Source organism: uncultured Brachyspira sp. (assembly GCF_910588665.1).
Classification (GTDB): Bacteria; Spirochaetota; Brachyspiria; order Brachyspirales; family Brachyspiraceae; genus Brachyspira.
Genome location: NZ_CAJUPR010000007.1, coordinates 57,672 through 115,342, shown reverse-complemented (window position 1 = coordinate 115,342; position 57,671 = coordinate 57,672). Strand labels below are relative to the sequence as shown.

The 57,671-nt window shown below is 31.3% G+C and carries 62 protein-coding genes, 1 tRNA gene, 1 pseudogene and 1 riboswitch (1 of these 65 only partly in view); of the genes and pseudogenes, 20 read left to right on the top strand and 44 right to left on the bottom strand.

From position 1 onward, the window contains the following. The first annotated feature begins 19 nt into the window (after window positions 1-19). The 3 genes from QZ306_RS06860 to QZ306_RS06850 are packed head-to-tail and all read left to right on the top strand — an operon-like array spanning window position 20 to window position 2,672. Entirely contained in the window at window positions 20-526 is a 507-nt protein-coding gene (locus QZ306_RS06860) for a GNAT family N-acetyltransferase (protein WP_295162430.1), read from the top strand. A gap of 35 nt (window positions 527-561) precedes the next feature. After that, a complete protein-coding gene (locus tag QZ306_RS06855) occupies window positions 562-1,491 on the top strand; it encodes a ParB/RepB/Spo0J family partition protein (RefSeq protein WP_295162428.1) in 930 nt (309 codons plus the stop codon). An 8-nt stretch (window positions 1,492-1,499) separates the two neighbouring features. Next, window positions 1,500-2,672, top strand: coding sequence for a DUF4384 domain-containing protein (locus QZ306_RS06850; protein ID WP_295162427.1), 1,173 nt, complete (start codon window positions 1,500-1,502; stop codon window positions 2,670-2,672). Between the two features lie 16 nt (window positions 2,673-2,688). On the opposite strand, the gene QZ306_RS06845 is transcribed toward QZ306_RS06850, so the two are convergent. The 5 genes from QZ306_RS06845 to QZ306_RS06825 form a co-directional block, all read right to left on the bottom strand. Continuing rightward, entirely contained in the window at window positions 2,689-3,378 is a 690-nt protein-coding gene (locus QZ306_RS06845) for a hypothetical protein (RefSeq protein WP_295162426.1), read from the bottom strand. Between the two features lie 204 nt (window positions 3,379-3,582). Continuing rightward, the gene (locus QZ306_RS06840; protein WP_295162424.1) at window positions 3,583-4,611 is read right to left on the bottom strand and encodes a hypothetical protein; all 1,029 of its coding nucleotides are present in this window, start codon (window positions 4,609-4,611) and stop codon (window positions 3,583-3,585) included. Between the two features lie 22 nt (window positions 4,612-4,633). Then, window positions 4,634-5,449: a TIGR00282 family metallophosphoesterase gene (locus QZ306_RS06835; RefSeq protein WP_295162422.1), complete on the bottom strand. Its 816-nt coding sequence runs from the start codon at window positions 5,447-5,449 to the stop codon at window positions 4,634-4,636. A 20-nt stretch (window positions 5,450-5,469) separates the two neighbouring features. After that, window positions 5,470-6,999 (bottom strand): ribonuclease Y, encoded by a 1,530-nt coding sequence (gene rny / locus QZ306_RS06830; protein ID WP_295162420.1) that lies wholly within the window; start codon window positions 6,997-6,999, stop codon window positions 5,470-5,472. A 108-nt stretch (window positions 7,000-7,107) separates the two neighbouring features. Continuing rightward, window positions 7,108-7,647, bottom strand: a complete 540-nt coding sequence (locus tag QZ306_RS06825; RefSeq protein WP_295162418.1) for a ferritin family protein — start codon at window positions 7,645-7,647, stop codon at window positions 7,108-7,110. Window positions 7,648-7,840: 193 nt separating this feature from the next. Here QZ306_RS06825 and QZ306_RS06820 point away from each other — a divergent pair, with 193 nt between their 5' ends. Next, window positions 7,841-8,458: an AAA family ATPase gene (locus tag QZ306_RS06820; RefSeq protein ID WP_295162416.1), complete on the top strand. Its 618-nt coding sequence runs from the start codon at window positions 7,841-7,843 to the stop codon at window positions 8,456-8,458. An 86-nt stretch (window positions 8,459-8,544) separates the two neighbouring features. Further along, entirely contained in the window at window positions 8,545-9,045 is a 501-nt protein-coding gene (locus QZ306_RS06815) for a DUF2262 domain-containing protein (protein WP_295162414.1), read from the top strand. Window positions 9,046-9,245: 200 nt separating this feature from the next. Here QZ306_RS06815 and QZ306_RS06810 read toward each other — a convergent pair whose 3' ends face one another. Further along, window positions 9,246-10,496, bottom strand: a complete 1,251-nt coding sequence (locus QZ306_RS06810; protein ID WP_295162412.1) for a chloride channel protein — start codon at window positions 10,494-10,496, stop codon at window positions 9,246-9,248. Between the two features lie 41 nt (window positions 10,497-10,537). After that, entirely contained in the window at window positions 10,538-11,638 is a 1,101-nt protein-coding gene (gene ychF / locus QZ306_RS06805; RefSeq protein ID WP_295162410.1) for a redox-regulated ATPase YchF, read from the bottom strand. A 229-nt stretch (window positions 11,639-11,867) separates the two neighbouring features. On the opposite strand from ychF, the gene QZ306_RS06800 reads away from it, so the two are divergent. Continuing rightward, window positions 11,868-13,661 (top strand): phosphoenolpyruvate carboxykinase (GTP), encoded by a 1,794-nt coding sequence (locus QZ306_RS06800; protein WP_295162408.1) that lies wholly within the window; start codon window positions 11,868-11,870, stop codon window positions 13,659-13,661. Window positions 13,662-13,773: 112 nt separating this feature from the next. On the opposite strand, the gene QZ306_RS06795 is transcribed toward QZ306_RS06800, so the two are convergent. The 9 genes from QZ306_RS06795 to QZ306_RS06755 all read right to left on the bottom strand — a co-directional run bounded on the left by QZ306_RS06795 (window position 13,774) and on the right by QZ306_RS06755 (window position 20,797). Further along, complete coding sequence (locus tag QZ306_RS06795) at window positions 13,774-14,016, bottom strand: PepSY-like domain-containing protein (protein ID WP_295162406.1); 243 nt, start codon at window positions 14,014-14,016, stop codon at window positions 13,774-13,776. Between the two features lie 307 nt (window positions 14,017-14,323). Beyond that, window positions 14,324-16,474 carry a polyribonucleotide nucleotidyltransferase gene (gene pnp, locus QZ306_RS06790; protein ID WP_295162404.1) on the bottom strand — a complete coding sequence of 717 codons (2,151 nt, stop codon included), beginning with the start codon at window positions 16,472-16,474 and terminating at the stop codon, window positions 14,324-14,326. Window positions 16,475-16,551: 77 nt separating this feature from the next. Beyond that, complete coding sequence (rpsO, locus tag QZ306_RS06785; protein WP_295162402.1) at window positions 16,552-16,821, bottom strand: 30S ribosomal protein S15; 270 nt, start codon at window positions 16,819-16,821, stop codon at window positions 16,552-16,554. Continuing rightward, window positions 16,794-17,723 (bottom strand): bifunctional riboflavin kinase/FAD synthetase, encoded by a 930-nt coding sequence (locus QZ306_RS06780; RefSeq protein ID WP_295162400.1) that lies wholly within the window; start codon window positions 17,721-17,723, stop codon window positions 16,794-16,796. Before QZ306_RS06780 ends, rpsO begins: the two co-directional genes overlap by 28 nt. A 23-nt stretch (window positions 17,724-17,746) precedes the next feature. Beyond that, a complete protein-coding gene (locus tag QZ306_RS06775; protein ID WP_295162398.1) occupies window positions 17,747-18,685 on the bottom strand; it encodes a hypothetical protein in 939 nt (312 codons plus the stop codon). Window positions 18,686-18,805: 120 nt separating this feature from the next. Next, on the bottom strand, window positions 18,806-19,180 hold the full coding sequence (locus tag QZ306_RS06770; protein ID WP_295162396.1) for an STAS domain-containing protein: 375 nt from the start codon (window positions 19,178-19,180) through the stop codon (window positions 18,806-18,808). 170 nt (window positions 19,181-19,350) lie between these two features. Next, window positions 19,351-19,665 carry a hypothetical protein gene (locus QZ306_RS06765; protein WP_295162394.1) on the bottom strand — a complete coding sequence of 105 codons (315 nt, stop codon included), beginning with the start codon at window positions 19,663-19,665 and terminating at the stop codon, window positions 19,351-19,353. Beyond that, window positions 19,658-20,053: an ABC transporter substrate-binding protein gene (locus QZ306_RS06760; protein ID WP_295162392.1), complete on the bottom strand. Its 396-nt coding sequence runs from the start codon at window positions 20,051-20,053 to the stop codon at window positions 19,658-19,660. Before QZ306_RS06760 ends, QZ306_RS06765 begins: the two co-directional genes overlap by 8 nt. A gap of 180 nt (window positions 20,054-20,233) precedes the next feature. Then, on the bottom strand, window positions 20,234-20,797 hold the full coding sequence (locus QZ306_RS06755) for an RNA 2'-phosphotransferase (protein ID WP_295162390.1): 564 nt from the start codon (window positions 20,795-20,797) through the stop codon (window positions 20,234-20,236). A 129-nt stretch (window positions 20,798-20,926) separates the two neighbouring features. Here QZ306_RS06755 and QZ306_RS06750 point away from each other — a divergent pair, with 129 nt between their 5' ends. From QZ306_RS06750 to QZ306_RS06730, 5 genes are all read left to right on the top strand, one after another. Next, entirely contained in the window at window positions 20,927-21,643 is a 717-nt protein-coding gene (locus QZ306_RS06750) for a gamma-glutamyl-gamma-aminobutyrate hydrolase family protein (protein ID WP_295162389.1), read from the top strand. Window positions 21,644-21,798: 155 nt separating this feature from the next. Continuing rightward, complete coding sequence (hisG, locus tag QZ306_RS06745) at window positions 21,799-22,419, top strand: ATP phosphoribosyltransferase (RefSeq protein WP_295162387.1); 621 nt, start codon at window positions 21,799-21,801, stop codon at window positions 22,417-22,419. Between the two features lie 9 nt (window positions 22,420-22,428). Beyond that, window positions 22,429-23,703 (top strand): histidinol dehydrogenase, encoded by a 1,275-nt coding sequence (gene hisD / locus QZ306_RS06740; RefSeq protein ID WP_295162385.1) that lies wholly within the window; start codon window positions 22,429-22,431, stop codon window positions 23,701-23,703. 6 nt (window positions 23,704-23,709) lie between these two features. Then, window positions 23,710-24,477, top strand: coding sequence for a site-specific DNA-methyltransferase (locus tag QZ306_RS06735; RefSeq protein ID WP_295162383.1), 768 nt, complete (start codon window positions 23,710-23,712; stop codon window positions 24,475-24,477). A 5-nt stretch (window positions 24,478-24,482) separates the two neighbouring features. Then, window positions 24,483-25,238 carry a hypothetical protein gene (locus tag QZ306_RS06730; RefSeq protein WP_295162381.1) on the top strand — a complete coding sequence of 252 codons (756 nt, stop codon included), beginning with the start codon at window positions 24,483-24,485 and terminating at the stop codon, window positions 25,236-25,238. Between the two features lie 73 nt (window positions 25,239-25,311). On the opposite strand, the pseudogene QZ306_RS06725 reads toward QZ306_RS06730, so the two are convergent. The 11 genes and pseudogenes from QZ306_RS06725 to rpmG form a co-directional block, all read right to left on the bottom strand. Continuing rightward, a pseudogene (locus QZ306_RS06725) lies at window positions 25,312-25,493 on the bottom strand (C4-dicarboxylate ABC transporter); the annotation flags it as partial. Window positions 25,494-25,592: 99 nt separating this feature from the next. Then, window positions 25,593-29,795, bottom strand: coding sequence for a DNA-directed RNA polymerase subunit beta' (rpoC, locus tag QZ306_RS06720; RefSeq protein ID WP_295162378.1), 4,203 nt, complete (start codon window positions 29,793-29,795; stop codon window positions 25,593-25,595). A gap of 19 nt (window positions 29,796-29,814) precedes the next feature. Further along, the gene (rpoB, locus tag QZ306_RS06715; protein ID WP_295162376.1) at window positions 29,815-33,336 is read right to left on the bottom strand and encodes a DNA-directed RNA polymerase subunit beta; all 3,522 of its coding nucleotides are present in this window, start codon (window positions 33,334-33,336) and stop codon (window positions 29,815-29,817) included. A 133-nt stretch (window positions 33,337-33,469) separates the two neighbouring features. Continuing rightward, window positions 33,470-33,856 (bottom strand): 50S ribosomal protein L7/L12, encoded by a 387-nt coding sequence (rplL, locus tag QZ306_RS06710; protein WP_295162374.1) that lies wholly within the window; start codon window positions 33,854-33,856, stop codon window positions 33,470-33,472. A gap of 65 nt (window positions 33,857-33,921) precedes the next feature. Further along, on the bottom strand, window positions 33,922-34,446 hold the full coding sequence (gene rplJ / locus QZ306_RS06705; RefSeq protein ID WP_295162372.1) for a 50S ribosomal protein L10: 525 nt from the start codon (window positions 34,444-34,446) through the stop codon (window positions 33,922-33,924). Window positions 34,447-34,549: 103 nt separating this feature from the next. Beyond that, window positions 34,550-35,251, bottom strand: coding sequence for a 50S ribosomal protein L1 (rplA, locus tag QZ306_RS06700; protein WP_295162514.1), 702 nt, complete (start codon window positions 35,249-35,251; stop codon window positions 34,550-34,552). A gap of 68 nt (window positions 35,252-35,319) precedes the next feature. Then, window positions 35,320-35,742 (bottom strand): 50S ribosomal protein L11, encoded by a 423-nt coding sequence (gene rplK / locus QZ306_RS06695; RefSeq protein WP_295162370.1) that lies wholly within the window; start codon window positions 35,740-35,742, stop codon window positions 35,320-35,322. A gap of 33 nt (window positions 35,743-35,775) precedes the next feature. Next, complete coding sequence (gene nusG, locus QZ306_RS06690; RefSeq protein ID WP_295162369.1) at window positions 35,776-36,351, bottom strand: transcription termination/antitermination protein NusG; 576 nt, start codon at window positions 36,349-36,351, stop codon at window positions 35,776-35,778. Window positions 36,352-36,357: 6 nt separating this feature from the next. Further along, a complete protein-coding gene (secE, locus tag QZ306_RS06685) occupies window positions 36,358-36,678 on the bottom strand; it encodes a preprotein translocase subunit SecE (RefSeq protein WP_295162367.1) in 321 nt (106 codons plus the stop codon). A gap of 35 nt (window positions 36,679-36,713) precedes the next feature. Further along, window positions 36,714-36,786: transfer RNA gene (locus QZ306_RS06680), tRNA-Trp, on the bottom strand. 31 nt (window positions 36,787-36,817) lie between these two features. Next, window positions 36,818-36,994, bottom strand: coding sequence for a 50S ribosomal protein L33 (gene rpmG / locus QZ306_RS06675; protein ID WP_008723772.1), 177 nt, complete (start codon window positions 36,992-36,994; stop codon window positions 36,818-36,820). Between the two features lie 255 nt (window positions 36,995-37,249). Here rpmG and QZ306_RS06670 point away from each other — a divergent pair, with 255 nt between their 5' ends. Then, window positions 37,250-37,609 (top strand): CidA/LrgA family protein, encoded by a 360-nt coding sequence (locus QZ306_RS06670; RefSeq protein WP_295162365.1) that lies wholly within the window; start codon window positions 37,250-37,252, stop codon window positions 37,607-37,609. 2 nt (window positions 37,610-37,611) lie between these two features. Further along, on the top strand, window positions 37,612-38,322 hold the full coding sequence (locus QZ306_RS06665) for an LrgB family protein (protein WP_295162363.1): 711 nt from the start codon (window positions 37,612-37,614) through the stop codon (window positions 38,320-38,322). Between the two features lie 2 nt (window positions 38,323-38,324). Here the strand turns inward: QZ306_RS06665 and QZ306_RS06660 are convergent, their stop codons facing one another. Next, complete coding sequence (locus tag QZ306_RS06660; RefSeq protein ID WP_295162362.1) at window positions 38,325-38,738, bottom strand: hypothetical protein; 414 nt, start codon at window positions 38,736-38,738, stop codon at window positions 38,325-38,327. A 24-nt stretch (window positions 38,739-38,762) separates the two neighbouring features. After that, window positions 38,763-38,987 carry a hypothetical protein gene (locus tag QZ306_RS06655; protein ID WP_295162360.1) on the bottom strand — a complete coding sequence of 75 codons (225 nt, stop codon included), beginning with the start codon at window positions 38,985-38,987 and terminating at the stop codon, window positions 38,763-38,765. Between the two features lie 383 nt (window positions 38,988-39,370). Then, window positions 39,371-39,477: riboswitch (TPP riboswitch) on the top strand. A gap of 262 nt (window positions 39,478-39,739) precedes the next feature. On the opposite strand from QZ306_RS06655, the gene thiM reads away from it, so the two are divergent. The 3 genes from thiM to thiD all read left to right on the top strand — a co-directional run bounded on the left by thiM (window position 39,740) and on the right by thiD (window position 42,136). Next, complete coding sequence (gene thiM / locus QZ306_RS06650; protein WP_295162358.1) at window positions 39,740-40,561, top strand: hydroxyethylthiazole kinase; 822 nt, start codon at window positions 39,740-39,742, stop codon at window positions 40,559-40,561. Next, a complete protein-coding gene (thiE, locus tag QZ306_RS06645) occupies window positions 40,548-41,189 on the top strand; it encodes a thiamine phosphate synthase (protein WP_295162356.1) in 642 nt (213 codons plus the stop codon). Before thiM ends, thiE begins: the two co-directional genes overlap by 14 nt. A gap of 137 nt (window positions 41,190-41,326) precedes the next feature. Then, window positions 41,327-42,136 (top strand): bifunctional hydroxymethylpyrimidine kinase/phosphomethylpyrimidine kinase, encoded by an 810-nt coding sequence (gene thiD / locus QZ306_RS06640; RefSeq protein WP_295162354.1) that lies wholly within the window; start codon window positions 41,327-41,329, stop codon window positions 42,134-42,136. Window positions 42,137-42,184: 48 nt separating this feature from the next. Here the strand turns inward: thiD and QZ306_RS06635 are convergent, their stop codons facing one another. From QZ306_RS06635 to QZ306_RS06605, 7 genes are read right to left on the bottom strand one after another with little or no spacing between them, the layout of a single operon-like run. Next, the gene (locus tag QZ306_RS06635; protein ID WP_295162353.1) at window positions 42,185-42,421 is read right to left on the bottom strand and encodes a hypothetical protein; all 237 of its coding nucleotides are present in this window, start codon (window positions 42,419-42,421) and stop codon (window positions 42,185-42,187) included. A gap of 40 nt (window positions 42,422-42,461) precedes the next feature. Further along, a complete protein-coding gene (locus tag QZ306_RS06630) occupies window positions 42,462-42,620 on the bottom strand; it encodes a hypothetical protein (protein WP_295162351.1) in 159 nt (52 codons plus the stop codon). Further along, on the bottom strand, window positions 42,617-43,306 hold the full coding sequence (locus QZ306_RS06625) for a hypothetical protein (RefSeq protein ID WP_295162350.1): 690 nt from the start codon (window positions 43,304-43,306) through the stop codon (window positions 42,617-42,619). Before QZ306_RS06625 ends, QZ306_RS06630 begins: the two co-directional genes overlap by 4 nt. Window positions 43,307-43,356: 50 nt before the next feature. Beyond that, complete coding sequence (locus tag QZ306_RS06620; protein ID WP_295162348.1) at window positions 43,357-43,701, bottom strand: hypothetical protein; 345 nt, start codon at window positions 43,699-43,701, stop codon at window positions 43,357-43,359. Continuing rightward, a complete protein-coding gene (locus QZ306_RS06615; RefSeq protein ID WP_295162347.1) occupies window positions 43,698-44,036 on the bottom strand; it encodes a hypothetical protein in 339 nt (112 codons plus the stop codon). Before QZ306_RS06615 ends, QZ306_RS06620 begins: the two co-directional genes overlap by 4 nt. 59 nt (window positions 44,037-44,095) lie before the next feature. Then, a complete protein-coding gene (locus tag QZ306_RS06610) occupies window positions 44,096-44,233 on the bottom strand; it encodes a hypothetical protein (protein WP_295162345.1) in 138 nt (45 codons plus the stop codon). 43 nt (window positions 44,234-44,276) lie between these two features. Next, entirely contained in the window at window positions 44,277-44,612 is a 336-nt protein-coding gene (locus QZ306_RS06605; RefSeq protein ID WP_295162343.1) for an ankyrin repeat domain-containing protein, read from the bottom strand. A 719-nt stretch (window positions 44,613-45,331) separates the two neighbouring features. Here QZ306_RS06605 and QZ306_RS06600 point away from each other — a divergent pair. Beyond that, a complete protein-coding gene (locus tag QZ306_RS06600; protein ID WP_295162512.1) occupies window positions 45,332-46,963 on the top strand; it encodes a vWA domain-containing protein in 1,632 nt (543 codons plus the stop codon). Between the two features lie 115 nt (window positions 46,964-47,078). On the opposite strand, the gene QZ306_RS06595 is transcribed toward QZ306_RS06600, so the two are convergent. From QZ306_RS06595 to QZ306_RS06575, 5 genes are all read right to left on the bottom strand, one after another. Continuing rightward, complete coding sequence (locus QZ306_RS06595; protein WP_295162342.1) at window positions 47,079-48,092, bottom strand: alpha-hydroxy-acid oxidizing protein; 1,014 nt, start codon at window positions 48,090-48,092, stop codon at window positions 47,079-47,081. Between the two features lie 150 nt (window positions 48,093-48,242). Next, the gene (locus QZ306_RS06590) at window positions 48,243-49,589 is read right to left on the bottom strand and encodes an MATE family efflux transporter (protein ID WP_295162340.1); all 1,347 of its coding nucleotides are present in this window, start codon (window positions 49,587-49,589) and stop codon (window positions 48,243-48,245) included. Window positions 49,590-49,811: 222 nt separating this feature from the next. Beyond that, window positions 49,812-50,633 (bottom strand): RnfABCDGE type electron transport complex subunit B, encoded by an 822-nt coding sequence (locus tag QZ306_RS06585; protein ID WP_295162338.1) that lies wholly within the window; start codon window positions 50,631-50,633, stop codon window positions 49,812-49,814. Window positions 50,634-50,667: 34 nt separating this feature from the next. Further along, on the bottom strand, window positions 50,668-51,249 hold the full coding sequence (gene rsxA, locus QZ306_RS06580) for an electron transport complex subunit RsxA (protein WP_295162335.1): 582 nt from the start codon (window positions 51,247-51,249) through the stop codon (window positions 50,668-50,670). Then, window positions 51,242-51,901 (bottom strand): electron transport complex subunit RsxE, encoded by a 660-nt coding sequence (locus QZ306_RS06575; RefSeq protein ID WP_295162333.1) that lies wholly within the window; start codon window positions 51,899-51,901, stop codon window positions 51,242-51,244. The genes rsxA and QZ306_RS06575 overlap by 8 nt, the downstream gene beginning before the upstream one ends. Before the next feature lie 632 nt (window positions 51,902-52,533). Here QZ306_RS06575 and QZ306_RS06570 point away from each other — a divergent pair. The 3 genes from QZ306_RS06570 to QZ306_RS06560 all read left to right on the top strand — a co-directional run bounded on the left by QZ306_RS06570 (window position 52,534) and on the right by QZ306_RS06560 (window position 54,271). Further along, a complete protein-coding gene (locus QZ306_RS06570) occupies window positions 52,534-52,788 on the top strand; it encodes a hypothetical protein (protein WP_295162332.1) in 255 nt (84 codons plus the stop codon). A gap of 29 nt (window positions 52,789-52,817) precedes the next feature. Then, complete coding sequence (locus QZ306_RS06565; protein WP_295162330.1) at window positions 52,818-53,177, top strand: hypothetical protein; 360 nt, start codon at window positions 52,818-52,820, stop codon at window positions 53,175-53,177. A gap of 221 nt (window positions 53,178-53,398) precedes the next feature. Further along, a complete protein-coding gene (locus QZ306_RS06560; RefSeq protein ID WP_295162328.1) occupies window positions 53,399-54,271 on the top strand; it encodes a flagellin in 873 nt (290 codons plus the stop codon). 85 nt (window positions 54,272-54,356) lie between these two features. On the opposite strand, the gene QZ306_RS06555 is transcribed toward QZ306_RS06560, so the two are convergent. The 3 genes from QZ306_RS06555 to QZ306_RS06545 form a co-directional block, all read right to left on the bottom strand. Further along, a complete protein-coding gene (locus QZ306_RS06555) occupies window positions 54,357-54,734 on the bottom strand; it encodes a sigma factor-like helix-turn-helix DNA-binding protein (protein ID WP_295162326.1) in 378 nt (125 codons plus the stop codon). Between the two features lie 2 nt (window positions 54,735-54,736). Next, the gene (locus QZ306_RS06550; RefSeq protein WP_295162324.1) at window positions 54,737-54,961 is read right to left on the bottom strand and encodes a hypothetical protein; all 225 of its coding nucleotides are present in this window, start codon (window positions 54,959-54,961) and stop codon (window positions 54,737-54,739) included. A 242-nt stretch (window positions 54,962-55,203) separates the two neighbouring features. Continuing rightward, on the bottom strand, window positions 55,204-57,671 hold the 3' portion of the coding sequence (locus QZ306_RS06545) for an acyl-CoA dehydratase activase-related protein (protein ID WP_295162323.1). 1,837 nt of this gene lie beyond the right edge of the window; only the last 2,468 of its 4,305 coding nucleotides appear in the window; its start codon lies off the right edge, out of view — the gene reads right to left on this strand; the stop codon is at window positions 55,204-55,206.

Genomic DNA, 57,671 nt, shown 5'->3' with positions numbered 1-57,671 from the left:
TTTAATATGAGGATACCATATGAATAATATTATTTTAAAAAATGTAAGAAAAGAAGATATTTCTATATTTAAAAATAAATTACAAGAATCATTTATATTCGGTGCAAAAAACTATTTTGTAGAAGATATTACAGATAAAATACCAGAAGAAAAAGATATTGACGAATCTTTAAACATGAATGATGTATATTCATATCATTTAGTTCTTAATAATGAAAAAGTGGGAGGAGCAATATTAGAAATAAATGATAGAACTAATAATAATGAACTTCACTTCTTTTTCATTTATCCAGAATATCAGAATAAAAAAATAGGATATTTATCTTGGAAAGCCATAGAAAATAAATATCCTCAAACAAAAACTTGGACATGCTACACTCCATATTTCGAAAAACGTAATATAAATTTTTATATAAATAAATGCGGTTTTCATATAGTTGCCTTTTATAATCAATATAATAAACTTGAAGGAATGAATAGCAGTCCTGAAGGATTTTTTAAATTTGAAAAAGTTGTAAATAAATAATATTATGTTAATTAAATAATAATTAAGAGGTTTTTATGAGCAGAAAAAGCGGACTTGGCGGTCAAGGTATGAATGCCTTAATAAAATCAACAGATAAAGAAATAAGAAAAGCAGCTGAAGAAGCAGAAAAAAACGGAGTATTGGAAATAGATGCATCGCTTATAGATGTTAATCCAGATCAGCCTAGAAAAGTATTTAATGAAGAGGAAATACAAGGTCTTGCAAAATCCATAAAAGAAAACGGACTTATAAATCCAATTACTTTGAGAGAAAAAAACGGAAAGTATCAAATAATATCAGGGGAAAGAAGATTCAGAGCATTAAAATTTTTAAATGCGGATAAAGTACCTGCATTAGTGCTTAAGAATATAGCTGATTCAAAAATGCTTGAGCTTACTTTAGTAGAAAATATACAAAGAGCGGATTTAAATGCAATAGAAATAGCAAGAAGCTACAAAAAATTAATATATGATCTTAATATAAAACAGGAGGAGCTTGCAAACAGAGTAGGAAAAAGCCGAAGCACCATATCAAACTCTATGCGTATACTGGAATTAAGTGAAAATATACAAAATTTAATATTAGAATCGAAAATTACAGAAGGTCATGCAAGAGCTATATTATCACTAACATTTGAAAATGAAAGAGAAGATTTTGCAAAAGAAATAATAGAAAAAGGATACTCAGTAAGAGAATGTGAAAAAATAGTAAAAGAAAGAAAAAATAACATATCATCTGACATGCAAATAAAAAATAATGATAAAAAGAAAGATCCGAATATAAGAAAATTAGAAAACGACTTGGAAAAAATATTTTCAACAAAAGTTAACATAATAGATAAAAATGGTCAGGAAGGAAAAATAATAATAGAATATTACAGTTCCGATGATCTGTCAAGGATTATGGATATGCTTGAAAAGCTATATGAAAAAGAAAATTCGTCAATACCCACACTTCAGTATTAGGAGTAATTTTGAAATTCTTATTAAAGTATATTCTGATTACAGCTGTCATATCATTAAATATCTATTCAAGAGAAAGAATGCTTATAGCTGCGGTTGATTTGGACCATAGTTTGAAAGCAAATGAGCCTCTGAGAAAAGAACTTGTAAAAACAATAAACAGATTTGCATATCTTAAGCAGAAAACTTCAATTTCTGTAGACAGAGAAAAGAAAAAACTATTTTCTGCAGATGTATTAACTTTAGATGAAGGCTTAATTGTAGCATCTAATCTCAATGTAAGGGCTGTTATAATAATGGACAGTGAAAAAGTATTAAAAACTAATAACAGCACTAATATAACTGCAAATTCAAACAATATAAATACTATCTTAAGCAATTACAATATTACAAATAATAATATAACTCTTACTAATGAAATAAAAGATTTAGGATATTTGATTGAAGATGGTATAGAAAAAAATACAGAATCATCGGATAAATATAACATAAAAAAAACAGATGAAGAACTTTATGAAATAAAATACAATTTCAAAGTTATTGATATATATACAAAAGATGTATTAAAGGAGTATAAGCTTAGAAATCATAATGAAAGCATATCTGCAATAAATGAAATATGCGTATATTTGGAGTTCTATTTTTCTATTATATTATTTCAGTCCATTGAGTCTCCTATAAATGATATTAATTTAAATGTAAGAATAGAAAGAATTACTTTAGAAAATAAAACTAATGCAATATATGACGGCGGCGAAATAATTGAAGGAGAATCGTTTAATATAAACTTCAGATCAAATACGGAAGGTTATATATATATTTTTGCCTTTCAAAATGACGGAAACTTAATATTGATGCATCCGAATGATTTTAATAATTTTATAGACAATAAATACCAAAATAAAATAGAAGCAAGAAAAAATTATATTATACCTCCTGATAATTCTAAATTTAATATAAAAATCCGATATCCGTTTGGTAAAGATCATTTCTACTATGTATACACTAAAAAAGAACTGAAATGGATTACAGGCGTATACTTTCTAGGTGACGGATTTAAAATATGCAATAAAAATAAAATTGCTGAATTTACATCTAAATTAAAATCTTCATTAAATTTAATGAAATATGATAATTGGCAGATTTACAAAATGTATTTGGAATCTATAGCAGAAATAAAATAATACATATATATATAAGCTATTTATAAATATATCTGCTGTTTAAAAGAGGCTGATAACGATTCTCTTTATCTAAAAAAGAACGGTTATATGATTCGTATAAAACTATAGTACCATCTTCATTGACATGTCCTACAGGATCATATTTATAAAAAGGAAGCAATGAACCGTTATATGATACTGTATCAGAAGGACCCCATTTTACAGGAACATTTCTTCCAAATATTTTATTTTCCTCAACAGGAATTCCGTATATATAAACATATTTAGTATAAATATCTATTGCAATTAAAGGATTATCTAAAGATATCATTCCGCCGCCTTTTCCTTTAAATCTGTAAAAATAAAAACGCTTCATTATATCAGCATTTGCTGCATTTCTTTTTTCCGTATATAAAGGATTATATCCTCTATACTGGTAGTATGTCATATTAAGTATATAAAACATTCCAGCCTTTGAATTTTTACCATAATATATATATTCTTCGGTATTTATATTGTTTATTTTCCAGTATTTATCATCTGTTTTCTCTACAAAATTTAAGGCGGGAACATTATTATTATCAAAACTAGCCACCAAAAGCCAGTCTTCAAACTTTGAAGAACTAAAATTAGGGTTATATGATGATGCTCTTTCTATACTTTCTTTAGAAAAAAGCAATAAACTACTTATAAATATAAGTGCCATTAAATAAAGTATTCTATTCATAAACATATCTGAAAATCTAATTATTTATTTTTAATTATAATATATCAAAAAAATATATAAGTAAATAATATAAATATTATGTATAAATAAATTTATATTAAAATAAATCAAAAAAATCAAAAAAATATTTATAATAATACATATAAAACAAAATAACACTACATTTTAATTATAATGTTGTCAAATTAATGAACATTTTAGATTTTATGTCTTATTACCTGTATTATCATCAGGATTAATCTCTATAATATTAGAATTATCCTGATTAATATCTATTAACTTTATATCATCTTCTTTGTTTTTATTATCTTCTTTTTCAGATAATTCAGAAGATTTTCTGCCTATACCTATAAGTCTTCCGTAAAAAACTATAAAAACAGCATAATAAATAATAGACATTAATACAGCAGAAATACTATATGGAATTAAAGCCATTTTATTATTATAAACTGTATTAAATAAATAATTATATCCGTAAGGGAAAAGTATATATAATAATAAAATTAAAGGAATTATAAGCAAAAGCCATAATTTATTTTTACAAGATTTATCTGAAAAAGAATATGATATTATAATAGTTAATATTGATATTGTACTTAAATAAGAAATAGTTCCCCTGTCTAATTTAGCATTAGTATAATCCAGTTCTAAGAAATTCATTATTATAATACCGCATACAGATGTTAAAAATATTCCAGCCATAGTAAATATTATAGAAAACAATATTTTAGTTAAAAATACTCTGTTTGAAAAATTTTTTTCGCTATGAGGCAAAAGCTCAACAATCCAAAGTATAACAGAAAAACTGAATGTCTGAAGAGAGAGTTCAGGAAGATTAATAAGATGAAATTCTATAGGCAGCTGATTATATATTAATCCTTCTATAGAGGTTGGAGCAGCAGATGGTGCAGCTATTATTCCGATACATACAAATATAAGCCATACTATAAACCACCCGAATTTAGTAATAATAATTTTTCTAATAGGAAATAATGCTATTGCTATAAATACAGCTCTTATAGGCTGCAGAAAAGGACCTATAACTGTTAATGGAGATTCAAATCCTCTCATAAAATTAGAAACTATAACATTTTCATAAATTTCTCTGTAATTAAATATATTAGAGAAAAAAATACCAAAAAATATATAGGTTAAAGTATGAATAACGGCAACCTTTATGTAAAAAATAAAAAAATGCTTAAAAAATATTTTAGGGCTGTTATCATTATACATAATTATTATACATCCAAATTAACTATTTTTCCTGTCTCTCCGCAGCATCATTATGATATACTAAATTTATGCGTTTAATCGAAAGGGCTCTTCCTGTTATACTGTCCGCCTGAACTATTATGCCATTAATCATAGGACTGGTAATTTCCACTTCAAATCTATGAGGCATTTTAGTAACAAATCTGGCAATTGCAGCCTCTTTTTTCATACCTATAACAGAATTATAACTCCCGCACATGCCTATATCCGATATATAAGCGGTATGAGAAGATAATATTTTTTCATCGGCAGTTTGAACATGGGTATGAGTTCCGAATATGCATGAAACCTGACCTTCAAGATAATAGGAAAAAGCTATTTTTTCAGCTGTAGCTTCTGCATGAAAATCTATAAATATTATATTAGTTTTTTCTTTAATATGCTTAATTGCAAGATTTGCTTTTTTAAAAGGACAATCCAAAGGATCCATAAAAGTTCTTCCCATAAGATTAATAACCCCTATCCTGCAATCAAGCATATCATATATATAATAGCCAAGCCCAGGAGCATCGCTGGGATAATTATAAGGACGAAGAAGTCTATGCTCATTACCTATCAAAGCAAAAACATCTCTGTTATTCCATATATGATTACCCGATGTAATAACATCTATACCCGAAGAAAATAATTCGGCAGATGTATCTCTGGTAATTCCTATACCGTTAGCAGCATTCTCTCCATTTGCTATTACAAAGTCTATATTATTTTCTAATTTTATTTCCTCTAAATGTCTTCTTACGGCATATCGTCCCGTAACCCCTACAATATCACCGATACATAGTATATTTTTCACAGACATTTTATTTACCTTTTTTTAAATTATCTTGCAACTTCAACTGCTCTGGTTTCTCTTATAACAGTAACCCTGATTATGCCTGGATATTTTAATTCATCTTCTATCTTTTTAGCAATATCTCTGGCAATTTGCTTAGCCTGAATATCATCAACTATATCGCTTTTAGTTATAACTCTAAGCTCTCTGCCTGCCTGTATGGCGAATGACTTTTCAACGCCTTCCATACTGTCGGCTATTTTTTCCAAATTATCTAAACGCTTAATATAGCTTTCAAAAGATTCTCTTCTAGCTCCCGGTCTTGCGGCGCTGATGGCATCTGCAGCCTTAACTATAACAGCCTCAACTGTCTGAGTATCAACATCATTATGATGGGATCTTATTGCATTTACAACTTCCTCTTTTTCTCCGCATCTTTTGGCTAAATCGGCTCCGCTCATAGCATGAGAGCCTTCTCCTTCCGTTTCTATAGCCTTTCCTATATCATGAAGAAAAGCGCTTCTCTTAGCCAAATCAATATTTGCACCTATTTCTGCCGCTATCATAGCAGCAATATTTGCAACCTCTTTGCTATGAAGAAGCATATTCTGCCCGTAACTGGTTCTGTACTGAAGTCTTCCCATATGTCTTATTAATTCATGATGCATAGTTGTAAGATTTAAATCCACAATAGCATTTTCTCCTGCTTCCATTATTGTATCTTCAACTTCTTTTCTGGTTCTTTCTACAACCTCTTCTATTCTTGCAGGGTGTATTCTTCCGTCTAAAATAAGCTTTTCTAATGAAACCTTAGCTATATGCTTTCTTACAGGATCAAAGCATGATATTACTACAGCTTCGGGAGTATCATCTATAATTATATCAACACCTGTAAGAGTTTCAAGCATTCTTATATTCCTTCCCTCTCTGCCTATTATTCTTCCTTTCATCTCCTCGCTCGGCAAAGATACAGAAGTTACTGAAGTCTCCTGAGCAACTTCGCTTGAAAGTCTTTGTATAGTCTGAACTATAATTTCCCTAGCCTTTCTCTCCCCTTTTTCAATAGCATTTTTTTCTATATTATCAACTATCTTAGCGGCGGATTTTTTAGCATCTTCTTCTATATCTTTAATCAAATCAGCTTTAGCTTCTTCTTTGGTAAGACCTGCTATTCTTTCCAATTCTTTTTCAGCTTTTTCTATTACAGAAGTTAATTTTTCCTCCTGCTCTTTTATTTTTCTCATTTTATTCTCAATATTATGTTCCTTATTTTCCAAATACTGAGATTTTTTATCAATATTCGCCTCTCGTTGTAGCACTCTATTTTCTAATTTCTGAATTTCAGCCTTTCTGTCTCTATTTTCACTTTCTAATCTGCTACGCTCTTTTTGTATTTCAGAATTAGCTTTGGAAAGTACGGTTTTCTTTTCATTTTCTGCCTGTTCTCTTGCGCTTTGAAGCAGTTTATGCGTTATTATCTCCGTAGAATTAAGCTTTATTTTTGCTATGATAAAACGGGTTATATATCCAAAAACAAACGCAGCTACAACAGAGGTGATAATTATAAATGGATTCATATTTCACCTCGTTATTTTTTAATTATTTTTTGCAACATTATATTATTAACATAGTTTTATTATAAAGTCAATAATATAATAATATATCAATAATAAAAAATAATTAAATTAATATTTCTGGAACATCTTTCCTGAACCGCCGCAGGTTTCGCAGGTTTCAGGCGCTTTATCTATGTATATATTACCGCAGCTTGGACATAGATAAAAAGAAACATCTGCATCTTTATTTAAGAAATTATCTATAATATCCTGAAATAATTTTGCATGTTCTATTTCAACTTTACCTAAAGAATTTACGGTATCGCTTACCAATTTATTTTTTTGCTCCATAGCAACCTGTGCTAATTGAGGATATAGTATAGTAGACTCATAAACCTCGCCTTTTATACCTGCTTCTAAATTTTCCTTATCGCTTGCAGGCTCCACAGGCATAAGCTCAGGTACAAATTTACTCATATCCAATCCGCTTCTTAAAGCTAATTTTCTCATTTTTTCAGCATGTATTTTTTCAGCTAAAGATGTTGTTGAAAATACTTTTTGAACAGCTTTATTGCCAGATGCTTTTCCGAATAAACTATATCTATTTGCGGCATTTGATTCTCCTTGAAATATTTGATATAAAACTTCTTCTAATGTTTTAGCAGCCATATTTATTTCCTCCGTATTATTTTTTTATATTTATAATGTATTTTATATAAACTTATACTACTATATTATAGCAGTTAGTAAAAAAATCAAACCATTTTTTTAAATATATTAAAAATTACAGTATTAATAATCTGGATTTAATTTTTTTTTTATATATAATAGACGGGACAAATATAAATATACGGTAAATTTTATGAAAGACATTGTTATAACAATAAGCAGACAATATGGCAGCGGAGGAAGATGCATCGGGGAAGCAATAGCTAATAAATTAAATATAAACTTTTATGATAAAGAATTAATAGAAATAGTAGCTAAAAAAACAGGTATTAATCAAAAATACTTAGAAGATAAAGAAGAAAAATTTACAAATGATAATCTTTTTTTCAGTTCATTTAATAAGCAGCATTTTTCAAGTCCGTTTTCTGATGAAATAAAATACTCAAATTTAGATAAAATGTTTAAAATACAAAGCGAGGTAATCAAAGATATTGCTGATAAGGAAAACTGCATAATAATAGGAAGATGCGCAGGTTTTATATTAAAAGACATAAACAGATGCTTCAATATATTCATACATGCCCCAAATAAAAATAGGATAGAAAGAATAATTAATGAATACGGAGTAAAAAGAGAAGATGCTCAGACAGTATTAGAAAATACGGATAAATACAGATCCAATTATTATAAATATTATACAGGATGCGATTGGGAAGACATAACAAATTATAATCTGGCTATAGACAGCGGATATTTTAATGATGAAAGTATATGCGATATAATAATAAATGCCGCAAAAAAAAATATATAAAAACTTGAAAATTAACAATATATTAATATATTTAAAATTATAAAAATACTCCCATTCTAAAGGATGCAAAAAGGAAATAATAAATTATGAAAAATAAAAGTATAAAAGATTTTTATGAAAATGATTATTTCTCGTATGAATCGTACTGCGATTTATGGTATGATGAAAAAATATCATTATTAATAGATTTCGGAGAAGATGCAAATAAATCCGAAATGCTTATTAAACATATTGATAAAATTAATGAAATACTGCAGTGGATTGATGAGCATAAAAAAAATGTTTCCGACTTTCTTATAGACAGAAAATGCTTAGAATCTGCGGAAGAATGGGTTTCCACCTTAGAAAAAATAGATGAAAATATATATAAAAATCAATTGGGAGAATTAATCACAATCCCTATAAAATCGGAAGATTTCTTTAAAGCCATATATATAGATACTGTTTTAATAGATTTTGATGAAGATGAGACAAGACCTGATACCACATTGCATATACTATTTGAGCCTGACTATTTTAAAAACCACTCATTAATAGTTTATATTGACGGATATAGAAACATAGAATACGGAGATATTGCAGGATAATAGTTTTATAATATATATTTGCAATTATTTTTATATTAAAAATATTTTATTTAAATATATCTTTAATATTTTTTTAATTCCTCCGAATAATTATTTTCTAAAAAATTCAATAGTTTTTTAAAAACATTATAATATTCTTTCAGATAATCATTATTAAATATTTCATAAGCAATTCAAATACGTTTCAGATAATTACTTAATTATTTATTTTGGTCATATATAGAAGTTACTCCCAATACTTTAGCAACCATATATGATATTATAGCCACTATAACCAGAGCGGAAAAGTTGGAAATAGAATTTGATATCTCAAGTATTAATATGCATACCATTATAGGAGTTCTTGTTATACCTGACATAAGAGATGTTATGCCTAAAAGTATAAATAAATCTCCATATACAGCATAATCAGGAAAATATTTTACAAGAAATATATCATATAAGGAACCTATTGAGGCTCCTAATATAAAGGTTGGAAAAAATATACCTCCGACTGCTCCTGATGCGGAGCATACAGAAGTATAAAATAATTTAACAAATATAAGCATAAAAAGCATATAAACAGAAAATTTATCTTTAATTATACTTCCTATAAGCAAATCCCCGCTGCCTAGTACATAAGGAAAAAACATTATCATAAAACCTGCAAGCAGAAAAGCAGGAACGGGACGAAATATATCATTATTTATTTTCTGATATAATTTTGAAAATAAAGTCATAAGGTAATTAAAAAGAGAAGCCAATATTCCGCATATTATACCAAAAGGAAGAAGCGATATATAATGTCTGACCTCAAGGATTCTAGGCAGATTAAAATTAAGTATAAATCCCTGTCCGACAATATGTTCTATTACAAGTATAGAGGCTATAGAAGAAAAAACTATGCATACAAATACAATATGATTTTTCTGCTCTCCAAGCTCTTCAAAAGAAAAGGCAATTCCTGTAAAAGGAGCACTGAAAGCAGCCGTCATTCCTGCACATGCACCAGATACAAGAAGATATCTTCTGTATTTTTCTAACTTAGAAAAATATTTATGAAAGAAAAGACCTACAAGCATACCTGCATGCATAGAAGGACCAGCTCTGCCTAGAGAAAGACCGCTTGCAAAAGATATCATACTTCCGAAAAGCTTAAATAAAATCTCAAGTAAAATATTCTTAGGTTCATGAAGAGATATATAATATTTTATCTGCGGAACCCCTGCACCTTTTATACGGGGATAATATACAAGTATATATCCTATTAGACAGCCCATACCTATAAGAAATATAAAAAGAAATATAGGATAATACCATCTGTCAAATATAAAATTTGAAACATAAAACACATTGACGCTTAATTTATATAATATTAATCTATATACTGAAACTATAAATCCTACAATAGAGCCTATAGCCGCCGATAATACAAAAAGTTTTATATATTTAGCTTCAAAATCCAGTTTCATTATTATAATCGTTATTTTTTATTTTTATGCATATTTATATATTAAACATTAAATCTGAATGTTACAACATCGCCTTCCCGCATCAAATACTGCTTTCCTTCAAGTCTGACAGCACCTGCCTCTTTAGCTTTAACAAAACTTCCAAGCTCTAAAAGCTTATCGCAGCTTATAACTTCAGCGCTGATAAAGCCTCTTTCAAAATCGCTGTGTATGATTCCCGCAGCTTCCGGAGCATAAGCGCCGTCTTTTACAGTCCAAGCCCTTGTTTCATCTTCTCCAGAAGTTAGAAAAGTAAGAAGTTTCAGTAATCTATGTCCTGCTTTGGTAAGTCTTTCCACTCCTGATTCTTTAACTCCCAAATCCTTTAAATAGCTTAATCTCTCTTCTTCTTCTAAATCCTGCAGGTCGGCTTCTATTTTGGCGCTGAAAGGTATTAATTCAATATTTCTTTCCTCTGCATAATTTTGAAGCGATACATAGCCTGCATTTTTCTCAGGATAGGCAAGATCGTTTTCGGATAAATTAGCTCCTATCATCATGCTTTTTGATGTAAGCAAAAATAAAGGCTTTAATATTTCTTTTTCCGTATCCGTTAAATTAAGACTGAATACAGGCTTAAAATTATTTAATTCAGGAAGTATTTTTTCAAGCAAAGCTATTTCTTCTTCGGCAGCTTTTACTTTAGATCCTTTTGCAGCTTTTTTCTGTTTTTCCATTCTTGTATTTATTGTTTCAATATCTGCAAGCATAAGCTCCGTTAATATAATATCCAAATCTCTTAAAGGATCAACTTCCCCTATATGAGTAATATTTCCGTCTTCAAATATACGAACAACATGCAGAACAGCATTAACTTCCCTAATATGAGAAAGAAATTTATTGCCGAGTCCCTCACCTTTTGAAGCTCCTTTTACAAGTCCCGCAATATCCACAAATGAAGTTGTATTATAAACTTTCTTTTTTGATTTAAAAAGCGCCGCTAATTTATCAACTCTTTCATCTTTTATTAAAGCTACAGCCTCATTTTTATCTATAGTACAAAACGGGTAATTAGCAGCCTCCGCATGGGCATTGGTTAAGGCATTGAAAAGCGTTGATTTTCCCACATTAGGAAGTCCTACTATTCCTATAGATAAAGCCATAATTATTTCCTTAAATTAAAAATTAAATTCCGTATCAGTATTATATATTAAAAAATATTAATAACAAGCATATTAATATTCATAACTTTTTATTTAACTTATATAATAAATGCAATTATTTGTAATGATTTATTCTTTATATATAAAAAATAAATTTATAAAAATTATTTACTAAAAATGCATTTTATTGTATAATATCTGCAGTGAATTTTTATAAGGAGTAATATTAATGAATGTTGAAGAATTAAAACATGATAAACTTAAAGCTTGGATTAAAGAAACAGCAGATATGTGTCAGCCGAAAGATATATATGTATGTGACGGAACTAAAGAAGAATATGACAGATGTATGAATGGTCTTATTGAATTAGGCTTAGCAAAACCTCTTACTAAAAGACCTCATAGCCACTCTTTCAGAAGCGATCCTTCCGATGTGGCACGTGTTGAAGATAGAACTTTTATCAGTTATCCTAATAAAGAAGATGCAGGTCCTACCAATCACTGGATGTCTCCCGACGAATTAAAGGGTACTATGAAAGAATTATACAAAGGCTGTATGAAAAACAGAACTATGTATGTAATTCCTTTCTCAATGGGTCCTGTAGGTTCGCCAATAGCTAAAATAGGCGTAGAAATTACAGACAGTCCTTATGTAGTATGCAATATGCATATAATGACAAGAGTAGGCACTAAAGTATTAGATGTATTAGGCTCTGACGGAGAGTTCATACCATGCCTGCATTCTGTAGGGGCTCCGCTTGCAGACGGAGAAAAAGATAAAAAATGGCCTTGCGCTCCGATAGAAAAAAAATACATATCCCATTTTCCTGATGAAAACTTAATTTGGTCTTATGGTTCAGGTTACGGCGGAAACGCTTTGCTTGGCAAAAAATGCTTTGCACTTCGTATTGCTTCTGCTATGGCTAGAAGAGAGGGTTGGATGGCTGAGCATATGCTTATACTTCGTCTTACTAATCCTGAAGGAAAAAGATTCCATATTGCAGCTGCTTTTCCCAGCGCATGCGGTAAAACTAATCTTGCTATGCTGCAGCCTACTATTCCGGGCTGGAAATGCGAAACTATAGGAGATGATATTTCTTGGATGAAAATAAATCCTAATGACGGAAGACTTTATGCTATTAATCCTGAGGCTGGTTTCTTCGGTGTGGCTCCTGGTACTTCTTACGACTCTAATCCTATGGCTATGGAATCTGTAAAAGAAAATACCATATTTACTAACTGTGTGGAAACAGATGACGGCGATGTATGGTGGGAAGGAATGGGAGAAGCTCCTAAACATGGCATAGATTGGAAAGGAAATGAATGGACTCCTGAAAGCGGAGAGAAAGGCGCTCACCCTAATGCCAGATTTACAGCTCCTGCAAGACAATGTCCTGTAATTTGTCCTGACTGGGAGGATCCTAAAGGAGTGCCTATAGATATATTTATCTTCGGAGGAAGAAGAGCTTCCGTTATGCCTTTAGTACATGAATCTTATAACTGGGATCATGGTGTATTTATGGGCTCCACTGCCGCAAGTGAAACTACTGCAGCCAATATCGGAGCTGTAGGCGCTTTAAGATTTGACCCGTTTGCTATGCTTCCTTTTGCAGGATACAATATGGGAGACTATATGAATCACTGGCTTGAAATGGGTGATAAATTAGGAGATAAAGCTCCTAGGATATTCTATGTAAACTGGTTTAGAAAAGATGCCGACGGGAAATGGCTATGGCCTGGATTCGGCGATAACTCCAGAGTATTAAAATGGATGTGCGAAAGAGTTGAAGGCAAAATTGATGCCGATGATACACCTATAGGTAAAATGCCTAAAGAAGGCGATTTAGATCTTAAAGGCTTGGATATTCCAGAAGCCGATTTCAAAGAACTTATGAGAGTTGATGTTGAGGCTTGGAAAGATCAGGCTAATCAGATTGAAGCTCATTATGCCAAATTCGGTTCAAGACTTCCTGAAAGACTTGAAAAACAATTGGAAGAATTAAGAGCCAGATTAAGCAAATAATTTAAGTTATTATTAGTTTTTCTTAAAAAAGATAAGCCTATAGTTTAATATTAATTAAATTATAGGCTTTTTAATGTCTTATTACCAAATTATTATTTTTAACTTAAAATTATTAATCGTCTATATCTACTATCTGTCCGTAAGGAGTAACTTCAACTTCCAAACCATTATTAAGTTTTACTTTATATAATCCGTCGTCCATCTCAACCATCCAAATTTGAGCCTGAGGAAAATATTGTTTTACAGCATTAATAACAGGTCTTGGAACCTGATTAATAGGAACCATCCAATCTGCAAATAAACTAGCGCCTGTAAATACTGATAAAGCAAATATAAAACAAATTATTTTTTTCATAAATAAATCTCCTTAATAATTTAATTAACTTATATTAATATTATAATATATTATTAATAATTTGTCAATTTTTTTTACAATATTTTTAAATAAATTTACAAAAAATATAAATTTCTATTATTTATTACAAAGATTTACAAGTATTTTATATAAAATATAAAGATACTAAAAAAATGTGTCATCGGTATATAAAGATTGCATATATTATTAATATTATAATAACTTTATTTTTTATAATTAATCTGCATATGCTTAAAATAAAAAAGGCTGCTTTTTATAATAACAGCCTTTTAATCATTCTTAAGCATTAAAATCTCTTTTTTCTGTCTCGTCTGTCATATTTTCTTTCTTTTTTAGTATGCTCTTCCTCAACATAATCGGCTGGCTTCTCAAGAAGAGCCTTTCTGCTCAATGAGTATTTACCGCATTTAATATCTATAATTTTTACCTTTACTTCATCTCCTATTTTAAGGACCTCTTCAACATTCATAACATGCTTATAAGCAAGTTCAGATATATGGCAAAGTCCTTCAACACCGGGTAATATTTCTATGAAAGCACCGAAATCTTTTATATCTTTAACAATACCATCATAAGTCTCTCCTATTTCAGGATCTTTAACATAAGAATTTATAAGTTCTATAGTTTTATCTAATGCAGAAGTATCTGGAGCGAATATATTGACTATACCGCTGTCTTGTATTTCAACATCGCTTCCCGTTTCCTCTATAATGGCTTTAATATTCTTTCCTCCAGGACCTATTAATACTCTTATTTTTTCAGGATTAACATTCATAGTTATATATTTAGGGGCAAAATTCGAAATCTCCGCTACATTAGAAATAGCGGCATCAATTTTATCAAGTATAAAGTATCTTGCTTTTTTAGCCTGCTGCAATGCCTCCCTAAGTATCTGAGCGGATATTCCAGAAAGTTTTATATCAAGCTGAAAAGCTGTAATACCCTTGCGAGTACCTGCCACTTTAAAATCCATATCTCCCAAATGATCCTCTATTCCCTGTATATCTGTAAGTATTTTATATCCGCCTTTATAAGTGGCAAGTCCCATAGCAATACCTGCAACACTGGCATTAATAGGAACACCCGCAGAAAGCAGGGATATAGTGGAAGCGCATATTGTAGCCATAGAAGAAGAACCATTGCTTTCTAATATTTCAGCTACCACTCTTATAGTATAAGGAAATTTTTCCTTAGAAGGAAGCACGGCATTAAAAGAGCGTTCAGCCAAATTTCCATGTCCTATTTCTCTTCTTCCAGGTGCTCCGTAACGTCCTACCTCGCCTACAGAGAATGGAGGAAAATTATAATGAAGCATAAAAGTTTTATTCTCTTTTCCATATATATCGTCCATTAGCTGCGCATCTTTCTCGCTTCCCAATGTAACTACAGATAAACACTGAGTCTGACCTCTTGTGAAAAGTCCTGAACCATGTACTCTAGGAATAAGGTTTGTCATAGTGCTGATAGGACGAATTTCATCTAAAGCCCTTCCATCGGGACGCATGCCTTTTTCAACTATAGCCTCTCTTACTATTTCCTCTTCTATAGAATGACAAATGCCTTTTACCTGAGATATTAATTTTTCATCTTCAGTTTTAGTTTTTATATATTCTTCTATTTCATTGAAAGCATTATCCATACTTTCATTTCTTTTAGTTTTATCTGGATTATAATTAGCCGCCTCTATTTTATCCCTGCCGTATTCTCTGACCATTTTAATTAAATCTAAATCATATTCAAATAATTCCTGCTCTATTTTTTTAGTACTGCAAAGACTAGCCATTTCATTTTGCATATCTATATATTTCTGCATCTCTTTATGGGCAAGCTCTATAGCACCTATAAATATTTCTTCAGAAACTTCTTTAGCTTCTCCCTCAATCATAAGTATAGCATCTTTGCTTCCTGCCACAATAATATCCAATTCGCTTGTATGAAGTTCGCTGTTTTTAGGATTTATCAAATATTCTCCGTTTTTGTATCCTATTCTAACTGCCGCCGCAGGACCTCCGAAAGGTATCCAAGATATAGTAAGGGCAGCGCTTGAGGCTATTAAAGCCAAAGCGTCTGTAGACATATCTCCGTCCACCGAAAGCACAGTAGGTATTATCTGAACTTCATTTCTGAAACCTTCAGGAAAAAGAGGTCTTAAAGGTCTGTCTATGATACGGGATATTAAAATTTCCTTATCTCTGGGCTTAGCTTCTCTTTTGAAAAATCCGCCAGGTATTTTACCGCCTGCATAATATTTTTCATTATAATTAACCGTTAAAGGGAAAAAGTCAGATTCTAAATTAGGTTCCTTAGCAGCCACAACCGTTGCCAATATAGTTGTATTTCCAAGCCTCAAAGTTACAGAACCATGAGCCTGCTTAGCTAGAATTCCTGTTTCTAAAATTAACTCCTCTCCACAAAACATACTTTTTACTGTTACCATATTCCGCTCCTTTATAGTATATAGTATAAAAAACATACCGAGAGGGTATTGAATTTATAAAATGTAAATTTCCAAAATTATTTTCTTAATTTTAATCTCTGTATAAGATTTTTATAAACTTCTATATCCGTTTTTCTTAAATAGTTAAGAAGTTTTCTTCTTTTAGCAACCATTTTAAGAAGCCCCATTCTAGAATGATTATCTTTAGTATGAGTTTGGAAATGACCTTTTAAATAAGTTATACGATTAGTTAAAAGCGCTACCTGTACCTCTGCAGAACCTGTATCTTTTTCGTTTTTACCAAATTCTTTTATTATTTTTACTTTTTCGTCTGCTGTGATAGACATTGTTTTGTTCTCCTTTTGAAATAATTTCTTATCTTTTTTTCATCATTTTTTAATAATTTCTTAACTTCATTTATAGAATTAACTTTTTTATTATCTCTGATATATTTCAACAATACAATTGTGATTTTTTTACCATAGATCATTTTTGAAAAATCTAATATATGGCTTTCAACTCTTAACTCTTTATTAATATTACTGATTCCTATAAAAGTAAGCGCCTGATATACGGTATCAGCATTACCTATTTTTACTGTGGATCTATATACACCCATTTTAGGTATAAAAATATTTTTAGGTATTTCTAAATTAGCTGTAGGATACCCTATTTTTCTCCCTAAAGCATTTCCATGAACTACTAATCCGCTCATAGAATATTCTCTGTCCAGCATTTTATTTACACTAATCATATCTCCATTAGAAAGACATTCCCTAATATTAGAACTTGATATCTTATTTTTTTTATATTTAAGGAAATTTATAAAACTAACTCCAATACCGCATTCTTTTGAATATTTTTTTAAGAATTCGCTGTCTCCCATTCTATCCCTGCCGAAGGCAAAATCTGCTCCAACGGCAATATGCTTCATACGATAATATTCTATAAGTTTATTAAAGAACTCTTTAGCTTCCATTGTATAAAATTCTGGTAAAAAGTCAATAACTATTATATAATTAATACCAAGTGCTTTTATAAAGCCGTTATTTTCTTCCGTACTATATATTGACATATTTTTCTTTTTAATAACTATTGCTACAGATACAAGATTATGTTTATGGGCATAGCTGACTGTATATTTAATAAGTTTCTGATGACCTTTATGAACGCTGTCAAATTTTCCTATTGTTATTATACTGTCTTTTTTTAAAGATATTTTACAAAAATCATTAATAATTTGATTCATTTTAATATTCTTTATCCATTTCCTTAATTATTCGTTGCATGTTTATCATTATTTAAAATTTTTTTCAAAATTAATGATATTATAATAATCATTACCGATATTATGAACATATATAAATTTATAGTAAAATAATTCATATTACGGGCTACCAATTCCAGCAGATTATATTGAGTTATAAATATAGCTAATACTATTTTTATTACAGCATATATTATAAAGGCATTTAGTATATTATGATATATATATTGTCTGGAATGAAGAGACAATCCCAACATATAAAAAGAAAAAAACAGCATAAAAAAATTGATAAATAACAGAATTATATAATACGGAGAAATATTGCTTAAAGTCAGTATTTTTAATAATGCAGATATAATAGGAAAAGCCTCAAATCCGAATACAATATCTTCCGTAAAATTTGACATATATTTATTTATAGAATTTCTTTCAAATACACTTGATGTTTTTTTTGTTCTTGAAATTCCTTTAATTTCGGTAACTTCATGAAGTGAAATCTCTTCGTCTGTAATATATACATAATCTCCTATATACATACTGCCCATATATACGGGATCTATTAATATAACATTTTTATATGTATTATCAAGCAGTTTATACCCTATTTTTATTAGATAATTATCTATTTTTGTAAAATATCTGCCGCTTTCATCTATAAAAAGAGAACTTTTATCATTAAGCTCATTTCTTAAATAATCTATATTTTTATTAGATACAACTGTATAAACGGGATATAAGCTTATCAATAAAGATAATATTAGCATTGATATAATAGTTGATAATCTGCCTGAAAATTTATTTAATGTGCCTATTATTATTACAGACGAGTTTGCTGACAGTATAATTATGGCAAATAAATAATGTCCCATTAAGCTTTTTACCAAATTTAAATTTATATGCTGAAAAATATTATTCGTATCCAATACTTTAAATAAATATATCATAAAGTATAATACAAAAAATGCTGAGAAGAAAAGCATAAGGGTTATAATATTTTTAATAATTTTCATACTTAAAATATATTATATCTATATAAAAAGAAAAATTCAAGCATAAAAATAAAATTAAGCTGATTTAATATCAGTTAATATACCGAAATTATAGAAAGCATTATTAATATTATTGAAAGATTCAAGATAATTTGATAATTCCATAATATTATAATCATTTTTTACAACACCGTACATACCTGTAAGAACTAAATTGCATTTTTTATTTAAAAGCTCATCTTTTAATACTATAAGATACTCCCAAATTTCTTTTTCCATAAAAAGGCAGTTAGAAAGATCAAATATAATATTGCTGATATTTTTCATTAAAAATTCTGATAATAATTCTTTTAAATAAGGGAGATGCTCATAATATATATTGTCATATAACGATATAATAACTGATTCATCTTTGAAAAAATGACTGCTCTTGAATGAAATATCTATCATAATATATAATTTAACAAATTTTTCATTTTTAGTCAATGAATTTATTTAAATTTTAAATTAATTATTAGATTATTTTTATTTAAATCATGCATCATATCTATTCTTTTCGGCATATATTCTGAAACAGCATATAAATTAATTTTAATATTATTTAGTATATTTTTTATTATTCAATATAAGCCGTTTCTAAAATCATATATAGAAAAAATATCATACTTTACACCATGAAGTTTTTTGCTTTGCATAACGGAAGCCTTATTATAGTATATAGGTATAACAGCCATATCCTCCTGTATGAGTATACGCTCGGCATCATAAGCCGCCTTTATTCTTATTTCTTCATTATCATTTGTCATAGCAATATCAACTAAATAATTATATATTTCGTTTGCATATCCTCCGTCATTACCTAAACCGTCAATCTGAAAAAGTCTTAAATAACCTGAAGCCTGATTATAAGCAACGCTTGTGGCAGCTTTAATCATTTGAAAACTCCTGTCCTTTATTGACTGCAGATATGTTGCAGGTTAATCTTCTTAATGTATAAACAAAATCATTTGCGGTAACGCTATTTCCATCCGACCATCTTGCATTTTTTCTTAAATGAAAGAAATAAACGGTATTATTGCTCATAGATTCCCAGCTTTCAGCAAGTGCTGGAATTATGGTTCCGTCCTCATATCTTTGCGTAAGTGTTTCAAAAGCATGCGTTATGTAAACCGAAGTATTAATACCTTTAGCAAATGCAGGGTCCATGCTGCTGGGCATACCTCCAACCGATACTACTATTTCATTATTTACTTTACTGCTATGCAAACATGATGATAAAAATATACAGGCAAATAAAAATATTATATATATTTGTTTTTTCATAATTTATTCTCTTAATATAAATATATGCATTTATTCAATGATAAATTAATATATGATTATGTCAACTATATTGCGTTATGAATTGCAAACTGTATATAAATAAAAAATTATGCATAACTTAATTTTTTATTTATAATAATATAATTTATATAATATAAACTTGTCATAAACAAATAATTATTATTTAATTATATTAAGAATGTATTTAGAATCCACATAGCCGCATAGCCAAACATTATTTTCTGACAAATAAAATTTAATGCCGTCTTCATACATTTGTTTTGAATTAATTTTTATCAATGCAGGACTTCCATGACGGCTGCCTACTTTTTTTGCCGTATCCTCAGTTAATGATAAATGCACATATAATCTGTTCATCTTTTTTATGCCTTCATTTTTTATAATATCTATAGTATCAATTGAAGTACCATGAAACAATATTTCAGGAGGTTTTTTTTCTTCAAAGCCCAAATCCACATTTATGCTATGCCCCTGACTTGCCCTTATCAAAGTATGATCATCATTAAATTTAAATCTCTTTTTATCATTATATAAAACTATTCTCTCAAGAATATCCTTACTTATATTTTTTCCTGATAATTTTATTTTTTTTATTAATTCATCAGCATCAGCCCAGCCGTCTTCCGATAATTCTAATCCTATATATTCAGGCTTATGCCTTAATAACATACTTATAAACTTGCCTATTCTAATCTCTTCTTTACTTAATTTGCCTTCCTTCATAAACTTGCTCCCTAAGTATAAATATAGTATTATAAAAAATTATATCAATATATTATACAAATAATATTACTTGTAAAAAAATTATTTTACTTATAATATATAAATTAAATATTTTTAAGGATATGTTTTATGTCTGTTATAGGTTTGTCTGGAAATATTTTATATGAAAACAATTCCATACCAAAAGCATTTATTAATAATTCTTATGTTAATTCTATTATAAGAGCCAAAGGCATACCGTTTATAATGCCTATTACGGAAGATGAAAAAATAATAAAAAAAATGGCTGAAAATACCGACGGCATCATAATGACAGGAGGGGCAGATATTCATCCTTTCAGATATGATGAAGAGCCTATAGAAAAAATAGGAAGCATATCTCAAGAAAGAGATGAATATGATTTTAAATTAATGAAATACGCATCCGAAATGAATAAGCCGATATTCGGAATATGCAGAGGTATGCAGGTTATCAATGTTCATTTCGGCGGCACTTTAATACAAGATATACCGACTCAGAGAAATACAAATATACTTCATAGCCAAACGGCTGAATATCATACGGCAACTCATAAAATACAAATAGCTAAAGACAGTATTATTTATGATATGTTTGGGGAATATTATGAAGTTAATAGCTTTCATCATCAGGCTATAGATAAGCTTTCAAAATATTTTAAAGTAACGGCTTCTTCAAAAGACGGTATAGCGGAAGCGATAGAGTATAATAAAAAAGATTCTTTTATATTAGGAGTACAGTGGCATCCAGAATTAATGAGTGCCAGAAATATAAAAATGCAGAATCTTTTTGATATGTTTGTGGAAGTTTGCAAGTCAAGAAAATAGTAATATTTAATTTTAGAAGATTTAAATATAAAAATTACTGACAGATGCAGGCATTTTTTATAAGCAATAATAAAAACATAGCAGCAATTGAAAAAATCTGCTATTATATTATAATCTTTATAAAAAATTATAAATACATATAAAGAATAAAAATTATGATTAATATAGCATTACCCAAAGGAAGATTAGTAAATAAAGTATATGCTTTGTTTGAAAAAATAGGCTATGAAAATAAAGAGCTGTTAGAAGATAACAGAAAATTAGTATTTGAAAATAAAAATAAGAATGTAAGATATTTGATAGTAAAGCCCTCCGATGTTGGAATATATGTTGAAAAAGGAGTTGCTGATATAGGCATTGCAGGAAAAGACATACTTATTGAAAATAATCATGATGTTTATGAGATTTTTGATTTGAAATTCGGAAAATGCAGAATCTGTATGGCTTCATTTAACGGATATAGAGAAGATATAGAAAGAAGATTAAAAGTAGCTACAAAGTATGTTAATATATCAAAAAATTATTTTGACTCTGTAAACAGAGATACTGAAATAATAAAATTAAACGGATCTATTGAATTAGCACCTATACTGCATTTATCGGATGTTATAGTTGATATAGTTGAAACTGGCAGCACTTTAAAAGAAAATAATCTTATAATAATAAAAGATATTATAGATTATATAAGTGCAAGACTTATAGTTAATAAAGCGAGCTATAAGTTTAAAAATGATTTAATAAAAACAATAGTAAAAAATATAGAAGAAGTTATATAAGGAGGTTTCATGATAAAAGTAATAAATTATAAAGAATGCAAATCATTAGATGACTGTGTTTTAAGAAGTCAGTTCAGCTATAATGATGTTAATGAAAAAGTAAAAGCAGTATTAGAAGATGTAAAAAAAAACGGAGATGCCGCCTTAATAAAATATGCTAAAATGTTTGATGATGTGCAACTAGATAATTTAGAAGTAAGCGGAAATGAAATAGAAGAGGCATATAATAAATCGGATAAAGAGTTTAAAGAAACATTAAAATCGGCTTATCAAAATATAGAAAAATTCCATAAAAAACAATTAAGAAACAGCTTTATAACAAATGAAGATGAAGGCATTATAATAGGTCAGATTATAAACCCAATAGAAAAAGTAGGAGTTTATATTCCTGGAGGTACGGCGGTTTATCCTTCAACGGTTCTTATGAATGTTATACCTGCAAAAGTAGCGGGGGTAAGCGAAATAATACTGGTATCTCCTCCAAACAAAGAAGGCAAAATAAACAGCAATATATTAGCGGCTGCAAAAATAGCAGGGGTAAATAGAATCTTTAAGACTGGAGGAGCTCAGGCAATAGCTGCCTTAAGCTACGGAACAGAGTCCGTACCAAAAGTATATAAAATAGTCGGACCTGGAAACATATATGTATCTATGGCTAAAAGACTGGTATACGGCGAGGTATCAATTGATATGGTGGCAGGGCCAAGCGAAATATTAATAATAGCAGACGAAACGGCAAGCCATATACATATAGCCTCAGATATGCTTGCACAGGCTGAACATGATAAATTAGCATCAAGTATATTAATAACAACAAGCATAGAAAAGGCGGAAAAAACTAAAGAGGAATTATACAGACAGCTAGAAAAATTAAGCCGTAAAAATATAGCAATGGAATCTATAGAAAATAACGGAAGGATAATAATTACAGAAACTATAGATGAAGCTGTATATATAAGCAATGAAATAGCCCCCGAACATTTAGAGATAAGCATAAAAGATCCTTTCTCTGTATTAAGCAAAATAAAAAATGCAGGATCAATATTTTTAGGAGATTATACTCCTGAGGCTTTGGGAGATTATTTATCAGGCGCAAATCATGTTATACCCACAAGCGGAACGGCTAAATTTAACTCCCCTCTATCGGTTGACGACTTTATAAAAAAATCATATATAACCTATTATACTAAAGATGCATTATATAAAGTAAAAGATTATATAATAAATTTTGCAGAACATGAAAGTTTAGATGCGCATGCCAATTCTGTAAAAGTAAGGTTTTAATTAAATATGGGTTTTGATATAATAAAAGGAAATTGCATAGAAATATTAGACACTATAGAGGAAAAATCTATAGATATGATATTTGCAGATCCGCCTTATAATCTATCAAATAACGGTATAACTTGCCATGCAGGTAAAATGGTTAGCGTAAATAAAGGCGAATGGGATAAAAGTTTAGGATTTGAAGAAGATGCAGCTTTTTATGAGGCTTGGATATCAAAGTGTAAAAAGGTTTTAAAAGATGATGGTACTATATGGATAAGCGGAACTAATCACAGCATATATAAATGCGGATTTATACTTGAAAAATTAGGATTTTATATATTAAATGATATAGTTTGGTATAAGCCTAATGCCGCCCCTAATTTAAGCTGCAAAGTATTTACCCATAGCCATGAAACTATTCTATGGGCTAAAAAAAATAAAAATGCAAAACATTACTATAATTATGATCTTATGAAAAATATGGATTTTGAAGAAGACAAATTAAAATCTAAAGGCAAGCAGATGAGAAGTGTATGGTCAATATCATCTGCATCAAAGACTGAGAAAATGCATGGCAAACACCCTACTCAAAAGCCGTTAAATCTATTAACTAGAATAATATTAGCATCAACAAAAGACAATGATACGGTTTTAGATCCTTTTAATGGTTCAGGCACTACAGCCGTAGCATGTAAAATAATAGGAAATAGAAACTATATAGGTATAGAAATAGATAAAAATTATATAGAACTTACAAATAAAAGACTTAAAAGTGTTAATAAGGAATAGTTTTTATGAATAATAATTCTTGGAAAGCTATATTTGATAAATATAATATATATGAGCATAATTTTGATAATGAACCATTTTATATTACTAACAAAATGATAAAAGATGCTACTAAGCATTTCAATTCAACTTCAGAAAAAGAAGTGAGAATTCTATGTAAACAAGATCACAGAAAAAGCAGACCTGATATATTTATCAAAAAAGGATTATTTTTACTTCCTGTAAAAAATGGAAAATATGTAATAATAAAAGGAGAAGGATATATTGATATACCTGATATAACTTCTAAGACTTTTAAATATAAATCTAAATTAGAATTTGATTTAGATACATCTAAAATAGGCAATTCAGAAATGCAGCATCTAGATTTTGCCTATGCTTCAAGTATAATAAGAACTTTTACTGAAGACAATACACTTGTACTTACAATAAGAGGAAAGAAATATACACCTAAATTTTCTTTTTATGTAGAAAAAACATTAATAGAAGTTGAAAGTGTGCAGACAGAAGTGGATGCAGGTTATGAAGGAAGGAATAATATTGTCTTAATAGAAGCTAAAAACTCTCAAACTAAAGATACTATTATAAGACAATTATATTATCCATATAGACAATGGTCTGAATATACAAGCAAAAATGTACGCACTTTATTTTTTGAAAAAAGGTATAATGAATATTTAATTTGGGAGTTTAAATTTAAAGATATCAATAGCTACAATAGTATTTATTTATATAAAAAAGCAAAATATAGTATAGATTAATAACTTTTTATTATTATCTTTTTGCATATATTTAATAAAGCAAAATATATAATTTGTTTAATTAACATATAAGAAAATCTTCAAATGATAAAAATATTTTAGTTATAATAGTTAATATTAAAACAGACGAAATCAAAGCCCATGTATAGGCAAATATTTAATTCCTGTAAATATAGTCCAAGCATTAAATATACCGCTTGTACCAAGGGCTAAACCTTTAAAAGCTGAAGGTATTTTATTTATCTTATCTACCATTTTTATATGCGCTTTATTAATTATTTATTTTAATGCTTAAATAATAGAATTATATAAAAATAAAAGGGACTTATATATTTATAAATCCCTTCAAACTTTTTATACGGTAATTTGCTGTATCTCTTCTTCTTTAGAAATATTATCTGTATTTTCTTTCTGATCTAAATCTCCGATTTCTTTATTATAAACATGAAGCTTATTATAAAGCTTGACGCCGGTACCTGCAGGTATTAAATGACCTATAATAACATTTTCTTTTAATCCGAGAAGTTTATCAACCTTGCCTTTAATGGCTGCATTAGTTAAAACTTTAGTTGTTTCTTGGAAAGAAGCTGAAGATATAAAGCTTTCAGTATTAAGAGCAGCTTTAGTTAATCCTAAAAGTACAGGTTTTCCGCTTGCAGGAGATCCTCCCGCCTCTTCATATCTTTTATTTTCTTCTTCAAACTCGTATTTATCCACATACTGCCCTACAATATATTTAGTATCTCCCGGATCTGTTATTTCAAGTCTCCTCAGCATCTGTCTTATTATAAGAGCAAAGTGCTTATCATTAATACCAACACCCTGCTGATTATATACAGTCTGAATTTCTTCAAGCAAATAAGTCTGCAAAGCCAAATCTCCCTGAGTTTCTAATATATCATGAGGATTTATCTTACCTGCGCATAATTGAGTGCCTGTTTTTACATGATCGCCGTTTCTTACAAGAAGCATTTTTCCATGAGGCACTAAATGTTTAGTTTCGTCAAATTCATTTCTGATTTTAACCACTTTTTTACCCTTATGAGAACCGCCAATTTCAACTTCTCCGTCAATACCCGCAATAATAGCGGTATCTTTAGGTTTTTGAGCTTCAAGCAATTCCTGTACTCTAGGAAGACCTCCTGTAATATCCCTGCTTTTTTGCTGTATTCGTGTAGTTTTAGCGATAACCTCTCCTATTTCAACTTTCGCATTATTTTCAACCATAAGCTGAGCGCCGTTAGGTATATCGGTTTCAAAAGGATCGCCTTCTCCTGTAATTAATATTTTAGGCTGTTTATTTTCATTTTTTACTTCTCTGATTATATAAGTTTTATTGCCTATCTGTTCATCTATCTCTTCAACCATAGTACTTCCAAGTTCAATATCCTGATATCTTACAATACCTGATTTTTCAGAGATAATAGGTTCATTATAACTGTCAAAGCTGGCAATAACAGTATTTGCCTCTATAAATACATGCTCATCAACTTTATATTCGCTTCCTACTTTAATAACAATATTATGCTTAGATCCCGTAATCATTAAATATTTATCATCATCGGTAACTTTTAAAGTACCGTTATGAGTAGCTTTTATTTCGGTTCCGTCTTTAAGATTAGCTACAACATCTCCAATAAGCACTTTAGAATTATTTTCAGCTAAAATATCTTTCAAAGAAGATTTTTCCCATTTATCTAAAACTCTTCTTATAACTAAATCTCCTTTTCTGGCTGTAATTTTTATGCCGTTCGGCTGAACCACATAATTAGAGAATTGTTCTATATATATAGGATAATTAACTTTAACTTCATTTTCTTCAACCATCTGAGTGGCAACACCGCCTATATGGAAAGTTCTCATTGTAAGCTGGGTACCGGGCTGTCCTATACTCTGAGCCGCAACTACTCCTACTGCCTCGCCTATGGAAGCAAGATTATTAGTAGATAAGCTTCTTCCGTAGCATTTCTGACAAACCCCCATTCTGCTTTCACAAGTAAGAGGATGTCTTATATTAATTTTTTCTATTCCCGCTTTTTCTATAATATCCCCGATTTCTTCCGTAATTTCAGTATTTGCAGAACATATAAGTTCTTTAGTAATAGGATGATAAATATGCTCTCCTGTAAAGAATCCGACAACTCTGTCTTTAAGAGACTTTTTAATCTCATCTCCATTTTTTATAGCTTCTATTCCTATGCTTTTAACAGTTCCGCAGTCATGTTCGGAAACAACAACACCTATTGCAACATCAACTAATTTTCTGGTAAGATAACCAGCACTTGAAGTTTTTAATGCAGTATCGGCAAGACCTTTTCTAGCGCCATGTGTGGAAATAAAATATTCCTGTACTGTAAGACCCTCTTTAAAGTTTGAAATAATAGGAAGTTCTATAATTTCTCCCGAAGGCTTAGCCATAAGACCCCGCATACTTGCAAGCTGTCTTATCTGCTGCTTAGATCCTCTGGCTCCGGAATCAGCCATTATATATACAGGATTAAATCCGTCCTGATCCTGTCTAAGATTATCCATCATAGCTTCGGTTATCTTACCTTCAACCGTAGTCCAAATATCCATAACCTTCTGTTTTTTCTCATCTGTGGTAATAATACCATTCATATACTGATTCTCAATGAACTCAACCTGTTTAGTAGCATCTTCTATCTCATACTTTTTCATAGGAGGTATAAGTATGTCGGCTATAGAAATAGTAGAACCGAATACTGTGGCGCTTTTGTAACCAAGTTCTTTAATATCATCAAGCATATTAACAGTTACAGCCGTTCCATGTTTTAAATATACTTCATGAATAAATTTAGCTAAGTCTTTGCTGTTAAAATCTCTATTTTGATATCTGAAATCTTCAGGAATAACTTCATTAAACTTTAATCTTCCAACAGAAGTTTCAATAAACTCTTCTTCTCCGTCCTTATTTTTCATTAAAACTTTAATTCTGGATTCCAGCTCTACTAAATCATTATCATAAGCAAGCAAAGCATCTTTAGCTGAGGAGAATATTTTCCCCTCTCCTTTGATTCCAACTCTAAGCTTAGTTAAATAATTAATTCCGAGAACTATATCCTGAGTGGGATTAACAATAGGTTCTCCGTTTGCAGGATTCAATATATTATGAGGAGCAAGCATCAAAGTCCAAGCCTCTATCTGAGCCTCTGCAGAAAGCGGAGTATGAACCGCCATCTGATCGCCGTCAAAGTCGGCATTATAAGCATGACATACTAAAGGGTGAAGCTGTATAGCTTTTCCTTCAACAAGCACAGGCTCAAATGCCTGTATGCCCAATCTATGAAGCGTAGGAGCTCTGTTTAAAAGCACAGGATGTTCTTTAGCTATCTCTTCCAATACTCCCCAAACTTCTTCTCTGCCCTCTTCTACAAATCTTTTTGCAGATTTTATATTATGGGCTGAATTAATTTCAACTAATTTTTTCATTATAAAAGGCTTAAATAATTCCACAGCCATTTTTTTAGGAAGTCCGCATTGATGCATTTTAAGTCTAGGACCTGCAACAATAACCGAACGTCCGGAATAGTCAACTCTTTTACCCAGAAGATTTTGTCTGAAGCGTCCCTGCTTGCCTTTAAGCATATCTGAAAGAGATTTTAAAGGTCTGTTTCCGGGTCCTTTGACTACTTTCTTTCTTCTGCTGTTATCAAATAAAGCATCAACAGCTTCCTGAAGCATTCTCTTTTCATTTCTTATAATAATATCAGGCGCTCTTAAAACTAATAATCTTCTTAAACGGATATTTCTATTAATAACCCTTCTATATAAATCATTCAAATCAGAAGTAGCAAAGCGTCCGCCGTCAAGCTGAACCATAGGTCTTAAATCAGGAGGAATTACAGGCACTACATCAAGTATCATCCAAGTAGGATCATTTCCGCTTGCTTTAAAATCTTCAAATATTTCAAGACGCTTTCTTAAGCGTCTGTCGCTTTTCTCTCCTTTTTTTATCATCTCTTCTCTGAGTTTTCTGATTTCTTCGTCCATATCAAGATCTTTAAGCATATCTCTTATGCCTTCGGCTCCGATTCCTATTCTTATATTATCGCTGTATCTGTCTAAAGCTTCATTATATTCATCTTCAGTTAAAAGATCACCTTTGGAATAGGCGCTGTCGCCTGCATCAATAACAACATATCTTTCAAAATAAAGTACGCTTCTTAAATGAGAAATATTCATATTAAGAAGAAGCCCTATTCTTGAAGGAGTATTTCTGTAGTACCAAATATGAGCAACGGGAGCAGCCAATTCTATATGCCCCATTCTCTCGCGTCTTACCTTAAAATGAGTAACTTCAACACCGCATTTATCGCAAACCACACCTTTATAACGGATACTCTTAAACTTACCGCAGTAGCATTCATATTCTTTAGTAGTTCCAAATATTTTTTCGCAAAAAAGTCCGTCTCTTTCAGGTCTTAAAGTTCTGTAATTAATAGTTTCAGGTTTTTTAACTTCTCCGTAGCTCCATTCTCTCATAACCTGAGGGCTTGCTATACTAATTTTTATTTGGTCAAAGTTTGAAAATTGCATATACTTAAACTTCTCCTAATTATTTAAAAATCTTAGTTTGTTTCTTAGTTTTTTGTCTGAGTTCTTTTTCAGTGGAAGGAAGCTGATTGCCTTCTTCATCATGAATAGTAATATTAAGTCCTAAACCTCTCAGTTCCTGCACAAGTACATTAAAACTCTCTGGTATGCCCGGCGATGATATAACATCTCCTTTAACAATAGATTCGTATATTCTAGCACGTCCTGTCATATCGTCTGATTTAACGGTTAGAAACTCCTGAAGCATATTTGCAGCTCCGTAAGCCTCTAATGCCCAAACTTCCATCTCCCCTAAACGCTGACCTCCGAACTGAGATTTGCCTCCCAAAGGCTGCTGAGTAACAAGAGAGTAAGGACCTGTACTTCTTGCATGTACTTTATCTTCAACTAGGTGATTAAGCTTAAGCATATACATATATCCTACCGCAACTTCATTTTTGAAAGGCTCTCCCGTTCTTCCGTCATAAAGCTTAACCTTACCATTAGGATTCATTCCGCTTGCAATGAAAGCATCTCTTAAAGCATCTTCTTTAGGACCTTCAAATATAGGGCAGGCATATTTTATACCCATTTTATGACCAGACCAGCCTAAAAGCATCTCAATTACCTGTCCGATATTCATACGAGAAGGTACGCCTAAAGGATTGAGACATATATCAACTGGAGTACCATCTTCTAAAAACGGCATATCCTCTATAGGCATAATTCTTGCGACAACTCCTTTATTACCATGACGCCCTGCCATTTTATCGCCTTCCTGTATTATACGCTTTTTAGCTAAAAATACTTTTACGACTTCCTCTACTCCGGGCTTTAATTCATCTCCGTTTTCCCTGCTGTATACTCTTACATCTATGACAGTACCATCTTTGCCATGAGGTACCCTTAAAGAAGTATCTTTTACATCTCTTGCCTTTTCACCAAATATTGAATGAAGAAGTCTGTATTCTGGAGTTATTTCAGTTTCTCCTTTCGGAGTTACTTTTCCTACTAATATATCCCCCGCTTTTACTTTAGCGCCTATTCTCACAATACCTCTTTCATCTAGATTTTTGAAAGCGGCATCAGATACATTAGGTATATCTCTGGTTATATTCTCTTTATCTAATTTTGTTTCTCTGGCTTCAACTGAAAACTCTTCTATATGAATAGAGGTAAAAACATCTTCCTGAACTAATCTTCTGCTTAAAAGTATGGCATCTTCAAAGTTATAACCTTCAAAAATCATAAATGCAGCAAGAACATTTCTTCCTAAAGCTAATTCTCCATGATCTGTTGCAGGTCCGTCCGCTAAAAGACCTCCCGCTTTTACAATATCTCCTACATTTACCACAGGTCTCTGATGATAATTAGTATCCTGATTAGTTCTTTGATATTTAACCAACTCATAAACATCAAAATCATCGCTGCTGTTCTGCTTAGAAGGTTTTATTACTATTTCATCATGAACCACTTTTATAACTTTACCTGATCTTTTTGCATGTACTGCTATTCCAGTACCCGGCTGGCAAATTTTAGCCTCAACACCAGTACCGACTATAGGAGCTTCAGGATATAAAAGAGGAACACTTTGACGCTGCATGTTTGAACCCATTAATGCTCTGTTGGCATCATCATGCTCTAAAAACGGTATTAATGAACTTGAAAGCGAAACTATCTGCTGAGGCGAAACGTCCATATACTGTACTTGATCAGGCGAAGAATAAGGGAATTCGCTTCTGTATCTTGTGGATATAAGATTATCCTTAAAAGTACCGTCTTCATTTAAAGGAGCATTTGCATCTGCTATATGATATTTTTCTTCATCATGTGCCGTTAAATATTCTATATTATCGGTTACTTTTCCGTCAATTACCTTTCTGTAAGGAGTTTCCAAAAATCCATGCTTATTTATTTTTGCATAAGTTGCAAGCGAAACTATAAGTCCGATATTAGGTCCTTCTGGGGTTTCAATAGGACATATTTTTCCGTAATGAGTATGATGTACATCTCTTACTTCAAATCCCGCTCTGTCTCTGGTAAGACCGCCCTTGCCCAAAGCATTCAATCTTCTTTTATGAGTAATCTCTGATAAAGGATTATTCTGATCCATAAACTGAGACAATTGATTTGTACCGAAAAACTCTTTTATTACCGCCTGTATAAGTTTGATGCTTACAAGAGACTGAGGAGTTACAGCTTCCATATCCTGCATCTGCATTCTTTCTTTAGCTATACGCTCCATTCTGGTAAATCCCGCTTTTATCTGTATGGATAATAATTCTCCCACGCTTCTCACTCGTCTGTTGCCTAAATGATCAATATCATCTAACTGCTCTTCATTTATAAACACTTTTATTAAGAAGCGAATTGTCTCAATTATATCCTTATGTCTTAAAACTTTATCCTGCTCGCTTTCAGGAAAATTCAGTCTCTTATTCAATTTATAACGCCCAACATCTCCCAAAGCATAGGATTTAGGGTCAAACACCAAATCATTACAGGCTCTTACAACATTTTCTATTAAAGCAGGTTCTCCCGGTCTTATAACATTATAAATTTTTGTACATGCCTCTTCTTGATTTTTAGTAGTATCTTTATCTAAAGTATTAATTATAGTAACATTATCTTTTATAATATCCATATTTAATACGGATATTTCTTTAATTCCGCTCATTAAAAGCCTTTCAGCTAAATTAGTATTAATAAGTTCTCCCGGATTTAATATTATTTCGTCTGGATTTTCAGTGTCAAATACTGTAGAATATGAACGTCTGCCTATTAATGCTTCTTTTTTCTCATCATCTGAAAGTTCTTCCAATGAAATATTATCCACTTCATAAAATAATTTCAAAATCTCTTCATTAGTTGTAATACCGATAGCTCTTAAAAATACAGTAACAGGAAGTTTTTTCTTTCTGTCTATTCTTACATACATTATGTCTTTTTTAGTATCAAGTTCAAATTCAAGCCAAGTACCCCTATCAGGAATTATTTTAGCCACAAACATAGCATCTCTGTCGCTTCTGTTGAAAACAACACCGGGCGATCTATGAATCTGAGAAACCACAACCCGTTCAGCCCCGTTAATTATAAAAGTAGCTCTATCGGTCATAGCAGGTATATCCCCTACAAAAATTTCCTGTTCTATAATTCTTTCAGGGTCTCTTATAGTCAATTGTACTTTTATTTTAAAAGGATAAGCATAAGTTTTATCTCTTCTTCTAGCCTCTTTTTCTGATATTTTAGGCTCCCCTATAGAGTATGATATAAACTCTATTTGCATCTTCTCATTGGAAGCTATTATAGGAAATATAGAAGTCAGCACCTCCTGCAATCCTTCATTTTTTCTCTTATTTTCAGGTATATCCTTTTGAAGGAAACTGTCATAAGATTCTTTCTGTATAGCGAGAAGGTCGGGAGGTTCTATTACAGAAACAGCTCGCGAAAAATTCACTCTTCCATTTTCAACTCTGTATTTTTTTGCGAACTCTATTCCTCTTTCAGGATATACTTTATTATCTATATGAATATTATTGGCCATATTAAAAGATCTCCGCATTTACGCTTTTTAATTTTTATTGAATTGATTAAATGCACTAATAAGAAGGGCATAAAAATATACCCTTCTTAAATATATGCATCATTAAATGTTAATGATATATTTACAAAAATAATTATTTAACTTCAACTTTACCGCCTGCCGCTTCTAATTGTTTCTTAATAGCCGCAGCTTCTTCCTTAGAAACTCCAGATTTGATTGTCTCTCCGCCTTTTTCAACGGCATCTTTAGCTTCTTTTAATCCTAAACCGCTAACCGCTCTAACTTCTTTAATAAGAGTTATTTTCTGAGCGGCATCAAAACCTGTAAGAATGATATCAAATTCATTTTTCTCTTCTTCAGCCGCCGCAGCACTGCCTGCTGCAGGAGCCGCTGCTACTGCTGCTACAGGCATAGCGGCAGTTACATTAAATTTTTCTTTTATAGCTTCCACCAATTCATGAAGCTCTATAACTTTCATATCTCCTATTGCCTGTAATATTTCTTCTTTACTTAAAGCCATTTTTTATCTCCTTAAAAAATTTGTTTAATAATTTTCTTTTTTATTCTTAAAAAAGTGACGGCATATTAAGCCGATTTTTTCTTTTCTTCTTCAACGCTGTCAAGAACATAAGCAAGCTCCGATATGATGCTTTGCAAACTGTTTGCTAAACCTGATATAGGAGCCTCAAGAGCCGTAACAAGATGAGAAAGTAAAACTTCTCTAGGCGGAATATCTGCAACTACCTGAACATCTGCAGGATTAAGCAAATCTTCACCCATATATCCGCCTTTGATTTTTATTTTATCATTTTTTTTAGCCGCTTCGCTGATTACTTTAGCAGCGCTGGGAACATCTTCTTTAGCAAATACTACGGCTGTAGGATTAATAAACATTTCATCTTTTACTTCTCTGCCAAGCTCTTTTAAAGCAATATACAATAAAGAGTTTTTACATATTTTCATTGAAGAAGAATTCTTTGCCAATTTGCGTCTTAAATCAGTAAGCTGCGCTACAGTTACTCCTCTGTAATCAAAGAATACTAAACCGGCACATGCTCCCATACTTTCTTTAAGCAATGATACTGTTTCAATGTTTTTCTTATTAGGCATAATACCACCTCTATTATATTAAACCGTCTTGATAATGCTATTCATATAATGGGATCACAAAATACAACTTCGCTTAAACAAAACAGATTTATAACTAAATTAATTACATTCTTATTTTTTTATGATCTATTTTAATGCCTACACCCATTGTAGATGTTACACCTATGGCTTTAATATACTCGCCTTTTAAATCTGACGGCTTTTTTCTCAAAATTTCATCATAAAATGCTTTAAAATTTTCGTTCAGCTTATCAAAATCCATTGAAGCTTTTCCTATACCAATTCTAACTATACCGTTTTTATCGGCTCTGTATTCCATTCTTCCCGCTTTGAAACTTTTTACAGCCTGAGATACATCAAGCGTAACCGTTCCTGTTTTAGGATTAGGCATAAGTCCTTTTCTTCCGAGAATTTGACCTAATTTTCCGACTTCCTTCATTAAATCGGGGGTTGAAATAGCAATATCAAAATCGGTATATCCGCCTTTAATTTTATCTATCAAGTCTTCAAAGCCAACTTCAGCAGCACCCGCCGCTTTTGCCTCATCAGCTTTCTCACCTTGAGCGAATACTACCACTCTTTTTTCTTTACCAAATGCATTTGGGAATGACAGTGTATCTCTTATTGAATGTTTCGGCAATATATTGAGATTAATTGTAACCTCAATAGTCTCATCAAATTTACAGGTAGCATTTTTCTTGGCTAATTCTATAGCCTCTTCAGCCGAATAGATTCTTAATTTCTCTACTTGCTTCCTTATAGCGTCGTAACGTTTGCCGCCTATTTTTTTTTCTTTTGTAGCCATAATTATTATTCCTTTTTTCAAACGTATACTCCCATTTATCAATATTAATAAATGGTATGCTTATTTTATTATTCTACTTTAATACCCATAGCACGGGCAGTACCCGCAACTATTTTCTTTGCAGCTTCAATATCATTAGCTGACATATAATCCATTTTTTCCTGGGCGATTTCCTCAAGCTGCTTCTGATTAATTGCCGCAACCTTAGTTTTATTAGGCTCTCCCGAACCTTTTTCTATACCCAATTTCTTCTTAATTAATGCAGAAGTAGATGTGCCTTTAGTAACAAATGTATATGTTTTATCTTCATACACTGTTATATAGGTGTTTAATATCTGCCCTTTCATTTTAGAAGTTTTAGCGTTAAAATCTTTAACGAAAGCGGCTATTTGTATCTGCTTCTGACCTAATGCAGGTCCCAATGGAGGAGCAGGAGTTGCTTCTCCGCCAGGTATACGAACCTTCACTATACCAACTACTCTTTTAGCCATTTTACTACCTCTTGATTTTTATTTTTTATTAAATTATATTTTTTTTACTTTACTAAATTCCAACTCTGTAGGAGTACTTCTCCCGAATATTTCTATTTTTACAGTTACTTTACCCTTATCTGAATTAATATTTTCTATTATGCCGTTCAAACCGTTAAAAGGTCCGTCTATTACCTGAACCTTTTCTCCTATATCAAATTCCATTCCTATAATTTCATTTATGCCAGTCTTTGATTTTTCTTCTCTGTTTTCAAATATACGTGCAACATCGGATTCGCTTAGCGGAGTTGGGATAATATTACCCTCTTCCTTAGTTGTTGCATGACTTCCTATAAAGCCTGCAACACCAGGAGTTCTTCTAACCATAGACTGAGTTGCATCATTCATAATCATTTTTACCAATACATAACCGGGATAGAAAAATTCTTCTTTGGATACTTTCTTACCATTCTTTGTGGAAGTTACCGTTTCTGAAGGTATATATATATCTACTATTAAATCGGACATACCGTTTTCTTTAGCTCTTTTTTCTATGCGCTCACGGACCTTGTTTTCATATCCATGCTGAGTATGAACTATATACCATCTATAATCTTTTATATCAGACATATTTTATCACCTATTATATCTATTTTTTCTAATATAACGAATAGCAAAATATATTACAAACAGAACAATAACAGCAAGCAACAAAAATAATGTTATTTTAGAAGATATTAAACTGCTCAAGATCGAACCGTCCAGCAAAGCTCTTGTTAAAAATGTAACAGTATAATCCGCAGCACCTAAAAAAGCCGATGCTAAAATAAGCAGAATTATAACAACAACTGTTTGATTTACAACATCTTGACGAGTAGGCCATACACTCCTCTCAAAAAGCTCTTTTTTTATTTCTTTTATAGAATCAAATATATTATTTTTCTTTTTATCAGCCATAAAACCTACCCTAATTATATTATACAAAAAACAATCAGGTCAGACAGGAGTCGAACCTGCAACACCCGGTTTTGGAGACCGGTGCTCTACCAATTGAACTACTGACCCAAATTTATAAAAATTCTATATTTAGAATTATTTATCTTGATACTTTTAACTCTTTATGTATAGTATGCTTTTTATCATGAGGGCAGTATTTTTTTAATTCCAGCTTTTCAGGAACATTCTGCTTATTTTTTGTTGTTATATAATTTTTTCTTTTGCATTCTGTGCATTGAAGATGTATTTGCTCCGTTTTTACTTTAGCGCCTGCCATTTTTATCTCCTTAAAAATATTCCAAAGGAATAGGATAACCTGCAATTTACAAGGTATTCTATTGTATATCTAAATAAATTTTATGTCAAGAAAAAAACATCAATAAATATGTATTTTTAACAATATACAAAATGTTATGCTTATATATTTATGAAAATTAAAGTTTTTACAATATAAAAAACTATTTATTATTTAAAAAAATAAATTAATATATATAATATTAAAAATTTTATTTTAATTTAAGGAAATAAAAAAATGAAGCTGATAAAACAATTTGCAATTATATCTTCAATATATTCGCTGTCATATATATTAAGCAAAACTCTGAAACTTCCTATACCCGCAAATGTCATAGGTATGGTACTTCTTTTTTTATTATTAGCTGCAGGCATAATAAAAGAAAATCACATAGATAAGGCAAGCGATATCCTTATAAGCAATATGGCTCTGTTATTTATACCCGGAACTTTAGCTATAATAGACGAATATAAATATGTGAAAGATGAGATAATACCTTTTATAATTATATGCGTATTTTTTACAATAGTTATTATGATTGCAACAGGCATATCCGCTCAATTTTTGGAAAAAATAATATCAAGATTAAGGAAGTAAAAATGAAAGAATTATTTATACAAAACCCCATTATACCAATAGTTATAACTTTAATAGCATATATAATATCATATACCGTATATATAAAAACTAAGCTTCCTATTTTAAATCCTCTGGCAACAAGCGTAATATTATTAGGCATTTCGCTATATTTTATGCAGGTGCCTTACTCGGTTTATAATGAAAGCGGAGGAAAGTTTATAAGCGCTTTTGTTGGACCTGTAACAGTTGCATTAGCTTTGCCTATATATAGAAATCTTCCGATATTAAAAGCTAATCTGCCTGTAATATTTATAAGCATAGCAATAGGAAGTTCTTTAGGAATTACAGGAATATTTATTTCGGCAAAATTACTAGGAGTATCCGAAGAATTATTTCCTTCGCTATTAACAAAATCCGTTACTACCGCTATAGCTGTTGATATAACTGCTAATATGAAAGGCATAAAATCCATTACAGTTTTATCAGTTATGATATCAGGATTAATAGGAGCTGTAACAGCACCATTTATATGCAGAATATTTAAAATAAAATCTCCTCTGGCAATAGGTCTTGCTATAGGCACATCATCTCATGCCGTAGGTACAAGCAAAGCTATAGAAATTGGAGAAACTGAAGGCGCTATGTCGGGTCTTGCAATAGGAGTCGCAGGCGTTTTAACTGTTGTAATTCTTCCTATATTATATAAACTGCTTTTAATTATATGGAATTAAAACTATCTTATATTTGATTCCATTATATTAATTATATCATTATTTTTAAAGTAAACATCAAATATATTTTCATCATCTCCGCATTCTACTTTGGAATCTATACTTCCGTCTTCATTTACTTTTATTAAAATCTTATATATGTCTATATTATTATACCAATTGTCATCAACATCTATGAACATAAAATCACCGTAAGCATTCTTTAATATTTCTTTTGAATCGGATAATAATACAATATGATCTTTCAAATTATTAATAATGTCATCTAACTTCAAAGATTTATGAACGCCTATATCAAATAAAGTTTCTAATTCTTTATTAAAAACCTTCATAGGTTTAAACACTTTATATAATTTCCAATCATCTTCAATTATATTAGCACAGGCTACATCAAATAAATCCTCTATTTCTATCATAATTTTAACTAATAATAATGTATACTAATTATTTTTTCTATGTATTATATATAATGAAGGTGCGGCAATAATCGAAAATAATATAATACTGTAAAATATACCATATATATCTAAATCATATCTATATTTAACTATTTCGGTTTCTTTTCTGAAAGGAGTGGGTTTACTGTCTCCGTCAGGTCCTTTACATTCCTGTTCTGAAAATAAAACTGATAGCATAAAAAACAAAATAAATAAATATTTTTTCATTATCTAAGAATCTCTTTTGTATTTTTATATACAGAATTTTAGTATATAAAAAAAAATTAATAAGTCAATATATTTGAATAATAATATAGAAATTAATAATAAAATAAAAAAACCAGACTATAAAAAATAGCCTGATTTATATTATAAAGAATATTAATGATTAATCTTTTTTTCTCTATTAATTTCTATACTTCATCATATCTTGGTATGGAGTTGGTTGGCGGTATATCTTTTATCATTATTTTTCATTAAAACTCCAAACTTTCAAGATATTCTTTTATTGGATCTTTGCTTATCCATTCATCTTCAAGTAATTTAAGATTTATCTGTTTTTTATTAACAGACCCTTGCAAATAGGAAAATTAAGTGATATAATTACTGTAACAAATAAACAGGGGAGCTTATGTTTGCAGGCTGAGAGGAAGTAATCACTTCGACCCTTAAACCTGATGCGGATAATGCCGCCGGAGGAAGTTATCAATAGCTGTACTTTTTCAGGGGGCATCTTATTCAGATGTGCCCTTTTTTTATTGTATTTATAAGGAGACTGTTATTATGAAATCAAGCTATATCAAAAAATTCTGTTTTGTATGCTGTTCTGTTCATAAAAAAGGAATCAGGCAGGATTTAATTTTATATCTATATTATCCGCTTTTTAATCTCCGCTTCTGCAGGAGTATACTGTCATTCATACTGCGTGGAATACAAAAACGAACTGATATTTTGTATAAAGTTATAATGGAGATGCCGTTATGCTGATGGAATTGTTTGATAATGTTAGGCGTAAACGACCGCTAATACACAACATCACCAACTATGTTACAGCCAACGACTGCGCCAATATACTGCTGGCCTGCGGGGGATCACCAATCATGGCTGATGATGCTGACGAGGCGGAGGAAATTACTGCAATCTGCGGCGGTCTGAATATCAATATAGGCACATTGAACCAGCATACTATTCCTGCCATGTTCTCTGCAGGAAAACGGTCAAACGAACTTGGACACCCTGTGATACTGGATCCAGTAGGAGCAGGGGCATCAAGACTGCGTACGGATACCGCCCTCCAGCTGATAAGGGATATCAGATTTTCAGTAATACGAGGTAATATTTCGGAAATCAAGACTCTATATATGGGCTGCGGCAACACTAAGGGTGTGGATGCGGATATATCAGACCAAATCATGGAGGAAAATCTGGACTGGGCGGTATCTTTCGCCAAAGATTTTTCCATGCAGACTAAATCTATCATCATCATTACTGGAGCTACTGACATTGTAGCGGATAGTGAGCAAGCTTACTGTATACGAAACGGATGTCCCGAAATGTCTGCCGTTACAGGCACAGGATGTCAGCTCTCTGCTTTGACGGCAGCCTTTATCACCGCCAACCCTGATAGAATACTAGAGTCCGCCGCCGCCGCTGTGTGCGCTATGGGAATATGCGGAGAAATAGCCTATAAACGTATGTCAGAAATGGACGGCAATTCATCTTACAGAAACTATATCATTGATGCTATGTATCTACTGACTCCAGCGGAACTGAAGAAAGGAGCAAAATATGAGGTGCGATAAAAAACATATGCTGCTCTATGCTGTCACCGACAGGACCTGGATCGGTAAACAGACGCTTTACCAGCAGGTGGAAGCGGCTCTAAAGGGCGGAGTAACCTGTGTACAGTTGCGGGAAAAGTCATTAGACAATGCGGCGTTTCTGCAGGAAGCAATAGATATCCGCACACTGTGCAGAGCTTATGAAATCCCATTTATTGTTAATGACAACTTAGAGATAGCCATCGCATGCGAAGCAGACGGTATTCATGTCGGACAGGAAGACATAAATGCTTCAGATGTCCGTCGCCGTGTGGGTAAGTCTATGATACTGGGAGTCTCAGTACATACAGTGGAGGAAGCCTGCCGGGCCGTTCAAGACGGCGCCGACTATCTGGGATTAGGGGCGGTATTTTCCACCGCCACAAAGACTAATGCGAGCAGGATGTCCAACAAAATCCTGAGGCAAATCTGCAGCTCAGTTGAAATTCCAACTGTAGCCATTGGAGGCATCAATAGGGACAATCTACTCAATCTGTCAGGCAGCGGCGTGAATGGAGTGGCGCTAGTATCTGCAATTTTCTCATCGGAAAATATTGAGGAAACCTGCAGGGAGTTGCGGACGCTGTCTGAGAAAATAGTGGACTTATAATGATTTACGGCATAATTTTTGATACGGACAGCCCACTGCTGGATTATATATAATATATTTAGGATACCATTGATGAAAAATATTGTGCTTCATCTGGTAGAAGACAATAAAAAAACCCGAATTAAGGAGACAAAGCTATGAAAACAGTATTATCTATCGCTGGGACAGACCCCAGCGGAGGGGCGGGAATTCAGGCTGATTTGAAAACGATGACTATGAACGGTGTTTTTGCTATGAGTGCCATTACAGCGCTGGTGGCTCAGAATACTACAGGTGTGAAGAAAATTATGGAAATCCCCCCCGAATTCTTAGGTGCGCAGATAGATGCAGTATTTGAAGACATTCCGCCCAATGCAGTGAAGATTGGCATGGTAGCCTCCAGCAGCCTGATTAAGAAAATTGCGGAGCGGCTGCGTTTTTATAAAGCGAGGAATATAGTAATTGACCCTGTGATGGTGAGCACAAGCGGCGATAGGCTTATCTCAGAAGATGCGGTGGATACGCTGAAAACCTGCCTGCTGACTCTGGCAGATTTAGCCACACCCAATATTCCTGAGGCTGAAATTTTATCAGGTATGAGCATCAGGAATCAAAAGGACATTGAGAGTGCCGCCAAACAAATCAGCAATGCTTTTGGATGTGCTGTACTTTTGAAAGGCGGACACAACATTAATGACGCAAATGATTATCTCTATACGGACAGTGCTGGGACATGGTTCTATGGAATCTATATTGATAACCCAAACACACATGGAACAGGCTGTACTCTGTCCAGTGCCATCGCATCCAATCTTGCTAAGGGCTTTAACCTATCCGCATCTATTCAGCGGTCAAAGAATTACCTATCTGGTGCTCTTAGAGCTATGCTAAACCTAGGGCATGGAAGAGGACCCATGCAGCATAATTTTAATCTAACAGGGGAATTTGAGAAGGAGCCAGATAGATGAAAACCGCAGAGGGGATTTTATCTCCAGCATAATGAAATTTTCGGCGGATTACAATGGGATACTTAAATCCCCGCAATACCCACATAAATGCAACAACTCACAATCCCAAAAAGTCATTTTTACATCGCCTATATTTGTTTTATTGGATTTTAAAAACAACTCCAAAGTTTTTACGCTGTTTTTAATTTTATGCAAGTAAAAATCATTGCGCAAGTCAATATTTTCACCCTCTAACTCAAACTCTCTTTGAAAGGGGATTCCGTGTTTTATATTCTTAAACTTCATTTTCTTTATCCTTTTAGAGGATTCTCAAAATCCCCGTGATTTATTCGCCTTTTGCCTCGCCATAGGATTCCATAAAGCTTTGCAAATCTTGCCTTAATTCCTTGTCATTAAGATAATTCAAAATCTGCTCATCAGACCTTGCCATATAAAAATATTGCAATCGTAGTCTAAGTACATCTTTTTGGCTTGAGATATTCATATAATATTATTCTCCAAAGAATAAATCAAAATATCAAATATTTCTGCTTCCCCATTATCATATTCTATAGAAATCTTACGTTCTTCATTAGTTCTTGGGTCATTTTTTAAAATCTTAAGCGCTTGTTCTTTTTGATTTAACTCTATAAGAAGTAAAATTTGCATTAAGGATTTATCTTTCCAAAATACATCTTTATTGTTTTCATATTTATAGATATAATCATAAAGTCCTTGAACTGTACTAGATGTATCAATCTTAAAAGCGTTTAAAAGATTTTCTATGCTTTTCTTATAGGATTTTAAAAAACCATTATAAGTATCCTCCGCCATATCATCTAATGCAAAATCATGTAATTCATGTATATTAGAAAATTCCATACTTTTAAAAGAAAATGGGAAAGATCTAACACCATATTCATTTAAGATTTTAAAATCTAAGTCAGGCTTATCAAGTCCTATAGCTTGGCATAAAATTTCATCACTTTCTATGGATTTCACCCTAAAAGAAACATCAAGACTTATGCAATTTTTCTCTTGCTCTAAATAGTGTTCAAAAGTAAAAAGTAAATTATCAAAAATACCAAAAGTTATAAATTCTTCTGTTTTTAAGCCATATTGTGCTGAAAATTTGTCTAGCTTTTTGCAAAAATTTATAACAATTTCATCTAATATCTCCTGCTGTATCATCTCAAATCCTTTATTAAATCTAAAATTATTGATAAAGACTATCCTCTATCTTACAATACTTTTAATCCTAAGCCCTTGAGCTCTTTTAAACTCATAGCTCTAATTAAGATTCTTTCTTCTGATTGTATTAAAGCATAGTCTTGTAATTTTTCTAAAGCTTCCTTGTATTCTAAATATCCTAAAGGTTTATTTTCACTTATACTAAAAAAGCTTAATCTCCACTCTGCATCTTTATCTTCATCATCTAATTCAAAATTCTCCCAAGGTTCTTTAAAAAGAATCGTATCGGTATCCTCACTTAAAGTGAAATTTACCATTAATCCGTTGGGGAGTTCATAGAGTTTTGGCATAGCTTCATAAGCTTCTTCCCAACGTTTTTTTAATCTTTGCATCATTTAAAATCCTTTAAAGCATCAATAAAATACCTTAAATACCCTGTTTGCTCTGCTACCCATTCTTCTAAAGTCATGTCTGCTAACCCTTCTTCATCATCGTCAGGATCTCCGTCAAAATAGTCCCCTCCTTTAAAATCAGCAGGATTATCATAAAGCTCCATTTCTTCCAGCTCTAAGTATTCTTCTAAACCCTCTATATAATTTGAAAGTATTTCGCCATTAAAGTTTATTTTATCATAATCTGCAATCACTTGAAAATTATCAGGCAGAATAACATTATACTTTTCATCAAGCTTAAAATTTTCTTCTTCATAGCTTAAAATCTCAAGAATCATTGTTTTTGCTTCATCTTTTTTCAAACTATCTAATGCTGTTTTAAAATAACTATCATCGGTCAGATATACTTACTAAAAATATTCTGCAGCAAATCTTTAGAAAATATTTTTTTGTCTTTTTCAGATGTTTTTTTATTTTCTTTTGTGTCTGCTGCAGTTGTTTTGGAAGTTTTTTTATTTTCTTTAAATTTATGCAAAATATCTTCTTTAGTGCCTGTTAAGAAAAATGGTATTTCTTTTTCATCTATTTCCTTTTTTTCTCATCATATCTGCCATGCTTCCTTTGCAGCTGTCTCTGGTGCTATCAAGCATTTTAGCTATATATACATCATCATTTTCATAGGCTATATTAAATGCAGTTTTTCCCTCATTATTTCTGATAAACGGATTGCACTCAATAAGCATTGCAACTGCCCCGTCACTGCTCAGCATTGCCGCATGATGTAATAGAGTATTGCCGTCTTCATCACGAATATTAATAAACTCTTCATCATCAGTTAAAAGAAATATTTGAAGCTTATTAATCTCATTATTTTCTATTGCTTCTACATAGTATTCAAAACTTTGTTTCGTCATTCAGTACCACCTTATAAAAAATTAGATAGTATAATAATATACTCTATAAAAAAAATCAAGATATTAATTAATTATATATAAAAAAATACTAAATATTTTAATATTATTATACTAAAAATTTATAAAGGATATAATTTTATAATAACTATAAAACATTATTTATTATTATTACTATGCTCTCTTCAGCCTTTAAGACTTAAATAAATTTATTTAATGGCAGTCTGTCGCTTTATTATTTTTTTTTTTTGCAGAAGGCACACAGCGCAAAAAAAGAAAACAAAAAAATAACTACGCTAATATTTAAAAGTTTATCAGTAGTAAGAAAGCTTGAAAATACAACAAAGCAGCCAAAAGAATAGCAACAATAAAAGGCATTAATATATAATAACAGATTTTCAAAAATTAATGTAATTGTTTTTTTCTTCTTTATTTTGATAAAAAAGAAGTCGGCTTTTTTGGTTCTTTTTGCGGTGTGTGCCTTCGGCAAAAAAATAAAATAAAAAACAATACCAAAAAAGAAAAGCATTAAATAAATCAGAAAAAGAAATAAAACAATAATAGAAATATGATATAATAAAAAATGCGGTCAGCGAACATAACAATAATAAAAAACATAACAACATATATAAACTTTAATTAAAAATATTACAATACAATTAACATAATAATGCAGATTTATAATACACGCAGCCGATAATAATTTGCAAGAGGTATTAATGATGAGAAGTATAAGATATAAATATTTGTTTGTTATTTTATCGGTAGTATTCATTACTACTTTAGAAAATTTATACGGTCAAAATAGTGCAAATAATTATTCTATGAGAATTAATACAAATGATGTGGAAATAGTAAAATTTGTAAACGGATATCAAATCAATATTAAGAAAAAACCATATATATCAGGATTCAGACTTCTTTTAAAGCTTAACGGCGGCGGAAATTCCTATATTTATATTGATAATAGCGGAAGCGGTAATTCCATAATTAATATAAAAAACACAGACTTTCTTAACACATTAGGAGATGTATTCAGTGTTTTTATTCCAAACACTGTTTATTTAGATAGAAAAAATAATTATTCTCAATTCATATTGAGAGACAATATTAATTTAATATTAGAGGCTTATGATATTAACGGCAATACATTATCAAACACAGATATAATATTAAAACCTAATAACACAGCATCTGCAGTTCCTTCCATCAGCCTTAGAAATGTGGAAAAAGAGGGAGATTTATATGCATTTTATTTATATTATTCAGGAGGAGAAAACGGCAGATACGCATTTTATTTCAGGGAAGGAAAAACCAATAATTCATATAAATTAATAAATACTTCTTTTGGAAATATTTCCGATTATGACAGCAGCGGTATAATATTAGAAGATACTTTCAATAGAGAACTTGGAAAAAAACTTTATATAAAAGCATATTTCAGACAATTGCCTGAAGACAGATATTTATCTTTTAATGTTTTTAATATGCATGGAGAAAGCTTCACCTACCCGATAGATTATTGTTTAGAAACTGCTGATATTAAGGAAAAAGAGACACCTCCTCCTATTCCTAATGCAGGAAATGAGGGTGCCGTTCAAATAAGACCTTCCTATAGGGTAATAGAGCAGTCTACAAACACAATGATAGTAAAAAGAGATTCTTCGGTAAAAATTAACAGTGAAAATGAAACAAAAACTTTATCTTCTGAAAAAATAAATATAGATGCGAAAAATAATAATGATTATAATAGAGAGGCTGCAGACACTTTAAATAATGCAAGCAAATCCTTTAATACTTCAAATAATTATGTTAAAGATGCAGATGAATTAAATAAAAAATTAAAAAATATTGTTGACAGATATAAAGAAGACGGCGGAATTGATTTAGTTATAGTACTTGATACAACTGAGAGTATGCATCCTTATTTGAAAGCTATTAAAAGAGATATAAGCGGCATTGCTGGAAATCTGTTTAATAATAATAAATATTCAAGAATAGGTTTTCTGCTTTACAGAGATGTACAAGATACATATCTCACAAAAAGAATAGATTTCAGCGATAATATCAATTTTATAAACAGAGAAGTTAATTATTTTTATGCTGCAGGAGGCGGAGATAAAGCGGAACCTATGTATGAGGCTTTGCAGGAAGCATTGGAGAAATTTGAATATATAAATAAAAAAAGATTAATTATAGTTTTGACGGATGCACCTGCTAAAGTTATTGGAAGAGCAGATTTAAACTTAAATTTAACTACAGCTAAAGAAAAAGATATAACCGTAGAGTTTATATTGGCTTCTGAAATAAAAGAAGATATTTACGATGATCATTTATACTTTTTAAGTTTTTAATTGATTAAAATTACAAATCTATAATATTATTAATAATATTTATAATTTAAAATAATATTCAATATAAAGAGATATTTAATTTCTCCTTATATTGAATTATTTAAAAGCAGAAAAATTAAAGCCTGACAATATCTCTTGTTATTTCTTTCAGGCTGTGAACTCCGCACATAGCCATAGCATCTTCAAGTTCGGCACCCAATTGAGCGGCATAAGATTTGACGCCCTCTTCTCCTCCTCCGTAAACGGCTATTACGAAAGTTCTTGCAATAACAGCTCCGTCCGCACCTAAGGCAAGAGCTTTTAATATATCAGCTCCGCTTCTGATTCCACCGTCAACTAATATTTTTATTTTTCCTTTCACAGCATCGGCTATCTCGGGTAATACTTCGGCTGTGGAAGCGCATTGGTCAAGCACACGTCCGCCATGATTAGATACTATAATAGCATCAGCTCCAGACTCCACAGCCTTTTGAGCTCCTTTTACAGTCATTATGCCTTTTATTATAAAAGGTCTTTTAGCAATTTCTTTTATTTGTCTTAATTCGTCTGCAGTTTTGCTTCCCGCTTTAGGAGTGAGATTTTTTAAAAAAGGAAGTCCTGCACCATCAATATCCATAGCTACAGCAAAAGCATTTGAATCTGCAATTAATTTCATTTTTTCTTTAATGACATCCATATTCCAAGGCTTAACGGTTGGTATTCCTATGCCGTTTTGTTTTTTTATCATAGAAGTAGCAGCTATCATTACATTCGGATTAACTCCGTCTCCTGTAAAAGCGCATATTCCAGCTTCCGAACATGATTGTACTAATATATCATTATATTCTTCGTCAGTATATTTATTTCCGTAATGAAGCTGAACAGCCCCAACAGGTCCTGCAAATATAGGATATTTAAACTTTTTGCCGAACAGTTCAAAAGAAGCATCAACATCTTCATTGGAGCATATTGTATCCATATTAAGTCTTATATCTCCCCATTTGTCATAATTTCTAATAGCACCGTCTCCTACTCCTTTAGCGCCGGGTCCTGGCATAATATTTTTACAGACCTTTCCGTTACATATAATACAGGCTTTGCAAAACCCCATGCAATCTTTTGCATTTTCTATAATTTCTTTATATGTCATTAAAAACTCCTTACAAAATTACAATATATTTTATTAATTAGACGATTAATCATTTACAAAAATAATACTAAATATATAAAATAAAACAAGTAAATTAATATTTTTTATTGCTGATATGCATTTAAAATAAATTAAGTCAATGACTTAGACTCATTTATCATAAATCAAGCGGTCTGCATTTCTATTTTTATACAATGCAAATGAAACAATTAAAGCAGATATTTCACTTATAGGAATAACCAAAACCAAACCTATAAACCCAAATATATTAGGCAATGTAAGTACAAGCAAAATAGGCAAAATCATGCTTCTTAAAGCAGCCACAACTGCAGATGCTCCCGCTTTCTGAACAGATGTATAATATGCACTCATTATAATATTAATTCCAACTCCTATAAATGCAGGTATTGAAGTCCGTACAAAAAATACGGCATCATTAAATATTTGTCCGTCAATATCTTTCAGAAGAGTATTGACAAGCAAATTAGGAGCAATAAGAAGTATAATAGAAGAAAGTATTGATACAAAAGAAATTAAAAGCAATGATATTTTCAAAAAATCTTTCATTCTGTTTTTATTTTTAGCTCCGTAAGAAACACTTACTAAAGGCTCTAATGCCTCCCCCACAGAATATGCAAACATTATAAAAAACATTACAGCATAGTTTGCCACAGAATAAACTAATATTCCTCTGTTGCCTGAAATATTATATGCAGTTATATTAAACAGCCAAGGTATAAGTCCCGAAGAAAGATTACTTAAAAACTCGGAAAAACCATTTAATGCAGCTTTAAATATGTATATCCATCCTCCGTAAATCTTTATTATTTTTAATCTGCAGTCAGGCTTAAAAAAATATAAAAGTCCCATTATAAAAGCAGCCATCTGAGACAAAGCTGTAGCCCAAGCGGCTCCGCATATTCCAAAATTAAATACAATAATGAAAATAGGATCTAATATAATATTTGCAAAAGACGATATTATAAACATTAAAGAAGCAAATTTCGGAGAACCGTTAAGCCTCACAAACTGACTAAGCACATAAGCCATTCCCCAGAAGAATGTTGCAGTCAGAACACCTTCAATATAATCTAATGATAATTTATAGATTTCGCCATGCGCTCCGAAAATAGGAAGCAGCTTTTCTCTGAAAATATACACTATCAAAAGAGGGAGGCTTGCTATAGTAAGAACCATAATCAAAGTCTGAGTAAATATTAAATTAGCACGCCTTATATTATTTTCTCCTATACATTTGCCTGCAAGAGCTACAGAGCCTATAGTTAACATAACATAGATACCAAATGATAATGCAGTTATAGGCCATACTATATTAATAGCGGTAAATGCTTCTGCCGATATAAAATGCGCCACAAAAAATCCATCAACAAATACGGCGGCGCTTCCCATTATCATGCCTAATATACTTGGCAATGCAAATCTGAAAAATAAATTAATGCTGCCGTTTTCCGTCAAAGTTTTATTATTAAGCTCCATTTTTTACTTCCTGATTATTAAAAACATAAAATCATATATTAATCCGTATAATATAATTCAGAAATAAAAAGCAATATGTTTATAGTATGTTTTTGACTAGTTATATAATGATATCAAATTTTATGCAAATAAAATATCAAAGATAAATAATATATTAAAAAACAAGAGCAATTATAAATAAAACCGCCCTTGTTTTAACATATTATAAAACTAATAATAAAATCAGATATTTAATACGGAATTAACTCTCTCATCTGTAATAGCTTTAGTAGGACACTTGGCTATACTTTCATCTGTAACGGAATAATCTTCATAATCAATTATTGCAAGATAATTATCAATTTTTATACCGCCTTCTTTAGTATTTTTAACGCATATACTGCATCCTATACAAGCTCTGTCGCATGCCTTTTTAGAAACAGGACCTTTATCTTTTGACTTACAATAAACATGAATTTTCTGAGATACAGGATGAATTTCTATTAGTTTCTGAGGACATGCCTTAACGCATGCGCTGCAGGAGACACATTTATCTTCTACTATAACAGGCATTCCTGTTTTATCATCTTTAATAATTGCACCGAAATCGCAGGAGTTCATACAATCATAAAAACCGACGCAGCCGTAGGAACAATTTTTATTTCCTCCTGCGGCAACAGCTGAAACACAGGTTTCAGCGCCGCTGTAAACTCTGTCAGATTTGGCTATTCCATCATGCCCATGACAGAAAATATAAGCTCTTGTTCTGTCTTTCTGTTCGGGAGCCACTTTTCCCAAATAATCTGCTATTTTAGAAGCAGTATCGGCACCGCCTACAGAACATCCATCAACAGGAGCCTTATCGTCAACTAAAGCTTTAGCAAACTGAGCACATCCAGGAAAACCGCATCCGCCGCAATTTGCCCCCGGAAGCATTTCCGTAAGAACTGCAACCCTCTCATCAACTTCAACTCTGAAAATCTTTGAAGAAAATATTAATAAAACAGCCAATATCAAAGCAATTAAGCCTGAAGATATTGAAGCCACTAAAACTGATGTCATCATTTCATTATCCTTATAAATACTTCTAACTACTATATTATATTTTAATTATACCTGAGAATCCGTAGAAAATAAGAGCAAGTATGCCCGCCGTAATGAAAGGCATGGCAGGTCCTTTAAAAGCTTCTGGAATATCGGCAGTAATTAAACGCTCTCTTATACTAGCCATTATAACCAATGCCAATGTAAAGCCTACGCCTGCGCCTAAGGCAAAAACTATATTCTGTATAAAATTATATTTATATAAAACTCCGAATAAAGCCAAGCCTAATACGCAGCAGTTAGTTGTAATAAGAGGAAGAAAAATACCTAAAGCCAAATATAAGCTCTCGCTTGTTTTTCTTACAACCATTTCAACAAACTGTACTAAAGCGGCAATAACTATAATAAATAAAATAGTCTGTAAAAATTCTATTTTAAAAGGCACTAATATATAATACTGTATCATCCAGCTGACTGCGGCTGTTAAAACCAATACAAAAGTAACAGCGATACCCATACTAACCGCTGAATCCAACTTATTGGATACTCCTAAAAACGGACATATACCCAAGAATTTAGTTAAAACAAAATTATTAACTAAAACGGTTGCAATAAATAATAAAATTAAATTAACCATTAGCTTTGCCTCCTCTAGCATCTACAGCTCTTTTTATAGCAATTAAAGTGCCTAAAGTAAAGAAAGCACCCGGAGCCATAATCATAACCACCCAAGGGGTAGTAATTTCATTATATGCATTCAATGCAAAAGGCATAGCCGATTCAAAAAAGCCTCTTAAAGCTCCAACTATATCAATACCAAGCCAGCTTCCATTACCTAAAATCTCTCTTACGGATGCAAGAAGTATCAAAGATATAAAGAAGCCAACGCCGTTGCCTAAAGCGTCAAAAATACTAGGTATTATTCCGTTTTTATTGGCAAAAGCTTCTGCTCTTCCCAATATAATACAGTTTACAACTATAAGCGGTATATAGGGACCTAATGACAAAGACAAGGTATAAAACTTAGCTTTCATAACTATATCGGTTAAAGTAACAAAAGCCGCTATAACCACAATGTATCCCATTATCCTTACTTCATTAGCATATATTTTTTTAATAAGCGAAATCAAAGCAGATGAGCATACAAGTACGAATATAGTTGCTGCAGACATACCTATGGCATTCATAACGCTGCTTGTAACTGCTAAGCTAGGACACATACCAAGAACCTGAACAAAGGTAGGATTATTTTTCCATACACCTTCCATAAATACTTGAGAATTTTTCATAATAATTTAACCTTGATTTAATTTAAGATTATACTTCCATATTTTACCATATATAATAATTTTTTCAAGTTAATTTATGAAATATATGCAAATTATGAGTTTTTTATATTTTCAATTTATATATTCTAAAACTATCATTGAATCATAATATATTATTTACTGTATCTGTCTAAACATATATAATAAATAGTATGTTTTTATTCTTTAAAACACTATTACAGAAAATAAAAGTATATATTAGGTTAAAATATAATAAATATACTCTATTATTTGTGAATAAATACTTATTTTTTAATAAATTCTGATTATTATTCAAAAATAAAGCTTTACATTTAGATTTAAATTAATTATAATATAAATAAATATATTAAAAACAAGGAGCATCAAAATGAAAAAAAATCTATTTTTTTGGCAGCTGCAATTGCCATCATAAACTTATTATCATGTAGCAAATCATCTACAAATCCAATTATGACAAATGAAGTATTAGATTTAAATTACTCCAAAAATTCTAAATATGTTGTCATAGAAAACAAAATAGATGACACTTTATCAATTAATCAAAAAAATTCTAATGACAATTATATAAAATCAGTTAAACTTTTAAATAAATTAAATATTAGGATTATAATATGCAATTTAAAATATTCATAACTATTTCTTCTTTATTGATAATTTCAAATATTCTTTTTGCGGGATTTGAATTGGACTTTATTCCTAAATTAGGTGTTGCAGGAAGCTTTACAGACTTAACGGGAGGCGTACTTGATGGAAGAGGAGATTTGAATCTGCAGATAGGCTATCATTTCCCTATAGGCGAAAAAATCAGGGGCATAAGCCTATTATTTGATACTGGTATTAATTTCGGATCCTTATCTGTACAATAGATCTAAACGGCAAATACTCAGTAAATCAGATGAATATAGCAGGATTTAATACAGGATTAGCTTTAAAATTTATATTAACTCCAAATATTAATATAAATCAGGACATAGTTTTTGGTATTTCAAGCGGCGCTAAATTTATACCTTTTATAGATGATTTCAATGTGAAGCCCAGCCGTATTCCGATATCAATATATGCAAATATATTATGCGGAAGGAGAATATATACTATTAATGAAAAAAATGCATTGATAGTAGGTTTTAATGTTTTTTATGAATATATGTTTTTTAATAAGAATGATGTATCAAAGCTGTTTGCAGGAAGAAATATAAGTCAGCATCATTCATTAGGGGCTTTGCTAAGTATAGGATATCATTTCGGCGAGCGTTAAAAACAAATAAAAAATATAAATGGCTTGCATATATGCAGGTCATTTATTTTATTTCTTAATTATTTTCTAATTAAAAAAGATTAGGAAGGTTTTTATAATTTTCAAATAATGCAACAAAAAAATTTTATTTATATAAAAAAAATTAATAATTAATCTATAGTAACCGATAATAACTATGTGTTCAAGGAAGAATACATATAAATAATTCATGGAGGAACCATATGGTTATCAACAATAATATAAGCGCTATTAATGCGCAGCGCACTCTTAAATTCCGTCAGGTAGATTTAAAAAAAGATGCAGCTATGATTTCAAGCGGTATGAGAATCAACCAAGCGGGAGATGATGCCAGCGGACTTGCCGTATCCGAAAAAATGCGCACTCAGATACGCGGTTTGCGTCAGGCTGAAAGAAATACTCAGGACGGTATATCTTTCATACAAACTACAGAAGGATACTTGGATGAAACTACAAATATTCTTCAAAGAATCCGCGAATTAGCTATACAAGCTGCTAACGGTATCTATACCGACGAAGACAGACTTTATGTACAAATTGAAGTTTCTCAGTTAGTAGATGAAATCGACCGTGTTGCAAGCCAAGCTCAATTCAACAAACTTAATATGCTGACAGGCAGATTTGCCAGACCCACAGGCGAAAACACACCTACAGCTTCTATGTGGCTTCATATAGGCGCTAATATGGACGAAAGAAAAAGAGTTTATATCGGTACTATGAACAGCCAAGCTTTAGGACTTAAAAATCCTGTAGGTCCCGCTATCAGCGCTACATTTATAAGTGTTTCAAGTCCTGCTAAAGCCAACTCCGTTATAGGTATGGTAGATGAAGCTCTTCTTAAAGTATTAAAACAAAGATCCGACTTAGGCGCTTATCAAAACAGATTAGAAATGACAGCCCAAGGCTTAATGGTAGGATTTGAAAACATGCAGGCTTCTGAAAGCAGAATTAGAGATACAGATATGGCTGAAGCATCAGTTAAACTTGCTAAAGATCAAATTCTTAATCAGGCTAACTTGTCTATGCTTGCTCAGGCTAATCAGCTTCCGCAAGGCGCTCTTAGATTATTACAATAATTAATATTATGTAATATTAACCATATTAAAAAAGGAGATATTCTTTTTAAGAATATCTCCTTTTGTTTTAAAAATTACTTATTTTTTATAAATTAATCACCATATAAAACTGCTTTGATATCTCTTTCTTTATAGCTCTTAAATACTGAGATACTGCCGACTGAGTAACATTTAATATTTCGGCTAATTCTTCCTGTGTTTTGCCTTCAGAAAATAATTTCATTATCATTTTTTGTTTCGGAGTAAGTATCGCTATTATTAAATTTGATACTCTGCTGTACTCGTTTTCACTTAAAGCATTTGAATAAAGTATGCTTTCCAAATCCTCATTTGTTAATAAGGTTTCCCTGCTGTCCGTTTTGTCGGAATCGTTTTTCCTAGTACCTAAACTTATATTAATTTCTTTTAAAATATCATTGCAGAGTTTTTTACAAGTGTCATATTTCGGGCATAAATTACACATTATCAATATTCCTCCAAAATATCCAATATTTGATCTAAAATTTCCGTATTATAATTGCTTATATTGATATTATCCAGTTTAGCGACAGCATTATTAATATCAACTCTCATTATAACCCAATCCTCCCAGTTTATTTTTTTGTTATAAAAATAATCATCTTCCGTAATGTTATCTAATATGTTTTTTATTAACTTTTTGTAATAGATGGTACTTTGAAATTTATTCATTATATGCTCCTTTATATGGTATAAATAAATACTGTATAAATATATAATAAAATCAAATTTATTTCAAGCTTTTATAATATATATTTATATATTATAATTTTTTTTAATCACAAAATATAATACATTTCTTACAAAAAATCAGAAAAAATACAAAAAAAGGAGCTGTAAAGCCCCTTTTTAATTTTATTAATTCTATTTAAGAATTTTCATCATATTTTAAATAATAAAGTCTTTTATTAAAACTATTTAGCATAAGCTCCGACTTCATCTTTAATGCTGTCTAAAGCATAAACAGAATTCATACTGTCTTTAGCAGAGCGTACAAAGAACTCTAAACGGTTTATAGTATTAACTTCGCTTGCACCAGCATCCATATCCAAATAAAGCAAATTCAAATCAGGATATCTTGTTTTAAGTCTCGTTTCAATACCTCTTGCTATAATATGATTTGCAATGCAGCCGAAAGGCTGAAGACAAAGAACATTATTTACGCCTTCCTCGGCAAAAGTGGCTATTTCACCGGGTAAAAGCCAAGCTTCCCCGAACTGATTAGTCATAGCGGTAACTTTAGCAGCATTTTCGGCTATATGGCGTATATGATGAAGAGGTCTGAATCCTTTGAATTTAGACATTATCTGATTGATTGAATCTACTCTTACATCAATAACTTTTTCCGATATCTTAGAACCGTAATAACCTAAAAATGACACATCTCTTGCATTGGTTTCTTTATTAACCTGAGCACTTATAACTTTCTGTACAAAGAAATCAAATATAGGAGGAACTATCACCTCAATTCCTTTTGACATAAGCCAATCGCATACATCTCCGTTTGCAAATTTATTATATTTTACATATATCTCTCCAACCAAGCCTGCTTTAGGCAAATCCAAGTCATAAGTTTCAACGGCGTTAAACTCTGCAACAGCCTGCTTTAATAATTTATCCGTTGCTTTAAGTGCAAAATCTTTAGGGTGTAAAGATATGTATTTATTTGCAAGCGCCAAAGAATCGCCTTTCCTAATTTCACGGGCTGCAGTATAATAATACATCGCAGATACAGCATCGGCATAAGGCATAGCAACAATACCCTCTTTCATTAAATCAATTTTAGAAAGTTCAAAGCCAGGCTGATCATTAATAACTGTTAATCCTACGGTTACAACGGGAACATCTGGATATCCCGCATTAATCAAGCCTCTTTTTATAAGAGAAGCATAATTACTTGCCCTGCATTGTCCTCCTGTCTGAGTAATGCCCGCAGCTATATTTTCAGAATCATATTTTCCGCTTTGTACAGCTCTTATAATATCGCCTATTACAATGGTGGCAGGATAGCATATATCCTGATTTGCATATCTTAATCCTAATTCAACAGATTCAGCGTCAGGCTCTGGAAGAGAAATCGCATCATATCCGCTTCTTTCCAATAAAGTCAAAATCATAGGATCATAGAACTGACCGAATTTAGGAACAAGCACGGCTCTTCTTTCATTTTTCTCATACCTTTTAATAATGGTTCTATCAGGCTTATCATTAGGTATAAAACCTTCTTTCATCTTCATACTTTCTATCATAGAGCGTATTCTTAATCTGATACTTCCAGGACTTGATATCTCATCAACTTTTACCAAAGTAGGATTTTTACCGTATGCATTAAGTATTGATTTTATTTCGTCTGAAGTGGTAGCATCAGGACCGCATCCGAAACTATTAATCTGTACAACTTCAAGCCTAATATCCTTCTGATGCGCAGCCCATAAAGCCGACTTAAACATTTTATTAGGATAAGACCATTGAGTTAAAACCTGCACATCGGCAAGAGACTCGTCTATATCAAGCCCGTCTTCGGTAAGCACATTAATGCCGAATGAAGCAATAGTTTCAGGTATCTTATGATTTATTAAAGGATCTATATGATAAGGTCTGCTTACTATAAGTATAGTAGGCGTATTAGTTTTTTCAGCATGCTCTATTATTTTTTTCCCTTCGGCTTTTAATTCATCTTTTATTCTAATCTGCTCATTTAAAGCCATTTTGAAAGCTCTGTTAAAATCCTTTTTATTTATTCCTAAAACTTTAACAAAATAAGCTTTACAGCCTTTGTATAATAAATCTTCATTTAAAAAACTGATTGCAGGAGCATCAAAAGGTATTCCGTACTTAGTTAATGGACTTATAGAACTGTCTATTACATCGGGATATCCCGTTACAACAGGACAGTTATAACTATTAACGCTTCCGTCATCTTCGCTTTTTTCAAGAACAACCGAAGGATAAAATATTCTGTCAACCTTTGATTCTATTAAATCATATATATGTCCGTTGGCTATTTTAGCAGGAAAACATATATTATCGCTCATAACAGTTCCTGAACCCTTCTCAGCTATAGCCATACTGGAATTAGAAGACAACTGAACTCTGTATCCGCATTCTACAAATATAGTAGCCCAGAATGGGAAGTTTTGATACATATTAAGTACACGCGGTATGCCTATAATTCCTTTTATTTCATCTGAAGCGGGAGCTAAAGGTCTGTCAAACAATAATGAAAGCTTTTTCTGGGTAATATCCATTCCGTAATTTATTTTCTTGCTTCCTTTATTAGTGAATATTTTTTCGCATTTATTGCCTGTATAGAATGATTTATTATCTTTAAATTTTAATCTTGTAACTGTACATAGATTTTCGCAGCCCTTACAGGTAAGCT

What these genes read in the sequence shown, in the direction of transcription:
- QZ306_RS06860 (WP_295162430.1), top strand. Translation starts at nt 20, where the DNA reads ATGAATAATATTATTTTAAAAAATGTAAGAAAAGAAGATATTTCTATA.
- QZ306_RS06855 (WP_295162428.1), top strand. Translation starts at nt 562, where the DNA reads ATGAGCAGAAAAAGCGGACTTGGCGGTCAAGGTATGAATGCCTTAATA.
- QZ306_RS06845 (WP_295162426.1), bottom strand. Translation starts at nt 3,378, where the DNA reads ATGAATAGAATACTTTATTTAATGGCACTTATATTTATAAGTAGTTTA.
- QZ306_RS06840 (WP_295162424.1), bottom strand. Translation starts at nt 4,611, where the DNA reads ATGTATAATGATAACAGCCCTAAAATATTTTTTAAGCATTTTTTTATT.
- QZ306_RS06835 (WP_295162422.1), bottom strand. Translation starts at nt 5,449, where the DNA reads ATGTCTGTGAAAAATATACTATGTATCGGTGATATTGTAGGGGTTACG.
- rny (WP_295162420.1), bottom strand. Translation starts at nt 6,999, where the DNA reads ATGAATCCATTTATAATTATCACCTCTGTTGTAGCTGCGTTTGTTTTT.
- QZ306_RS06825 (WP_295162418.1), bottom strand. Translation starts at nt 7,647, where the DNA reads ATGGCTGCTAAAACATTAGAAGAAGTTTTATATCAAATATTTCAAGGA.
- QZ306_RS06820 (WP_295162416.1), top strand. Translation starts at nt 7,841, where the DNA reads ATGAAAGACATTGTTATAACAATAAGCAGACAATATGGCAGCGGAGGA.
- QZ306_RS06815 (WP_295162414.1), top strand. Translation starts at nt 8,545, where the DNA reads ATGAAAAATAAAAGTATAAAAGATTTTTATGAAAATGATTATTTCTCG.
- QZ306_RS06810 (WP_295162412.1), bottom strand. Translation starts at nt 10,496, where the DNA reads ATGAAACTGGATTTTGAAGCTAAATATATAAAACTTTTTGTATTATCG.
- ychF (WP_295162410.1), bottom strand. Translation starts at nt 11,638, where the DNA reads ATGGCTTTATCTATAGGAATAGTAGGACTTCCTAATGTGGGAAAATCA.
- QZ306_RS06800 (WP_295162408.1), top strand. Translation starts at nt 11,868, where the DNA reads ATGAATGTTGAAGAATTAAAACATGATAAACTTAAAGCTTGGATTAAA.
- QZ306_RS06795 (WP_295162406.1), bottom strand. Translation starts at nt 14,016, where the DNA reads ATGAAAAAAATAATTTGTTTTATATTTGCTTTATCAGTATTTACAGGC.
- pnp (WP_295162404.1), bottom strand. Translation starts at nt 16,474, where the DNA reads ATGGTAACAGTAAAAAGTATGTTTTGTGGAGAGGAGTTAATTTTAGAA.
- rpsO (WP_295162402.1), bottom strand. Translation starts at nt 16,821, where the DNA reads ATGTCTATCACAGCAGACGAAAAAGTAAAAATAATAAAAGAATTTGGT.
- QZ306_RS06780 (WP_295162400.1), bottom strand. Translation starts at nt 17,723, where the DNA reads ATGAATCAAATTATTAATGATTTTTGTAAAATATCTTTAAAAAAAGAC.
- QZ306_RS06775 (WP_295162398.1), bottom strand. Translation starts at nt 18,685, where the DNA reads ATGATATATTTATTTAAAGTATTGGATACGAATAATATTTTTCAGCAT.
- QZ306_RS06770 (WP_295162396.1), bottom strand. Translation starts at nt 19,180, where the DNA reads ATGATAGATATTTCATTCAAGAGCAGTCATTTTTTCAAAGATGAATCA.
- QZ306_RS06765 (WP_295162394.1), bottom strand. Translation starts at nt 19,665, where the DNA reads ATGATTAAAGCTGCCACAAGCGTTGCTTATAATCAGGCTTCAGGTTAT.
- QZ306_RS06760 (WP_295162392.1), bottom strand. Translation starts at nt 20,053, where the DNA reads ATGAAAAAACAAATATATATAATATTTTTATTTGCCTGTATATTTTTA.
- QZ306_RS06755 (WP_295162390.1), bottom strand. Translation starts at nt 20,797, where the DNA reads ATGAAGGAAGGCAAATTAAGTAAAGAAGAGATTAGAATAGGCAAGTTT.
- QZ306_RS06750 (WP_295162389.1), top strand. Translation starts at nt 20,927, where the DNA reads ATGTCTGTTATAGGTTTGTCTGGAAATATTTTATATGAAAACAATTCC.
- hisG (WP_295162387.1), top strand. Translation starts at nt 21,799, where the DNA reads ATGATTAATATAGCATTACCCAAAGGAAGATTAGTAAATAAAGTATAT.
- hisD (WP_295162385.1), top strand. Translation starts at nt 22,429, where the DNA reads ATGATAAAAGTAATAAATTATAAAGAATGCAAATCATTAGATGACTGT.
- QZ306_RS06735 (WP_295162383.1), top strand. Translation starts at nt 23,710, where the DNA reads ATGGGTTTTGATATAATAAAAGGAAATTGCATAGAAATATTAGACACT.
- QZ306_RS06730 (WP_295162381.1), top strand. Translation starts at nt 24,483, where the DNA reads ATGAATAATAATTCTTGGAAAGCTATATTTGATAAATATAATATATAT.
- rpoC (WP_295162378.1), bottom strand. Translation starts at nt 29,795, where the DNA reads ATGCAATTTTCAAACTTTGACCAAATAAAAATTAGTATAGCAAGCCCT.
- rpoB (WP_295162376.1), bottom strand. Translation starts at nt 33,336, where the DNA reads ATGGCCAATAATATTCATATAGATAATAAAGTATATCCTGAAAGAGGA.
- rplL (WP_295162374.1), bottom strand. Translation starts at nt 33,856, where the DNA reads ATGGCTTTAAGTAAAGAAGAAATATTACAGGCAATAGGAGATATGAAA.
- rplJ (WP_295162372.1), bottom strand. Translation starts at nt 34,446, where the DNA reads ATGCCTAATAAGAAAAACATTGAAACAGTATCATTGCTTAAAGAAAGT.
- rplA (WP_295162514.1), bottom strand. Translation starts at nt 35,251, where the DNA reads ATGGCTACAAAAGAAAAAAAAATAGGCGGCAAACGTTACGACGCTATA.
- rplK (WP_295162370.1), bottom strand. Translation starts at nt 35,742, where the DNA reads ATGGCTAAAAGAGTAGTTGGTATAGTGAAGGTTCGTATACCTGGCGGA.
- nusG (WP_295162369.1), bottom strand. Translation starts at nt 36,351, where the DNA reads ATGTCTGATATAAAAGATTATAGATGGTATATAGTTCATACTCAGCAT.
- secE (WP_295162367.1), bottom strand. Translation starts at nt 36,678, where the DNA reads ATGGCTGATAAAAAGAAAAATAATATATTTGATTCTATAAAAGAAATA.
- rpmG (WP_008723772.1), bottom strand. Translation starts at nt 36,994, where the DNA reads ATGGCAGGCGCTAAAGTAAAAACGGAGCAAATACATCTTCAATGCACA.
- QZ306_RS06670 (WP_295162365.1), top strand. Translation starts at nt 37,250, where the DNA reads ATGAAGCTGATAAAACAATTTGCAATTATATCTTCAATATATTCGCTG.
- QZ306_RS06665 (WP_295162363.1), top strand. Translation starts at nt 37,612, where the DNA reads ATGAAAGAATTATTTATACAAAACCCCATTATACCAATAGTTATAACT.
- QZ306_RS06660 (WP_295162362.1), bottom strand. Translation starts at nt 38,738, where the DNA reads ATGATAGAAATAGAGGATTTATTTGATGTAGCCTGTGCTAATATAATT.
- QZ306_RS06655 (WP_295162360.1), bottom strand. Translation starts at nt 38,987, where the DNA reads ATGAAAAAATATTTATTTATTTTGTTTTTTATGCTATCAGTTTTATTT.
- thiM (WP_295162358.1), top strand. Translation starts at nt 39,740, where the DNA reads ATGCTGATGGAATTGTTTGATAATGTTAGGCGTAAACGACCGCTAATA.
- thiE (WP_295162356.1), top strand. Translation starts at nt 40,548, where the DNA reads ATGAGGTGCGATAAAAAACATATGCTGCTCTATGCTGTCACCGACAGG.
- thiD (WP_295162354.1), top strand. Translation starts at nt 41,327, where the DNA reads ATGAAAACAGTATTATCTATCGCTGGGACAGACCCCAGCGGAGGGGCG.
- QZ306_RS06635 (WP_295162353.1), bottom strand. Translation starts at nt 42,421, where the DNA reads ATGAAGTTTAAGAATATAAAACACGGAATCCCCTTTCAAAGAGAGTTT.
- QZ306_RS06630 (WP_295162351.1), bottom strand. Translation starts at nt 42,620, where the DNA reads ATGAATATCTCAAGCCAAAAAGATGTACTTAGACTACGATTGCAATAT.
- QZ306_RS06625 (WP_295162350.1), bottom strand. Translation starts at nt 43,306, where the DNA reads ATGATACAGCAGGAGATATTAGATGAAATTGTTATAAATTTTTGCAAA.
- QZ306_RS06620 (WP_295162348.1), bottom strand. Translation starts at nt 43,701, where the DNA reads ATGATGCAAAGATTAAAAAAACGTTGGGAAGAAGCTTATGAAGCTATG.
- QZ306_RS06615 (WP_295162347.1), bottom strand. Translation starts at nt 44,036, where the DNA reads ATGATTCTTGAGATTTTAAGCTATGAAGAAGAAAATTTTAAGCTTGAT.
- QZ306_RS06605 (WP_295162343.1), bottom strand. Translation starts at nt 44,612, where the DNA reads ATGACGAAACAAAGTTTTGAATACTATGTAGAAGCAATAGAAAATAAT.
- QZ306_RS06600 (WP_295162512.1), top strand. Translation starts at nt 45,332, where the DNA reads ATGAGAAGTATAAGATATAAATATTTGTTTGTTATTTTATCGGTAGTA.
- QZ306_RS06595 (WP_295162342.1), bottom strand. Translation starts at nt 48,092, where the DNA reads ATGACATATAAAGAAATTATAGAAAATGCAAAAGATTGCATGGGGTTT.
- QZ306_RS06590 (WP_295162340.1), bottom strand. Translation starts at nt 49,589, where the DNA reads ATGGAGCTTAATAATAAAACTTTGACGGAAAACGGCAGCATTAATTTA.
- QZ306_RS06585 (WP_295162338.1), bottom strand. Translation starts at nt 50,633, where the DNA reads ATGATGACATCAGTTTTAGTGGCTTCAATATCTTCAGGCTTAATTGCT.
- rsxA (WP_295162335.1), bottom strand. Translation starts at nt 51,249, where the DNA reads ATGGTTAATTTAATTTTATTATTTATTGCAACCGTTTTAGTTAATAAT.
- QZ306_RS06575 (WP_295162333.1), bottom strand. Translation starts at nt 51,901, where the DNA reads ATGAAAAATTCTCAAGTATTTATGGAAGGTGTATGGAAAAATAATCCT.
- QZ306_RS06570 (WP_295162332.1), top strand. Translation starts at nt 52,534, where the DNA reads ATGCAATTTAAAATATTCATAACTATTTCTTCTTTATTGATAATTTCA.
- QZ306_RS06565 (WP_295162330.1), top strand. Translation starts at nt 52,818, where the DNA reads ATGAATATAGCAGGATTTAATACAGGATTAGCTTTAAAATTTATATTA.
- QZ306_RS06560 (WP_295162328.1), top strand. Translation starts at nt 53,399, where the DNA reads ATGGTTATCAACAATAATATAAGCGCTATTAATGCGCAGCGCACTCTT.
- QZ306_RS06555 (WP_295162326.1), bottom strand. Translation starts at nt 54,734, where the DNA reads ATGTGTAATTTATGCCCGAAATATGACACTTGTAAAAAACTCTGCAAT.
- QZ306_RS06550 (WP_295162324.1), bottom strand. Translation starts at nt 54,961, where the DNA reads ATGAATAAATTTCAAAGTACCATCTATTACAAAAAGTTAATAAAAAAC.